Annotated in this window: 49 protein-coding genes (2 of these 49 running past the window's edge); 28 read left to right on the top strand and 21 right to left on the bottom strand. The window is 71.1% G+C overall.

All coding sequences use genetic code 11. The annotated features are described in order from the left end of the window. On the bottom strand, positions 1 to 1,667 hold the 5' portion of the coding sequence (locus ACFY3D_RS18555; RefSeq protein ID WP_362897085.1) for a DUF3516 domain-containing protein. The gene continues 826 nt to the left of window position 1, outside the view; only the first 1,667 of its 2,493 coding nucleotides appear in the window; it begins with the start codon at positions 1,665 to 1,667; the stop codon falls past the left edge of the window. Positions 1,668 to 1,794: 127 nt separating this feature from the next. Continuing rightward, entirely contained in the window at positions 1,795 to 3,195 is a 1,401-nt protein-coding gene (locus ACFY3D_RS18560) for an acyltransferase family protein (protein ID WP_389980816.1), read from the bottom strand. Between the two features lie 335 nt (positions 3,196 to 3,530). Between ACFY3D_RS18560 and ACFY3D_RS18565 the strand changes: the two genes are divergently transcribed. Genes ACFY3D_RS18565 through ACFY3D_RS18575 form a run of 3 tightly spaced genes read left to right on the top strand, consistent with a single transcriptional unit; the run spans position 3,531 to position 6,364 of the window. Further along, complete coding sequence (locus tag ACFY3D_RS18565; protein WP_350943784.1) at positions 3,531 to 4,781, top strand: sensor domain-containing protein; 1,251 nt, start codon at positions 3,531 to 3,533, stop codon at positions 4,779 to 4,781. Beyond that, positions 4,772 to 5,419, top strand: coding sequence for a response regulator (locus ACFY3D_RS18570; protein ID WP_389980818.1), 648 nt, complete (start codon positions 4,772 to 4,774; stop codon positions 5,417 to 5,419). Before ACFY3D_RS18565 ends, ACFY3D_RS18570 begins: the two co-directional genes overlap by 10 nt. Before the next feature lie 42 nt (positions 5,420 to 5,461). After that, a complete protein-coding gene (locus ACFY3D_RS18575) occupies positions 5,462 to 6,364 on the top strand; it encodes a ribokinase (protein WP_389980820.1) in 903 nt (300 codons plus the stop codon). On the opposite strand, the gene ACFY3D_RS18580 is transcribed toward ACFY3D_RS18575, so the two are convergent. Together ACFY3D_RS18580 and ACFY3D_RS18585 are read right to left on the bottom strand one after the other, a co-directional pair. Then, positions 6,338 to 6,481, bottom strand: coding sequence for a hypothetical protein (locus ACFY3D_RS18580; RefSeq protein ID WP_350943780.1), 144 nt, complete (start codon positions 6,479 to 6,481; stop codon positions 6,338 to 6,340). The genes ACFY3D_RS18575 and ACFY3D_RS18580 overlap by 27 nt on opposite strands. Positions 6,482 to 6,623: 142 nt before the next feature. Then, positions 6,624 to 7,043, bottom strand: a complete 420-nt coding sequence (locus tag ACFY3D_RS18585; protein ID WP_350943779.1) for a heme-binding protein — start codon at positions 7,041 to 7,043, stop codon at positions 6,624 to 6,626. Positions 7,044 to 7,286: 243 nt separating this feature from the next. Between ACFY3D_RS18585 and ACFY3D_RS18590 the strand changes: the two genes are divergently transcribed. Then, positions 7,287 to 8,288 carry a phosphotransferase enzyme family protein gene (locus ACFY3D_RS18590; RefSeq protein WP_389980822.1) on the top strand — a complete coding sequence of 334 codons (1,002 nt, stop codon included), beginning with the start codon at positions 7,287 to 7,289 and terminating at the stop codon, positions 8,286 to 8,288. A gap of 208 nt (positions 8,289 to 8,496) precedes the next feature. Here ACFY3D_RS18590 and ACFY3D_RS18595 read toward each other — a convergent pair whose 3' ends face one another. Both ACFY3D_RS18595 and ACFY3D_RS18600 read right to left on the bottom strand, forming a co-directional pair. After that, on the bottom strand, positions 8,497 to 8,700 hold the full coding sequence (locus tag ACFY3D_RS18595) for a hypothetical protein (RefSeq protein ID WP_389980824.1): 204 nt from the start codon (positions 8,698 to 8,700) through the stop codon (positions 8,497 to 8,499). A gap of 333 nt (positions 8,701 to 9,033) precedes the next feature. After that, on the bottom strand, positions 9,034 to 10,830 hold the full coding sequence (locus tag ACFY3D_RS18600; RefSeq protein ID WP_389980826.1) for a tetratricopeptide repeat protein: 1,797 nt from the start codon (positions 10,828 to 10,830) through the stop codon (positions 9,034 to 9,036). A 497-nt stretch (positions 10,831 to 11,327) separates the two neighbouring features. Here ACFY3D_RS18600 and ACFY3D_RS18605 point away from each other — a divergent pair, with 497 nt between their 5' ends. The 4 genes from ACFY3D_RS18605 (at position 11,328) to ACFY3D_RS18620 (ending at position 14,463) form a co-directional block, all read left to right on the top strand. Then, on the top strand, positions 11,328 to 12,062 hold the full coding sequence (locus tag ACFY3D_RS18605; RefSeq protein ID WP_389980828.1) for a class I SAM-dependent methyltransferase: 735 nt from the start codon (positions 11,328 to 11,330) through the stop codon (positions 12,060 to 12,062). Positions 12,063 to 12,074: 12 nt separating this feature from the next. Further along, complete coding sequence (locus ACFY3D_RS18610) at positions 12,075 to 13,007, top strand: Ppx/GppA family phosphatase (RefSeq protein ID WP_389980830.1); 933 nt, start codon at positions 12,075 to 12,077, stop codon at positions 13,005 to 13,007. Between the two features lie 37 nt (positions 13,008 to 13,044). Beyond that, a complete protein-coding gene (locus ACFY3D_RS18615) occupies positions 13,045 to 13,863 on the top strand; it encodes a DUF1206 domain-containing protein (protein ID WP_389980832.1) in 819 nt (272 codons plus the stop codon). A gap of 165 nt (positions 13,864 to 14,028) precedes the next feature. After that, positions 14,029 to 14,463 (top strand): ATP-binding protein, encoded by a 435-nt coding sequence (locus tag ACFY3D_RS18620; RefSeq protein WP_389772434.1) that lies wholly within the window; start codon positions 14,029 to 14,031, stop codon positions 14,461 to 14,463. Positions 14,464 to 14,497: 34 nt separating this feature from the next. On the opposite strand, the gene ACFY3D_RS18625 is transcribed toward ACFY3D_RS18620, so the two are convergent. The 7 genes from ACFY3D_RS18625 to ACFY3D_RS18655 all read right to left on the bottom strand — a co-directional run bounded on the left by ACFY3D_RS18625 (position 14,498) and on the right by ACFY3D_RS18655 (position 22,037). Beyond that, positions 14,498 to 15,709 carry a DegT/DnrJ/EryC1/StrS family aminotransferase gene (locus tag ACFY3D_RS18625; protein ID WP_389980834.1) on the bottom strand — a complete coding sequence of 404 codons (1,212 nt, stop codon included), beginning with the start codon at positions 15,707 to 15,709 and terminating at the stop codon, positions 14,498 to 14,500. Between the two features lie 19 nt (positions 15,710 to 15,728). Then, the gene (locus ACFY3D_RS18630; protein WP_389980836.1) at positions 15,729 to 16,820 is read right to left on the bottom strand and encodes a GNAT family N-acetyltransferase; all 1,092 of its coding nucleotides are present in this window, start codon (positions 16,818 to 16,820) and stop codon (positions 15,729 to 15,731) included. Positions 16,821 to 17,166: 346 nt separating this feature from the next. Beyond that, positions 17,167 to 18,339, bottom strand: coding sequence for a DegT/DnrJ/EryC1/StrS family aminotransferase (locus ACFY3D_RS18635; RefSeq protein WP_389980838.1), 1,173 nt, complete (start codon positions 18,337 to 18,339; stop codon positions 17,167 to 17,169). Positions 18,340 to 18,396: 57 nt separating this feature from the next. After that, the gene (locus tag ACFY3D_RS18640; RefSeq protein ID WP_389980840.1) at positions 18,397 to 19,764 is read right to left on the bottom strand and encodes a lipopolysaccharide biosynthesis protein; all 1,368 of its coding nucleotides are present in this window, start codon (positions 19,762 to 19,764) and stop codon (positions 18,397 to 18,399) included. A 151-nt stretch (positions 19,765 to 19,915) separates the two neighbouring features. Next, positions 19,916 to 20,092 (bottom strand): hypothetical protein, encoded by a 177-nt coding sequence (locus ACFY3D_RS18645; RefSeq protein WP_389980842.1) that lies wholly within the window; start codon positions 20,090 to 20,092, stop codon positions 19,916 to 19,918. A gap of 133 nt (positions 20,093 to 20,225) precedes the next feature. After that, positions 20,226 to 21,494, bottom strand: a complete 1,269-nt coding sequence (locus ACFY3D_RS18650; protein ID WP_389980844.1) for a M20/M25/M40 family metallo-hydrolase — start codon at positions 21,492 to 21,494, stop codon at positions 20,226 to 20,228. Between the two features lie 159 nt (positions 21,495 to 21,653). After that, a complete protein-coding gene (locus tag ACFY3D_RS18655) occupies positions 21,654 to 22,037 on the bottom strand; it encodes an Lsr2 family protein (protein WP_362897069.1) in 384 nt (127 codons plus the stop codon). Between the two features lie 1,271 nt (positions 22,038 to 23,308). Between ACFY3D_RS18655 and ACFY3D_RS18660 the strand changes: the two genes are divergently transcribed. Continuing rightward, the gene (locus tag ACFY3D_RS18660; protein WP_389980846.1) at positions 23,309 to 24,676 is read left to right on the top strand and encodes an SWIM zinc finger family protein; all 1,368 of its coding nucleotides are present in this window, start codon (positions 23,309 to 23,311) and stop codon (positions 24,674 to 24,676) included. Next, positions 24,673 to 27,465, top strand: a complete 2,793-nt coding sequence (locus tag ACFY3D_RS18665; RefSeq protein WP_389980848.1) for a DUF6493 family protein — start codon at positions 24,673 to 24,675, stop codon at positions 27,463 to 27,465. Before ACFY3D_RS18660 ends, ACFY3D_RS18665 begins: the two co-directional genes overlap by 4 nt. On the opposite strand, the gene ACFY3D_RS18670 is transcribed toward ACFY3D_RS18665, so the two are convergent. From ACFY3D_RS18670 to ACFY3D_RS18685, 4 genes are all read right to left on the bottom strand, one after another. Continuing rightward, positions 27,447 to 27,767, bottom strand: coding sequence for a hypothetical protein (locus ACFY3D_RS18670; RefSeq protein ID WP_389980850.1), 321 nt, complete (start codon positions 27,765 to 27,767; stop codon positions 27,447 to 27,449). The genes ACFY3D_RS18665 and ACFY3D_RS18670 overlap by 19 nt on opposite strands. Then, positions 27,760 to 28,176, bottom strand: a complete 417-nt coding sequence (locus tag ACFY3D_RS18675; RefSeq protein WP_389980852.1) for a DUF1622 domain-containing protein — start codon at positions 28,174 to 28,176, stop codon at positions 27,760 to 27,762. Before ACFY3D_RS18675 ends, ACFY3D_RS18670 begins: the two co-directional genes overlap by 8 nt. A 168-nt stretch (positions 28,177 to 28,344) precedes the next feature. Next, positions 28,345 to 29,475 (bottom strand): DUF5925 domain-containing protein, encoded by a 1,131-nt coding sequence (locus ACFY3D_RS18680; protein WP_389980854.1) that lies wholly within the window; start codon positions 29,473 to 29,475, stop codon positions 28,345 to 28,347. A gap of 54 nt (positions 29,476 to 29,529) precedes the next feature. Beyond that, positions 29,530 to 30,414, bottom strand: coding sequence for a LysR family transcriptional regulator (locus ACFY3D_RS18685; RefSeq protein WP_350943746.1), 885 nt, complete (start codon positions 30,412 to 30,414; stop codon positions 29,530 to 29,532). A gap of 69 nt (positions 30,415 to 30,483) precedes the next feature. Between ACFY3D_RS18685 and ACFY3D_RS18690 the strand changes: the two genes are divergently transcribed. Next, entirely contained in the window at positions 30,484 to 31,446 is a 963-nt protein-coding gene (locus tag ACFY3D_RS18690) for a DMT family transporter (RefSeq protein ID WP_389980857.1), read from the top strand. Here the strand turns inward: ACFY3D_RS18690 and ACFY3D_RS18695 are convergent. Continuing rightward, complete coding sequence (locus ACFY3D_RS18695) at positions 31,412 to 32,863, bottom strand: serine/threonine-protein kinase (RefSeq protein ID WP_389980859.1); 1,452 nt, start codon at positions 32,861 to 32,863, stop codon at positions 31,412 to 31,414. The genes ACFY3D_RS18690 and ACFY3D_RS18695 overlap by 35 nt on opposite strands. Positions 32,864 to 33,256: 393 nt before the next feature. Between ACFY3D_RS18695 and ACFY3D_RS18700 the strand changes: the two genes are divergently transcribed. From ACFY3D_RS18700 to ACFY3D_RS18765, 14 genes are all read left to right on the top strand, one after another. Continuing rightward, positions 33,257 to 34,024 carry an N-acetylmuramoyl-L-alanine amidase gene (locus tag ACFY3D_RS18700; RefSeq protein WP_389980861.1) on the top strand — a complete coding sequence of 256 codons (768 nt, stop codon included), beginning with the start codon at positions 33,257 to 33,259 and terminating at the stop codon, positions 34,022 to 34,024. 227 nt (positions 34,025 to 34,251) lie between these two features. After that, on the top strand, positions 34,252 to 36,120 hold the full coding sequence (locus ACFY3D_RS18705; RefSeq protein ID WP_389980863.1) for a methylmalonyl-CoA mutase family protein: 1,869 nt from the start codon (positions 34,252 to 34,254) through the stop codon (positions 36,118 to 36,120). Further along, positions 36,117 to 38,330: a methylmalonyl-CoA mutase gene (scpA, locus tag ACFY3D_RS18710; RefSeq protein WP_389980865.1), complete on the top strand. Its 2,214-nt coding sequence runs from the start codon at positions 36,117 to 36,119 to the stop codon at positions 38,328 to 38,330. The genes ACFY3D_RS18705 and scpA overlap by 4 nt, the downstream gene beginning before the upstream one ends. Then, a complete protein-coding gene (meaB, locus tag ACFY3D_RS18715) occupies positions 38,314 to 39,300 on the top strand; it encodes a methylmalonyl Co-A mutase-associated GTPase MeaB (protein WP_389980867.1) in 987 nt (328 codons plus the stop codon). The genes scpA and meaB overlap by 17 nt, the downstream gene beginning before the upstream one ends. A gap of 465 nt (positions 39,301 to 39,765) precedes the next feature. Further along, complete coding sequence (locus ACFY3D_RS18720) at positions 39,766 to 41,154, top strand: cytochrome P450 (RefSeq protein ID WP_389980869.1); 1,389 nt, start codon at positions 39,766 to 39,768, stop codon at positions 41,152 to 41,154. Further along, positions 41,151 to 42,107 carry a terpene synthase family protein gene (locus ACFY3D_RS18725; protein WP_389980871.1) on the top strand — a complete coding sequence of 319 codons (957 nt, stop codon included), beginning with the start codon at positions 41,151 to 41,153 and terminating at the stop codon, positions 42,105 to 42,107. The genes ACFY3D_RS18720 and ACFY3D_RS18725 overlap by 4 nt, the downstream gene beginning before the upstream one ends. Before the next feature lie 2 nt (positions 42,108 to 42,109). Then, positions 42,110 to 43,759, top strand: a complete 1,650-nt coding sequence (locus ACFY3D_RS18730; RefSeq protein WP_389980873.1) for a prenyltransferase/squalene oxidase repeat-containing protein — start codon at positions 42,110 to 42,112, stop codon at positions 43,757 to 43,759. A 210-nt stretch (positions 43,760 to 43,969) separates the two neighbouring features. Further along, a complete protein-coding gene (locus ACFY3D_RS18735; RefSeq protein WP_389980875.1) occupies positions 43,970 to 46,510 on the top strand; it encodes a nitrate- and nitrite sensing domain-containing protein in 2,541 nt (846 codons plus the stop codon). Between the two features lie 101 nt (positions 46,511 to 46,611). Then, on the top strand, positions 46,612 to 47,055 hold the full coding sequence (locus tag ACFY3D_RS18740; RefSeq protein WP_350943732.1) for a roadblock/LC7 domain-containing protein: 444 nt from the start codon (positions 46,612 to 46,614) through the stop codon (positions 47,053 to 47,055). Continuing rightward, positions 47,052 to 47,438, top strand: a complete 387-nt coding sequence (locus tag ACFY3D_RS18745; protein WP_350943730.1) for a DUF742 domain-containing protein — start codon at positions 47,052 to 47,054, stop codon at positions 47,436 to 47,438. Before ACFY3D_RS18740 ends, ACFY3D_RS18745 begins: the two co-directional genes overlap by 4 nt. Then, the gene (locus ACFY3D_RS18750) at positions 47,419 to 48,060 is read left to right on the top strand and encodes an ATP/GTP-binding protein (RefSeq protein ID WP_350943728.1); all 642 of its coding nucleotides are present in this window, start codon (positions 47,419 to 47,421) and stop codon (positions 48,058 to 48,060) included. Before ACFY3D_RS18745 ends, ACFY3D_RS18750 begins: the two co-directional genes overlap by 20 nt. A 104-nt stretch (positions 48,061 to 48,164) precedes the next feature. Next, positions 48,165 to 48,950, top strand: a complete 786-nt coding sequence (locus ACFY3D_RS18755) for a polyphosphate kinase 2 family protein (RefSeq protein ID WP_389980877.1) — start codon at positions 48,165 to 48,167, stop codon at positions 48,948 to 48,950. Positions 48,951 to 49,117: 167 nt separating this feature from the next. Beyond that, a complete protein-coding gene (locus ACFY3D_RS18760) occupies positions 49,118 to 50,569 on the top strand; it encodes a bifunctional phosphatase PAP2/diacylglycerol kinase family protein (RefSeq protein ID WP_389980879.1) in 1,452 nt (483 codons plus the stop codon). A 174-nt stretch (positions 50,570 to 50,743) separates the two neighbouring features. Beyond that, positions 50,744 to 51,721 (top strand): hypothetical protein, encoded by a 978-nt coding sequence (locus ACFY3D_RS18765; RefSeq protein ID WP_389980881.1) that lies wholly within the window; start codon positions 50,744 to 50,746, stop codon positions 51,719 to 51,721. Positions 51,722 to 51,866: 145 nt separating this feature from the next. Here the strand turns inward: ACFY3D_RS18765 and ACFY3D_RS18770 are convergent, their stop codons facing one another. Next, on the bottom strand, positions 51,867 to 52,154 hold the full coding sequence (locus tag ACFY3D_RS18770) for a zf-TFIIB domain-containing protein (protein ID WP_362505544.1): 288 nt from the start codon (positions 52,152 to 52,154) through the stop codon (positions 51,867 to 51,869). 44 nt (positions 52,155 to 52,198) lie between these two features. Continuing rightward, the gene (locus ACFY3D_RS18775; protein WP_389980884.1) at positions 52,199 to 53,113 is read right to left on the bottom strand and encodes a phosphotransferase family protein; all 915 of its coding nucleotides are present in this window, start codon (positions 53,111 to 53,113) and stop codon (positions 52,199 to 52,201) included. 57 nt (positions 53,114 to 53,170) lie between these two features. Between ACFY3D_RS18775 and ACFY3D_RS18780 the strand changes: the two genes are divergently transcribed. The 3 genes from ACFY3D_RS18780 to ACFY3D_RS18790 all read left to right on the top strand — a co-directional run bounded on the left by ACFY3D_RS18780 (position 53,171) and on the right by ACFY3D_RS18790 (position 56,695). Beyond that, positions 53,171 to 54,070: a TIGR03619 family F420-dependent LLM class oxidoreductase gene (locus tag ACFY3D_RS18780; RefSeq protein ID WP_389980886.1), complete on the top strand. Its 900-nt coding sequence runs from the start codon at positions 53,171 to 53,173 to the stop codon at positions 54,068 to 54,070. Between the two features lie 199 nt (positions 54,071 to 54,269). After that, entirely contained in the window at positions 54,270 to 55,052 is a 783-nt protein-coding gene (locus ACFY3D_RS18785; RefSeq protein ID WP_389772385.1) for an HAD-IIA family hydrolase, read from the top strand. 167 nt (positions 55,053 to 55,219) lie between these two features. Beyond that, complete coding sequence (locus ACFY3D_RS18790; RefSeq protein WP_389980888.1) at positions 55,220 to 56,695, top strand: glycosyltransferase family 39 protein; 1,476 nt, start codon at positions 55,220 to 55,222, stop codon at positions 56,693 to 56,695. A gap of 55 nt (positions 56,696 to 56,750) precedes the next feature. Here the strand turns inward: ACFY3D_RS18790 and ACFY3D_RS18795 are convergent, their stop codons facing one another. Next, positions 56,751 to 56,822: the end of an NUDIX hydrolase gene (locus tag ACFY3D_RS18795; RefSeq protein ID WP_350943714.1), read on the bottom strand. 372 nt of this gene lie beyond the right edge of the window; only the last 72 of its 444 coding nucleotides appear in the window; its start codon lies beyond the right edge, outside the window — the gene reads right to left on this strand; it ends in the stop codon at positions 56,751 to 56,753.

Genomic DNA, 56,822 nt, shown 5'->3' on the forward strand with positions numbered 1-56,822 from the left:
TGCGCGGACAGGATCTGGCGGGGGTCGTCGAGGATGGACTCGATGATCGAGACCATGTCCAGGGCGTAGTTCGGCGACTCCATGTCGAGGAGTTCGAGGGTGGCGAGCGCGAAGGTGGACAGCGCCTGGTTCAGCGCGAAGTCCTCCTGCAGGTCGACGGTGAGACGGGCCATCCGGCCGTGCTCGTCGGGCTCGCTCAGCTGCTCCACCACGCCTCCGGCCAGCAGCGACCGGTAGATCGCGATGGCCTGGCTGATGTGCCGCCGCTGCCACTTGCGGTCCTCGTGGTTGTCGGTGAGCAGGTGGCGCATGGCCGCGTAGCAGTCGCCCGGCCGGTTGATCACCGCGAGGAGCATGGCGTTGCTGACCTTGAACCGGGAGTTCAGCGGCTCGGGCTCGGCGGCCTGCAGCTTCTCGAAGGTCTCCTCGCTCCAGCCGACGAAGCCCTCCGGCGGCTTCTTGCGGGCGAAACCGCGCCGCCGTTTGGGATCGTCGCCGATCTTGGCCAGGGCCTTCTCGTTCTCCACGACGTGGTCGGGGGCCTGGCAGACGACGTAGCCGATGGTGTCGAATCCGGCGCGCCCGGCCCGCCCGGCGATCTGGTGGAACTCGCGGGCGCGCAGTCGCCGCACCTTGGTGCCGTCGTACTTCGACAGCGCGGTGAACAGCACGGTCCTGATCGGGACGTTGACGCCGACGCCGAGCGTGTCGGTGCCGCAGATGACCTTGAGCAGGCCCGCCTGGGCGAGGCGTTCCACCAGGCGGCGGTACTTCGGGAGCATCCCGGCGTGGTGCACGCCGATGCCGTGCCGCACCAGCCGGGAGAGCGCCTTGCCGAACCGGGTGGTGAACCGGAAGTGGCCGATCATGGAGGCGATCGCCTCCTTCTCGGCCTTGGTCGACATGTTGATGCTCATCAGCGCCTGCGCCCGCTCCATGGCCGCGGCCTGGGTGAAGTGGACGACGTAGACGGGATATTGGTTGGTGGTGAGCATCTCCTCCAGCGTCTCGTGGAGAGGGGTGAGCCGGTAGGAGTAGACGAGCGGGACCGGGCGCTCGGCGTTCTTCACCACCGCGGTGGGCCTGCCGGTGCGCCGGGTCAGGTCCTCCTCGAACCTGGTGACGTCTCCGAGGGTCGCCGACATCAGAATGAACTGGACGTTCGGCAACTCCAGGAGCGGCACCTGCCAGGCCCAGCCGCGGTCCGGCTCGGAGTAGAAGTGGAACTCGTCCATCACCACCTGGCCGATGTCGGCCGCGGCGCCGTCGCGCAGCGCGACGTTGGCGAGGATCTCCGCGGTGCAGCAGATGATCGGCGCCCCGGGGTTCACGCTCGCGTCGCCGGTCATCATCCCGACGTTCTCGGTGCCGAACACCGCGCACAGGTCGAAGAACTTCTCCGACACCAGCGCCTTGATCGGCGCGGTGTAGAAGGTGCGCACGTCCCTGGTGAGCGCGGTGAAATGGGCTCCGGCGGCGACCAGGCTCTTGCCCGAGCCGGTCGGGGTGGCCAGGATCAGGTTGTTTCCCGACACCACCTCGATAAGAGCCTCCTCCTGCGCCGGGTAGAGGGTCAGCCCTCGCTCGGAGTTCCATTCGACGAAGGCGTCGAAGATGGTGTCGGGGTCGGCGTCGATCTCTTCTGGCAGGCGGTCTACAAGGCTCACGGTTCAATACTGCCGAAGAACTTGAGGTGGTCGGACCGGAGGCGGTCGCGGATCACCTTACATTCCAGGTAAACTGCGTAACTTTGTGTAGTTATGGCTGCTTTTCCCGGCATGAATGCTGATCAAATTAGATGACCACGCCGTCGGCTCGTCGGTCCGGCACACTCGGTACGCCCCGGCGCCCACGAGAGGGGAGGGCGCGGCGGGAGGAGCCGGTGAGCGCCAGACCCGCCACGATCGCGCCCGCCCCGAGCAGGGACGCCGTCCCCGGCACGAAACCGTTCACCGTGAACGTGAGCAGGCCCAGCCCCACCAGCGCGGTGGCCAGCAGGATCCTGACCGTCCCGCCGGTGTACGGCCCCGTCGCGGGAGGCGTCTCGAACCTGGCGAACCCCCGGAGCAGCGGCCACATCGCCAGGGCGAGCATGAGCAGCCAGTGGGGCCAGCCGGACAGCCAGGCCGACGTCCCCGGCTCGGGAGTGGAGATGCCCAGACCCACCACGACCACCGAGACGATGACGAACAGCGCGCTCATGTGCCACAGGTAGAGGGTCATCATCCGGCAGCCGGCCCAGTCCAGAGCCCGCGAGACCCCCGGCCACTCCGCGAAGGAGACGATCCACCGGCGCAGCGCCAACGCGAGCCCGATCTGGCCCACCCCGACCGAGAGCAGCGCGACCGTGGGGGGCGCCATGTTGGAGACGGAGGCCCCCGGCATCCCGATCATGCTGAGCGGGTAGGGGCCGAAGGCCGTGAGCGCCGCGCCCAGACCGTACCCGGCCAGGGCCAGGACCCAGGGACGGCGCAGCCGGCCGTCGACATAGAGGAAGCCGAGCTGGTGCACCGCCAGCCAGACCAGCACGATGTTGGGGAGGCCGGCGATGTCCAGGCCGCTGGTGAAGCGCAGGACGTCCACCGCCACGGCCCCCGCCGCCAGCGCGACCGGCACCCGCCAGCCGTACACCATGTTGAGCCTGAGCATCGGCGTTGTCGCCGCCACCGCGACGAGATAGATCGCGAGGAACCAGAGCAGCTGCCCGGCCAGCCGTGAGGCCGTCATGACCGGCTGCTCGGGAACGCCGAACGCGAGGAGCAGGTGGGGCAACGGCAGCCAGACCGCCGCCAGCGGGACCACCGGCCAGGCCAGGCGGCGCAGGCGTCCCGCCAGCCACGCGGGGGTCGCCTCGCCGCGCCTCGCCGCGCTCCGCCGGCTGATCGCGTTGGCCGCGCCCCCCGCGAAGAACACCAGCGGCATCACCTGGCTGAACCACGTGATCATCCATCCGTTCCCCGCGGCCAGCGCGTTACCGGTGGAGATCCGGCCGTCGGCGAAGGAGAGCAGCGGCATGCTCCAGTGCTGGAGCACCACCAGGACCATGCCGAACACGCGGAGCACGTCGATGAACGGGTCACGCGCGGCGCGCGCGGAGGCCGGGCGAGGCGCCGTACGGGGGAGCGGGACGGCTGTCACGGGCGCGGTCGCCACCGAGTTCGCGGGAGCCGACGCCGCGGTCGCCGCCGCGGTCACGGGTCGCGGCGCCGTCGGAGACACCGACGTAGGCGCTGCGGGAGGCGCTGCCGAACCAGGGATCACGGCGGTCAAGGGGATCTCGATTCTCAGGGAGGAAGATCTCCGAAAGGAGGATCTCGGGGAGGGAGGGCGAAAATCGCAGGCGTGACGAGCGGGTGTGACGAGCAGGTGTGACGATGGGAAAAGCCTCCCGCCAGGAGCCCGGCGGCACAGTGACGCGCGCAGCAGTCTTCTCGCCCGATCTCCCCACCGTCCCGGGTAGTGCTGGCCCCACCCCGGTACGCGGGCACACAGGGTCGATCGACGGGGCCGGCCCTCGTAGCGTTGGCGCCATGAGAACCCTTCTCGGCCGCATCGGCACCGACACCCGCTACCTGATCGTGGGTTTCCCGCTTTCCGTCATCTGGTTCGTCCTGATGGTGGCCGGCTTCGCCGCGGGGATCGGCACGACCGTCGTGTTCGTGGGGTTGCCCATCCTCGCGACGACCCTCCTGGTGGCCAGGGGGTTCGCCGACGTCGAGCGGCGCTGGCTGCCCGAGGTGCTCGGCCGTCCCGTGGCCCGGCCGAGATATCTGCCCGCCCCGGAGAGCGCCGGATGGTTCCGCAGGATGATCAACCCGCTCACCAACGGCCAGTCGTGGCTCGACCTGCTCTACGGCGTCGTGGTCTTCCCGATCTCCATCGTCACCTTCGTGCTGGCGACGGTCTGGTGGGCCGGGACGATCGCCGGTCTCGCCTACCCGCTCTACGGGTGGATCATCTACGCCATCCCCGGCAACGACGGGGGACTGGGCAGGCTCCTCGGGCTGGGTGACAGCCTGTGGGTCGATGTGATCATCAACACCACCATCGGCGTGCTCTTCGCCCTCACCCTCCCGGCGATCGTGCGGGGCGCCGCGCTCGTCCAGGCCGGGCTCGGCAGGGCGATGCTGACCGGGGTGGCCGAGCTGCACGAGCGCATCGACGACCTGGCCGAGGGCCGGGCCGCCGCGGTGTCGGCCGAGGCCAACGCGCTGCGCCGGCTGGAGCGCGACATCCACGACGGGCCGCAGCAGCGCCTGGTCTCCCTGGCGATGGACCTGTCGCGGGCCCAGCGCCAGCTCAGGCGCGACCCGGGGGCCGTCGAACGGATGCTCGGCGAGGCCATCACCTCCACCCGCGACACCCTGGACGAGCTACGCGCCCTGTCGCGCGGCATCGCCCCGCCGATCCTCAGCGACCGCGGCCTGGCCCCGGCGCTCGCCGCGCTCGCCGGCCGGTGCACCGTCCCCGTCGAGCTGGACGTCCAGGTCGTGGGGCGCTTCCCCGCGGCCGTGGAGAACACCGTCTACTTCGTCGTCGCCGAGTCCCTCACCAACGTCGCCAAGCACAGCCAGGCCACGATCTGTACCGTGACGCTGAGCAGGACGGGGGACTTCCTCATGCTGACAATCGGGGATGATGGGGTCGGCGGCGCCCATGTCGCCAAGGGACATGGCCTGTCGGGGCTCGGGGACCGCCTGAAGGCGGTGGACGGCGAGCTGGCGGTCGACTCACCCGTCGGAGGGCCGACGGTCATAGTGGCGGAGGTTCCGTGCGGGTAGTTGTGGCCGATGACGCGGTGCTCATCAGGGAAGGCCTGATCAGGCTCCTGGAGGAGTTCGGCTGCCAGGTGGTCGCGGCGGTGGGCGACGGCGACCGCCTGGTGGAGGCCGTCGCGCAGCACCGGCCCGACGTCTCGGTGGTGGACGTACGAATGCCGCCCGGCTTCACCGACGAGGGGCTGCGGGCGGCGGTGGAGGCGCGCCGGAGGGTTCCCGGCGCGCCGGTGCTGATCCTGTCCCAGTACGTGGAGGTGTCCTATGCCGACGATCTGCTCGCCGACGCCAGGGGCGCGGTGGGATACCTGCTCAAGGACCGCGTCGTGGACGTGGACGACTTCATGGGAGGGCTGCGCACGGTCGCGGCCGGAGGTACGGTCTTCGACCCCCAGGTGGTGGCACAGCTGATGGTGCGACGCCGCCGTGACGATCCTCTCGCCCAGCTCACCCCGCGAGAGCGCGAGGTGCTCGGCCTGATGGCCGAGGGCAGGTCCAACCCGGCCATCGGCCGTCAGCTGGTGGTCAGCGACGGGGCCGTGGAGAAGCACATCCGCAGCATCTTCGCGAAGCTCGGTCTGTACGCCGAGGACGGCGACCAGCACCGCCGCGTCCTCGCGGTCCTGGCCTACCTGCGTTCCTGACACACGTTCCCGCACCCGTGCTCACGACCGCGAGGAGGAAGAGTGATCTCGGTCTTCGGCAGTGCCAACATGGATCTCGTGGCCTACGTCGACGTCGCCCCCGCGCTCGGCGAGACCGTGACCGGCCGTGCCTTCCGCACGGTTCCCGGTGGCAAGGGCGCCAACCAGGCCGTCGCCGCCGCGCGGGCGGGAGCCGGGGTCGCCTTTCTCGGCGCGGTGGGCGACGACGCCTTCGGGACCGAGATGCGGCGTACGCTCACCGAGGCGGGGGTCGACGCGACCCACCTGCGCACGGTCCCCGGCCCCTCCGGCATCGCCCAGATCGTGGTGGACGGCGACGGCGGTAACTCGATCATCGTGGTCCCCGGCGCCAACGGGACCGTGACCGCTCCCTCGGAGGCCGAGATCGAGGTCATCTCCCGCTCCGACATGCTGCTTCTGCAGCTGGAGCTCCCCATCGAGGCCGTCACCGCGGCCGCCAGAGCCGCCCGCGCGGCCGGGACCACCGTCGTCCTCACCCCCGCGCCCGTCCAGCCGCTCCCCGCGGAGCTGCTGGAGGCCGTGGACATCCTGGTGGCGAACGAGCACGAGGCCTCGGCGATCACCGGCCTGGCCGACCACGAGGGAGCCCTGGAGAAACTGAGGGGCGAGGTCGGATGGGTGATCATCACCCTGGGGGCGCGCGGCGCGCTCACCGCCTCGGGCGACGGGCCCGCGGTGCGCGTCGAGGCCCCCACGGTGGCCGTGGTGGACACCACGGCCGCGGGCGACACCTTCGTGGGAGCCCTCGCCGCGGCTCGCGTCGAGCGGCAGCCCGTCGAGCGGGCCGTCCGCTTCGCCACCGCGGCCGCGGGCCTGTCCGTCCAGCGCGCGGGTGCCAGCACCTCGATGCCCACCCGCGCCGAGATCGACGGGAGCCTAGCCGCTGATGAGGGAGGTCTCTGACAGCGTGAGCAGGAACGCCCCCGCGGCGAGCAGCGCGATCGGCCAGGAGCGGCTGATGGCGGACCAGATCGTGGCGGCCAGGAAACAGACCAGGGCGAGCAGCACGAGAACGTCCACGAGAATCCTCCAAAGGGTCATCCCAGACGATCATCGTCCGGGGCAAGCCCTCACTGCCCCGCGGTCGGCGGAGGTAACACACCGCGCTTCTGTTTCACCGGAATGACGATTTCCGCTGCCCCTTTTTTATTCATATATCCGTTTATGCGCTTTCCCAGAGGGCTGCGGCGGTCTCGGCGCAGACGATGTCCTGGGCAACGGTGCCGCCACTCACGCCGACCGCGCCCACCACCCGGCTCGCCCGGCCCGCCCCGTACCCGTCGCCTGACCCTCCGAGCGGCACACCCCCGCCGAAGCACACGTACCGATCACCCGCCAGACCGTACAACTCGCCTCCCGGCAGGACCAGCGGCGCGAGGTCGGCGGTCGGCATGCGGTGGGCGAGAGCGGTGTAGGCCTTGCCGGGGGCGAGGACGGATCCGGTGATCCGCGCGCCGTCCATCCGCTGGAACGCGACCAGGTCCCCGCCCGCGTCGACCACGGCGACCGAGACGAGCGCCCCCTCCCGCGCGGCCTGCCGCACCGCGGCCTCACACATGCGCAGTGCGAGTTCCAGGTTCACCGGTCTCCCCACCGTCTCCAAACCGTCTCGAAGGTCGTCGGCGTGGACGGCCGGGTACGCGTGCGCCGCCGTTCCGGTGATGTGAGGTGTCATAACGATGCGACGCCCGCGAGGGCCTTTCGGAGGACCGGAGCGGGCCGGGACCGTCGTCCCGTAAGGGAAACGGCACCGCGGGGCGACACCGGAATCTCGGATAGGATCTGGCGTCTCGCGCGCCCGACCCGACCGACGATGGAGGAGCCGATGCGGGTCCACGACCTGTCCGCCGGGGGTGACGTGCTGGCCCGCGTGCACGATGTGGCCCGCGCGGCGACGCGGATCCACGGCCTGCCCGACGCCGAGGTCACCCTGGTCAACGTGTCGGAGAACGCCACCTACCGGGTGGACGATCCGGTCTCGGGCACGCGTTCCATCCTGCGGGTGCACCGGCTCGGCTATCACTCCACCCCGGCGATCCTGTCGGAGCTGTCCTGGCTGGAGGCGCTTCGTGAGCAGGCGGGGATCCGCACCCCCCGGGTGATCCCGGCTCCCGACGGTTCCAGAGTGCTGACCGTCCCGGGCCCCGAGCCGCGCGACTGCGTGATGTTCGAGTTCCTGCCCGGCACAGAGCCGTCCCAGGACGATCCACTGCCCGGTTTCGAGCGGCTCGGCGCCCTCACGGCGCGGATGCACCGGCACGCGCGCGGGTGGTCCCCGCCCGAGGGGTTCACCCGTTTCCACTGGGACTACGAGGCCGCCCTCGGCGCCGAGTCGCGGTGGGGCCGCTGGCAGGACGGCCTGGGGGTGGACACCGAGGCGCGGGCCGTGCTGGGGCGGTTGGACAAGGAGTTGCGCGAGCGGCTCCACCGCTTCGGCCGCGGCCCCGGACGCTACGGCCTGATCCACGCCGACCTGCGCGCCGCCAACCTGCTCGTGGAGGGTGAGAACCCGCCCGGCGTCATCGACTTCGACGACTGCGGCTTCGGCTGGTATCTCTACGACCTGGCCGCCGCGGTCAGCTTCGTCGAGCACCGCCCCGAGGTTCCCGAGCTGATCGACGCGTGGGTGCGGGGCTACCGGACCGTCCTGGACCTCCCGGCCGAGGACGAGGCCGAGATCTGGACGTTCGTGATGTTCCGCCGCCTGCTGCTCGTCGCCTGGATCGGCACCCACACCGGTGCCGACATCGCCGCGGAACTCGGCGCCGGCTACACCGAGGGCACCTGCGAGCTGGCGGAACGCCATCTCGGAGGCTCGCTCCGCTGACCCTGCTTGTCGGCTGCTTGTCGGCTGCCCGTCGACTGTGCGACTCGCCGGGCGACACGAGGGTGTCGGTACGTGCGTCATGAGACGTCGATGACGCCGGAAGCCCGGCCCAGCGCGAAGCCGCCCTGCCCGGCGGAGTCCAGGCCGGGAGTCGACCGGGCGGCATCTGACCCGTATCGCCGTCCGGCCTGAGATCCAGGTGCCGGTTTCAGCCCGAGACGAAAGCGGCGCTGTGATCGGCCGCCCAGGTGAGGAACGTACGGGGAGTACGCCCCAGCACCCGCTCGACGTCCCGGGTGAGCCGCGCGTTGCCGTCCCGCGCCACCTTCCGGGAACCGTCGACCGCGAAGGCGGCGAACTCGGGATCCACCCCGGCGGCGATCATCCGCTCGTGGTACACCTCCAGCGGCACGTCCGCCGCCCGCGCTTGTCCGGCCCCCCGAACCCGTCACCATCCGTCCTTCGCGGAGGCGGCACTCGCGCACGGGGTGTCCGGCGGCGTGGCGCACGGTGACCGCGCGTCCGTAATCGGGAAATCGCCCCTACCCGCCGCCGATCCCGGGAATATCCGGAGGCGAATACGAGACGGCACACGCACATCACTGTGTGTGCTATGGATATTCGGATAGCGGGATTCTCCCGTACGGGCACGGCACCTTACCGAACGTGACTTTCTGCTTCCAATCTCCGAATCCGGAATGTTTTCCGGGGCCTTCGCCGTGCCTCGGTCAGGAGACGTCCGGGGTCAGGACTTCAGTTCGCGCCTGATGTCCTCGTCGTCCGGGGCGAGTTCCAGCGCGCGGGTGAGATCGGCGACCGCCTCCTGGTCGCGTCCGGCGGCGCGCAGCGCCATCGCCCGGTTGAACAGCAGGGCGGGATCGTCCCCGGCGTCGAGCGCCCGGGTGAAGTCCGCGACGGCCCCCTCGGGATCGCCGGTCTCGAACGCCAGCAGTCCTCGGTTCGCCCAGGCGGCGGCGAGCGAGGGGGCGAGTTCCAGGGCGCGGTCGAAGGCGGTGCGTGCCCTGTCGTAGCGGCCCTCGGCGGTCTCCACCTGGCCCAGCGCGCACAACAGGTACGGGTTGGCGGGATCGATGGCGAGTCCGGTCTCGGTGTCCACCCTGGCCGCGGTGTACTCGCCGAGCGCGGCCAGCAGCCCCGCCCGGTTGGCCAGGCCGTCCACGAACTCCGGGTCCAGTTCCAGCGCGTGGTTCAGGTCGGCGAGCGAGCCTCGATGGTCACCCGCGGAGAAGCGGATCTCGGCCCGGTTGTAGTAGGGCTCGGGGAAGGGAGGGCCGACCCGCATCGCCGTCTCGTAGTCGGCGACCGCCTCGTCCATCCGGCCCAGGCGGTGCAGCAGGTTGCCCCGGTCGATGTAGTAGTCGGGATAGCCGGGGTCGGCCGCGATCACCGCGTTCAGGTCGCCGAGCGCGTCCTCGGGACGGCCCAGCATCACGGCGAGTTGCGCCCTGTTGGCCAGCAGCACCAGCCGGTGTATCGGGTGCTCGCCGGGCAGCAGGTCGCGATCGGCCAGGGCGACGGCCTCCTGGACCAGTTCCAGGGCCTTGGCGGGACGGCCGCGCCGCACCTCCACCAGCGCCCGGCCGTTGAGGTCGAACCCCAGTTTGAACGCCCGCTCGCGAGGGTCGGGCAGCAGCGAGGAGATGGCGATCGCCTGGTTCACCAACGCCAGCGCGGCGTCGGGGTCGCGCCGTGCCGGGTCGCGACGGCGGACCTTCAGCATCCCGGTGGCGTAGGCGGCGGAGGCGTGGACGACGGGGGAGAGACTTTCACGCCTGGCCAGGTCGAACAGGGCCTCCGAGTCGTCCTCGCGGCCGAGCGCGGCCAGCGCGGTCGCGGTGCTGTGCAGGAGCCGCCACCACGTCGCGGGGTCGTCGTCGGGGTGGGCGAGGCGTAGGGCACGCTCGCCGAGATCCACCACGGCGTCGTGGTAACCCTCGTCCAGACACCACTGCACCGCGAACAGGAACGCCTCCACCGCCTTCGACGGGTCACCGCCGCGCTCGCGGTGGTACGGGATCGCTCCGAGTCGAGCGCCGAGTGTCCCCTCCCTCTCCAGCTCGTCGGCGAGGGCGTCGTGCCGTTCCGCGTCGAGGCTCTCCTCGGGAACGGCACGTTCGCGGGTCAGCACGGTGAGCAGTTTCCCGGGGACACGGCGCCGCAGCACCGTCAGGAGCTCTAGGTCGGTGGGGTCGGCCAGGTCGGCGTTCTCGACGACGAACGTGCGGGCACCGGTTTCCGACAGGTGCTCACGGACGAACTCGGCCAGGCCGTTGGCCAGGCGCAGCGTGCGGCGCGGGGCGTGCACCAGGATCCGTTCCGCGGCCGGCAGGCTCGCGGCCACCGACCGGCGCCGGGCGGGGATCCGATCGCGCAGGTCAGGTGCGACGGCGCGTAACTCGATGTCGTAGCGGGAGACGAGTTCGGGCCGGGCGGCGGGTAGCAGGGCGGAGACGATCGCGCTCCCGGCGGTGTACGGCCCGCGCAGGCGCCGATCCGCGTCCACCGTGTCCACCGTGTCCACGGTGGGGGGCGGGTCTCCTTGCGGTTGCTGTCCCCGACTCACCGGACTCCTTTAACGCGATTAGTTGATATTTGGCGATATGACTCTACCGGGAGCCGGCGCCCATCGCTGGACGCCGGTTCTGCGATTCCGCCTCAGCCGATGTGTTTAGGGCTGGCGGTACCGCTGAGTGCGATGGTGCCAGGCTTGTGAACAATGACACGCTTCATTACGAGCCTTCCTCGCGAATAAGAACAAATTGCAAGTATTCGCAGTAATCGCCCATACTGACAAGAAGTATTTCTTATCGTGGCCTGATCCGGACAGTCCTATGGACAGGTGCCGCGTGGTGGTCTCGCTGAGATCGACCCGTCCGCGATCCGCGCCGGGAGCCGCTGACGTGCCGCATCGGCTCGCCTCGTGGTCTCGTACGCGTGACGGGTGACCGTGGAGAGCCGCGCTGCCTTCCGCGCCCGGCCGTCGCGGCGGGCTCCCCCCGCGGGTGAGACCCTGGTGCGATGAGAGAACCGAGGAGTCGCTGGACGGACATCGCCGGGGGCGACGCCGGGGAGCGGTACGCGGAGAGGTTCGCCCGGCTGGCCGAGTCGGGGGCGGACATGCACGGTGAGGCGCGGCTGTGCGCGGAGCTGCTGCCGCCGCCGGCCCGGGTGCTGGACGCCGGGTGCGGCACCGGGCGGGTGGCGATCCGGCTCGCCGAGCTGGGATACGACTGCGTGGGCGTCGATCTCGACGCGTCCATGCTCGCCGTCGCCCGGAGGGTCGCGCCGCGCCTGCCCTGGATACTGGCCGACCTCGGCGACCTCGGCGACCTCGCCGGCCTCGGCGATCCCGTGGCGCTCGCGGACCGCACGGATCAGGAGAACCGGATCGTACGGGATGAACGGGGTAATTCCATTCAGAGCGGCGAGAAGGGCGGGAGCTTCGACATGGTCGTCGCCGCGGGCAACGTCATCCCCCTGCTCGCCCCCGGGACCGAGGCGCGGACCGTCGCGGGCCTCGCGGCGCTGCTGCGGCCCGGCGGGCTGCTGGTGAGCGGGTTCGGGCTGGACGCCGCCCACCTCCCGCTCGCCTCGGCGACGGTCACCCTGGCCGACTACGACGGCTGGTGCCGGGACTCGGGGCTCTCCCCGCTGAGGCGCCTCGCCACGTGGGAGGGCGCGCCCTACGACGGCGGCGGATACGCGGTGAGCGTTCACACGCGCACCCCAGACCGACGGGGCCCGCGGGAGTAGTAACTTCGTCCCATGCGACTGGGCGTTCTCGACATCGGTTCCAACACGGTCCATTTGCTGGTGATGGACGCGCATCGGGGGGCCCGGCCGCTGCCGGCGTACTCCCACAAGGTGGACCTGAGGCTCGCCGAGCACATGGAGGACGGCGACCGCCTGTCCGCGCGAGGCGCCGCGCGGCTTCAGGGGTTCGTCGAGGAGGCGCTGCGGCTCGCCGAGGACAAGGGGGTCGAGGACCTCATGGCCTTCGCGACCTCCGCGGTCAGGGAATCGGTGAACGGCGAGGAGGTCCTCGCCAGGATCAAGGCCGACACGCAGGTCGACATCGAGGTGCTGTCCGGCCAGGACGAGGCGAGGCTGACGTTCCTGGCCGTGCGCCGCTGGTTCGGGTGGTCGTCCGGGCGGCTGCTGGTGCTGGACATCGGCGGGGGATCACTGGAGATCGCCTCGGGCATCGACGAACAGCCCGATGTCGCGGTGTCGCTCCCGCTGGGGGCGGGCCGGCTCACCCGTAACTGCTTCACCGCCGATCCGCCACCCGCCGAGGAGGTGCGGGCGCTGCGCAAGCACGTACGGGCCGAGATCGCCCGCACGGTGGGCAACGTGTCCCGATACGGTCAGGCCGACCACGCGGTGGCGACGTCCAAGACGTTCAGACAGCTCGCCAGGATCGCCGGGGCCGCGCCCTCGAACGAGGGGCCGTCCGTGCGCCGGGTGCTCAGGCACCCCGACCTCGTCGGGTGGACCGACCGGCTCGTCAAGATGACCACCGGGCAGCGTGCCGAGCTGCCCGGGGTCTCCGAGGCGCGGGCGCCGCAACTACCGGCCGGGGCGATCGTCGCCGACGCCGCGATGGACCTGTTCGGGGTGAGCCAGCTGGAGGTGTGCCCCTGGGCGCTGCGCGAGGGAGTGATCCTGCGGCGGTTGGACGCGATGCCCGAACGGTAAGGTTTGCCGGGGCGCTCACAGGTAAGAGCGGGTGGTTATGAACACCCCTCAGGCTCATGTGGAAGGTGCCGCTCGTAAAGCGGCCAACAGTCAGACACTGGACAGACTGGCACGCGTCGGCATAGCGGGCCGCGGCGTCCTCTACGGCTTGATCGGTTTCCTCGCGCTGCAGATCGCCTTCGGCGGTGGCAACGGAGGCAAGGAAGCCGACAACAGCGGCGCGATCGAGACGGTGGCCGAGCAGCCGTTCGGGACGTTCCTGCTCTGGCTCATGGTGATCGGGTTCGTCGCGCTGGTCGCCTGGCAGCTGTCGGAGGCCATCATCGGCCGCGGCCAGACCAAGGACAGGGTGGAGGCCGCCGCACGGGTGGTCGTCTACTCGCTGGTGGTGGCGACGCTGCTCAACGTGCTGCTGCGCGGGGACTCGGGCTCCTCGTCGGACAGCCAGTCGAAGGACATCACGGCGATGCTGATGGACCTGCCCGCCGGGCAGTTCCTGGTGGGCCTGATGGGGCTGGGGCTGATCGCTCTGGGAGGCTACTGGATCCACAAGGGCTGGAAGAAGAAGTTCCTTGAGGACCTGCGCACCGGAGAGATGCCCGCGAAGGCGCGGAACCTCGCCGAGAAGTTCGGCATGGCCGGTTTCATCGCCCGAGGCGCGATCGCCGTGGCCGCCGGTGTCTTCGTCATCCAGGCCGCGATCACCTACGACCCCGACAAGGCCAAGGGCGTCGACTCCACGCTGCGCTCGCTCGCAGACACCCCTGTCGGTCCGTGGCTGCTCGGTCTCATCGCGATCGGTCTGCTGCTGTTCGCGGCCTACTGTTTCTTCGAGGCTCGCTGGCGCCGTCTGTGACGGATGGAACCGCACGGTACGCCAGGTGCGGACACGCAGGTGAAAGCCGCTTTGGCAAGCCTCACCTGACTATCCGGTAAGTGATCACATTCCTACTTTTCCGCGACATCTTCCCCGCCGACCTCCGCGTCTTCCCAGAAGTGAAACGTCATCGGAGGGGGCGGTATGGACTCGTCGGAGTACGACGGCAGTGAATGGGTTCTCCGCCTGGCGGGGTCCCCGGACCAGGTGGCGAGAGCTCGCCGCCTGGTCTCGGTGATTCTGGGGCGAGACCACCCCCTCCACGACGACTGCGTCCTGCTGACGAGTGAGATCGCCACCAACGCGGTGATCCACTCCAGGTCGGGGGACGGCGGGGCGTTCACCGTCACGGTGGTCCACTCACCGGCGGGAGTGCGCGTCTCGGTCCAGGACGAAGGCTCCTGCCAGGCCCCCACCGCGAGCCGAGCCTCGGCCGACGCGACAGGGGGCCGGGGCCTGCCCATGCTGGAGACGCTGGCCCACCGCTGGGGCATGGTCAGGGAGGCGGGCTCCAACAGGGTCTGGTTCGAGCTGGAGATGGCCGACCTGCGCACGGGCGACCTCGCCGCCGCCCGGTAGACCCGGCGCGTACCGGGCGAAAGCCCCTCCTCGCTCAGCCGGGCCGTCGCGGCGTCGTGAAGGGCCGCGTGGTCGGGCGGACGTCCAGGTCGGCCAGCAGCCCGGCGATGCGGGCGGCGCGGAGCGGGTCGACGGGCAGGACGTGACCGGTCCACCAGCGGGCGATCTCCGGGGTCGGCCCCGAGGGAACCCGGTCCAGATAGTCGTCCAGCGGCGGGTCGTAGATGAAACCGGGCACCACGCCGCGGCTCTCCAGCCGGGCGACGACCTCGTCGCGGTTCTCGACCAGCAGGGGCACCCGCAGCAGCGGCAGCGGCGCCGCCTCGCGGACGCCGTCGGCCGCCCAGGGCAGGGCGCGGAGCAGCTCGACCCCGGCCACCCGGCGCTCCCGTTCGCGGTCGATCACCCGGAACCGGGAGCGGTGGTATCCGCGGAGCAGCGCCCCCTGACGCATCCGCCAGTCGTCGAGGTCGATCCGCAGCCAGTGGTCCATGGCGCGCGGGTCGACCGGGTCGGCGGCGACGACCGCGCGCAACTCCTCCTCGCGGGGCGGACAGCGGTGGCCGGTCCAGCGCACGAGACCCAGCGCCTTGAGGGCGTGCCACATCGGCCTGACCAGCCCGGTGCGGTAGATCGTCTCGCGCAGCACGGGCCGCAGCGTGCCGAGCAACTGGGCGCGCGCCCCTCCGGGGAGCAGCAGCTCGTCCCTGGCACGCGCCAGCTCGGGCAGCACGGCCGGGTCCTCCGCGGTGAGGAAGCCGCCGGACATCGCCCGCCCGTGCTTGGCGAGGCTGAACACCCCGGCCGTACCGAACGTGCCCGCGGGGCGGCCCTCCACGGTCGTCTGCATGGCGTGCGCCGCGTCGTCGAGGAGGATCACGCCGCGCCGGTCGCACTCTGCGCGCAGCTCGGTCACCCGGTCGGGCTGACCGTACAGGTGGGTGGTGACGACACCGGCGAGTCCGGTCCAGTCGACGGCGGAAACGTCGATGTTGCCGTCGCGCCAGGAGACCGGAGCCATCACCGGCTCAAGTCCGGCGGCCAGCACGACGAACAGCACCGTCTCACAGTTGGTCGGCGAGATCAGCACCCTGTCGCCGCGCTTGAACCAGTGGCGCAGCGCGAGGAGCAGGCCGAACCTGGCGGACGGCACGTGGAGGCACTCCTGGCCGATCCGGTCACGCATGACCGCCTCAAGCGCGCGGCGGCCGTCCGCGGGGCCGGAGGTGGCAAGGCGGGCGCTCATCGGGCCTCCTTCCGAGGGCTCATCGACTCTTCCTGCCGGTGCGCAGCCGACCGTATCGCTTCATGGCCCGGTCGGCGGCGCCGTACAGGACCGGGCTGTCGAGGATGAACCGCCGCACCCGGCGGACCGGCTCGGTACGCAGCCAGTGCGCCGCCGCGCCCATCGACCGGCGGCGCACGATGCCCTCGGTGACCGGGACGGTCCTGCTGCACAGCGCGTCCTTGTACTCCGAGCCGTTGCTGATGCCCAGGTCCAGCGAGGTGATCCCGAGCTTCGCGGCGGACTCGACCATGCGCAGGTGCTGGATCAGGCCGGGGGAGTATCTGGCGTACTCGGGATCGTACGCGGGGAACCAGCCGATCATCGTCGTGCCGGTGCGCAGCCCGAAATGACCCGCGACGGGCCTGCCGTCGGCGTACAGCATCGACAGCGGCCCCGCGAAGTCGTCGGTGTCGACGGCGTGCAGGCGTTCGACCAGCTCCACGACCCACGCCTTGCCGAAGCGGTCGGCGCGGCCCATCCGCTGATACTGGGCGGACTTCCACCGGCGCAGCAGCCGGAAGCTCTCAGGGTCGTCCACCGCGAACTCGGAGGTGACCTCGCCCACGTCGCGGCTCAGCTTCCGCTCCTTGTACAGGGTGGACTTGAGGAACTTCGGGGAGCGTCCGCGCAGCTCGTCGAGGAAGGCGTGGTAGCCGTCGGCGAAGTCGAGGACCACGGCCTCCTGCCTGAGCGTCCCGAACGGCTTGAACCACGGCTGGTGGTCGACCAGACAGCCGAACTCCCACACGCTCAGCCCGCACGCCCGAAGCAGGGCGTCGGAGTCGAACTCGGCGCCCGGCCGGTGGACGACCCCCTGGGAGAGCGACACCCACCCGCCCAGAGCGGCACTCACCCCGCCGCCGTGCAGCTCGAAGGGGAAGAACCCCACGGGCCCGTCGGACTCGCTGATCACCGCTACCCGCGCTTCCGGGCGGACCTCGCCCATCGCGATCGTGAAGTCCGGGCTGAGGAAGGGATTGTCCAGGTGTGAGGTGGAACATTGCATTCCGCGCCATGCCGAGATCTCGGCCGGGCCCAACTCCGCGGGCCGGATGACGCTGATTCTCATGCGCCGTCCCCCGTCGCGCCGGGGCGACCGGCGGTGTGCGCGAACCTACCGTTCACGAGGCCGATGGTCCTTTCTCGAAGCCTGGGACCAGGCAGTCGGACGTCGTTGGAGCAGGGGAGGTCCGGACGGCGGGCATGGGGAATGTGCGTCACGGCACGTGGAAACCGTCCCAGAACCAGGCGGCGGCTGATCCCCCGATCACGAACCGCCGATCCCCCGACTTCCCGAGTGGCGAATCCCCCGATCCGCTCTTCCCTCGAATCGCCACCCGATGCGCTGAATCTATCGGGATATCGCCCTATTCGCTTAGTAACGAGATAGTTCGCTTGGTAATACGGCAGGCTCGCTACGCGACGTCGAAGGAGGCAGGTCCCGAGGGCGTCCTGGGCGGCAGCGGAGGGACCGCGGGGATGAGCCGCTCGATGACCGGCAGGGCGCGATGGGCGTACAGCGGGTCGATCGGCAGCACGTGCCGGGCCCACCAGCGCGCCACCTCGGGCTCGGGTGAGGGGTCGGTGAACTCGGGCAGGTAACCGTCGTACGGCGGGTCGTAGAGGTATCCGGTGGCGACTCCGTGCCGCTCCAGCTCGGCGATGGCCGCGTCGCGGCCGTAGACCAGCAGCGGAACCCGGAAAAGCGGCTGGTCCAGGTGGCGGCGTACGGCCGGGGCGACGGTGGGCAGCGCGGCCAGCGTCGAGACACCGGCGATCCGCCGCGACCGCTGGCGGGGCAGCGCGTGCAGGCGCCTCGACTGGTACCAGCGAGAAAGGTGGCCCCGCCTGGCCCGGTAGTCGTGCAGGTCGGCCCGGACCCAGGAGTCGAACGCCGGCAACTGCTGGGGTGCGTACTCCATCGCCTTGAGCAGATCCTCGGGGCGTGGCGCGATGCGGTATCCCTCGCGCTCCTCCTCCATGCCGAGGGCGCGCATCGCCTTCAGCGCCGGGCGGACCATGTTCAGGCGCAGCGCGGCGTGCCGGCCCGCGGAGGTCAGCACACTGTGGATCTCTTTCTTGAAGACACCGGGCTGCAGCAGCCGGTCGCGGTCACGCTCCAGGGCGCGCAGATCCGAGAGGTGCTCGACCGCGATCACTCCGCCGGAGCCCGCTCCCGCGTGCTTGGACAGGCTGAACACGCCGGCCACCCCGAAGGTGCCGATCGGCCTGCCGTTCACGCTCGTCTCGATCGCGTGCGCGACGTCCTCGATCAGGATCTTGCCACTGAACGCGGCCACCCGGTCCGGCAGGCCGTACAGGTTGGTGGTGAGCACCGCGTCGACCGTGTCGAGGTCGACGGCGTCGACGTCGATGTTGCCGTCGTCGAGGGAGAGGGGGGCGATGACCGGGCGCAGCCCGGCCGCGAGCACGAGGAAGAGGATCTCGTCCGCCGACAGCGGTGACATCAGCAACCGCTGACCGGGGGTGCACCAGTGCCGCAGGGCCAGATACAGGCCAAGGCGGTTGGAAGGCAGCGGAAGACAGAGGCGATGAGTCCGCTTCGCCACTATGTGCTCAGGAGTCACCGGAGACCAGATATCACGTACGACATCGCGGCCGCAAACCGGAAGGGCCGTGTCGCCCTAACCGGTCGCCACCTGGGATGTTTTGCCATGTTTCATCACTCTGCGCATGTTTGGGAAGATCAGCAGCGCGACCAGGAGCTGGCTGCCGAGCATGGCGTAGCCCACCGCGGCGATTCCGAAGTGGGGGAAGAGCACCGCTATCGAGGTGAGGACCAGGACGGCCATCCCGATCTGGACGAGGGCGAGCTTGCGTGCCTCGCTCTGGGCGCGCAGCATGCTGAGGCAGATCTCGATCACCGTCTGGGGGAGCACGGCGATCGCCATCAGGCGCAGCAGCGGCGTGCCCGCCTCGGCGAACCCCGGGCCGAACACGCCCAGGATCAGCGGCGCGCCGATCACGACCACCGCGACGACCGGCCCGACGATCAGGAAGGTGCGCCGCAGCGCGTTGCGCACGCTCTGTCCCAGCTGGGCGGCGTTGAAGGAGCCCTCGACGGTGAGCGAGACCGCCATGTTGGCCGCGAGCAGCCCGACCATGGAGCCCAGGGTGTGCGCTATCGAGAAATAGCCGAACGTCGGGGCGTCGTCGAGCCAGCCCGCGACGATGACCGGGACGAGATAGAGGATCAGCAGGATGGAGAACGCGCCGGGGAAGTCTCCGGCGAGGAAACGTCCCACCTCGCGCAGGCGCGGCGGGTTCGCCGCGGTCACCTCGGTGTTCTTGACGTGCTTGGGGATGATGACCCCGAAGATGAGCCAGCTGATCGGGATCAGCGCTATGGCCGTCGGCACGATCCACGAGACGAAGATGCCGCCGAAGACGCCGCCCTGCGGCAGCGCGTGCGCCAGCGCGATGAGCAGGCCCATCTTGACCAGGCCGAACGCCAGGCTGTTGACCGGCACCCAGACGGCGTTGCGTAGCCCGGCCAGCGTCACGTCCTGGAGGGTGAAGATCGTCCACACGAGCACCGAGGCGAGGAAGAACAGGCCGGGACCGAGCCCGCCGAGGTCGGCGTAGACCGATCCCCACAGCGGCAAGGTCAGCAGGAACCCCAGCGCCGCCACCAGGCCGGTGGCTCCGGCGACCGCGTAGCCGCGCAGGATGAACTCGGCGGTGCGGCGCCCGGCCACCGGGATGAACCTGGCCATGGCGCCCGCGAAGGCGAGCCCGGTCAGGGAGGAGAACAGCCGCATCGCGCTGATCTGGGCCTGCCCCTCACCGAACGCGGTGGCGCTGTACAGGTGCGTGGCGAGGAACCAGTAGCCGAGTCCCAGCACGGCGGTGATCCCCGTGTTGATCATCAGCGCGTAGCCCTGCAGGAACAGTGGGTTCCTGAGGTCCTTGCGGAGGCGGTCCATCAGGCCGGTCCCGCGTGCCTCGGTGGCCGTCCCGCCCGTCGCCCGCTCTCCTCCGTCGCGCGTCACGCCGCCATCGTCGGCCGGACCGCTTGCATCGACCTTGCCGCCGGCTGTACGGAGACCGGAGGCCGTGTTCGCACCGGGGCGGAGAATGTCCGGCCCGCTGCCCGGCGTGGGGGCGCCGCTCCCCGGCCTGGCGTGTCGGCCGGTGCCGTGCTCACTCACGCCGGTCTCTCCGATCCGCGCCGTCCCCGAAGGCGGCGCGGGAGCGCCGCGGATCGCTCGGGCGGGGTGGGGCGGTGGTCTCGTCGACGGTGTCGGAAGGGCGCGTCACCGGCCTTCGCGTCTCGTCGCGAGACCTGCCGGTCACCGAGGGGTACATGAGAATCGGCACGTGAGTCATGATGCCCCAGTTTCCGGCGGGCCGTGTCCGGCATGTATACGGAAGTCCCAGGCAGGGCTTGATTGTGATAGAGGCTGCCCCGTTTTCGTGGGGATTGGGATGAGCGGGAGTGGCCGAGATCACCTCAGCGGGAGGTGAGGAGGCGGTTCAGGACACGGACGCCGAACTCCAGACCCTCGACGGGGACACGCTCGTCCACCCCGTGGAACATGCCGAAGTAGTCGAGGTCCGGGGTGAGCATCAGCGGGGCGAAGCCATAGCCCCTGATGCCGAGCCCGGCGAAGGACTTCGCGTCGGTGCCGCCCGACATCACGTACGGCACCGGTCGCGCCGACGGGTCCTCGGCCACCAGGGCGGCGCGGAGCCGGTCGAAGAACGGCGAGTCCATCGGGGCGGAGGGGGCGTCCTCGATGTTGACGAACTCCCGGGTCACCCGGGGGCCGAGCAGACGGTCGATCGTCTCCAGGAACTCCTCCCGATGCCCTGGCAGGAACCGCCCGTCCACGTGTCCCTCGGCGGTGCCGGGGACCACGTTGACCTTGTAGCCCGCCTGGAGCATCGTCGGGTTCGCCGAGTTGCGGATCTGCGCCCCGAACAGGTCGCCGATCCTGCCGAGCCGCCGAGCCTCCTCCTCCAGCCGGTCGAGATCGATGCGCTCGCCGAGAACGGCCGACAGGTCCTCGATCAGCGCCGCCACTCCGGGCGTCAGCCGCACCGGCCAGCGGTGGGAGGCGATCCTGGACATGGCGTGGCAGAGTTCGGCCACCGCGTTGTCCACCGGCGGGCGGGAGCCGTGGCCCGCGACGCCGGTCGCGGTGAGCCGCATCCAGGCGGTACCGCGCTCGCCCACCGCGACGGGGTAGATCCGCGTGCCCCCGGCCTCGACGCTGTAGCCGCCGGACTCGCTGATCGCGTCGGTGCAGCCGTCGAACAGCTCGCGGTGGCGCCGTACCGCGTAACGCGCTCCGTACTCGCCGGTGGCCTCCTCGTCGGCGAGGTAGGCGAGGACGATGTCCCGATCCGGCCGCACCCCGCGCCGGGCCCAGTCGCGGACCAGGGTGAGCGTCATGGCGAGGGTGCCCTTCATGTCGATCGCGCCCCGGCCCCAGACGCATCCGCCGAAGACCTCGCCGGAGAAGGGGGGGATCCGCCAGTCGGACGGCCTCGCGGGGACCACGTCGAGGTGGCCGTGGATCAGCAGGGCCTCGGGCGAGTGGCCGGGGATCCTGGCGATCACGCTGGTCCTGCGGCTGGCCGACTCGAACACCACGGGCTCGATCCCGGCGTCGGACAGCAGGGTGGCGACGTGCTCGGCCGCCGGACGTTCACCGGTGCCGGGGTTGGTGGTGTCGAATCTGATCAGATCCGAACAGATCTGTGCGACCTCGCTCATCAAAGAACGCCCCCGGAGCCAGATTCCCAAAGCTTTTCATCAAAAGGTGCATACCCCTCCGGGTTGGAAGTAGCACCCCATGTGATCATTATGTGGTCGTTTCGAGCACTCCCGGTCGGCTATGACGCCGCCACCCCTACAGGGTCCGGGAGCCCGGCCTCACTCGCTGTGCGTGGTCTGCGGGGTTTTTTTGGTCGAGCCCTTCGCCACGCTGGGGTCGCCCGCGGCGAACGCCTCGGCGACCTTTCCTCCGATGCGTCCGCGCTCGCTCACCTCGATCCCATGGGACTTCGCCCACGCCCGGATCTCGGCGCTCCGCTCACGGTTGCCGCCGGAACCCTTCGACCTGCCCTTGCGGCCCATGGAGGTGCTCGCCTTGCGGGCGGCGGACTGGAACGGTCTGAGGGCCTCGCGAAGTTTCGTGGCGTTCTTCGAACTCAGGTCGATCTCGTAGGCGGTGCCGTCGAGGCCGAACGAGACGGTCTCGTCGGCCTTCTTACCGGTGATGTCATCGGTGAACGTGACGACTTGCTGACGTGCCATTGTGTGACTCCTTAATCTTGGCGCCGGAGCGTGCGGCCGTGAACCCGGCCGACGATGGTCCCGCGTCTTCCCCGCGCGTAAAACTCTAGTCCCTCCTTTCGTTGTCGCGCCCAGGAAACCCCTGTTCGCCGGAGATCCACTCTCTCAGGTTAATTACTCGAGGTCGAACTCCGGCGTCTCCACGTCATTGGTAAATGCTTCCCGTTCGCGGGGCATTAAAAACGACGACGACACCGGGGCCCCTTGGCGGCTTGTATGCCGGGCTCCGTCGGCTGCCCCGGCGGGCTTTACCGAAGGGGTGCCGGGGCGCTTTGGAGTTTCGTGACCTCCGGGTGGTTTCCATCCTGGCCGCCCGGAAAAAAATCGACTTCCACCACTTCGGGGCACTCCGGTGCATCGTTCGGCCGCGGTTCGTTTCCCTGGCTTCGCGGCGCCGGAGGCGCCGGTCTGCCGCGGCGGTCCTCTCGGCCCGCAGACAGGTTCTTTCGCTCCCTTTTCGCTGCTCACGGTACTTGTCGCACCGAGACCGTACGGAAGGGACGAGGGGTGGGCCAGGTCGGGAGAGGTGGAAGGAGAGGCTTCGCGCGGGTCGCGCCGGACGCTCGGCGGACAATTCGCGCACGCCGGAAGTTCGTAACCGAGCGCGTTCCGGGATTCCGGAGGACAAATGGCTTCCCCGCCCCCGGAATGCGCGCCGCCCGTGCACGGGTTTCAGGTGTCCGGTATCGGGCGCCTTCGAAGGCGCCGCCGGTACGTTGCCGATCACATTGAGGTGTGATCTCGACACTCTCCGGTAAGGCAAGACTCGCCTTGCGGACCGTATGATTCCGGGCGTCTCGCATTGCGGGAGAGGGGGGCGGCGGTGGTCGTTTGCTCCTTGGTCGACATTGGCCCGTTCCATCACCCGGATCAATCGCGCGGCCTTCCCCGAATTGTTCGCGAACCGATCGGAGATCGGATAGGCGTATTGACCGGATCCCGGCGTTCCCGGTTCGGCCGGACCCCCGGGGCCCGGCCGTCCGGCCCGATCACCGGATCGCCCGGACGTGCTCACCGGGGACTCCCCTCCGGCCCGCCCGGCGGCCGGGAGGTCCGCCGGTCCCGGGCCTCGGACGGGCTCCCGAACCCTCGGCCCTTCGCTCCGGAGTCCCGGGAGCTCCAGGAGTCCGAACAGTCCCGGCAGCTTCGGCAGGAGTCCTCGGCGCCGGTGGCCGCCGCCTGCCGTGCGGACGAGATCGGATTTGTCGGTAGCGATCTCTACCGTCCGGCTCATGACGAACGCAGTGCAGGCCTACGCCTATGCCGGCCCCTCCACACTCGCCGACGGACATCTGGGCCTGTCGACATCCGGTGGCCGGACCACGTCGGGGTTTCTCGACCATCCCCGCTTCTTCAGCGGAGTGCTCACCCAGGCCGCACCGGCCGCGACCGGCCTGCTCGCGGTCGCCGACGTGGCATTGGCCCGCTACCACCGGCCGCAGCCGGGATTCACCCGCGATCCGGTCGTGACCTGTGGTGGCGACCGTCTTCGATTCGAGTCCTTCTCCGCCTGCGGTGGCGTCTACGCCCGGCTGGACGTGCTCGGCCCCGCCCTCGACGGTGAGATCTTCGACCGGGGCACCACCAACGTGGACGTCAACAACCCGCTGCGTGAGGCACTGGCCAGGGTCGGCGCCCGTGACCCGCTGCACGTCGGGGTCGGCCCCGACGAGCTCACCGTGACCACCCTGGACGGCGCGGTCGTGGAGAAGAAGGTGCCGCTGCCCGACCGGTGGCTGCGCGGTTTCGCGGAGGTCCAGGTGATCGCCTCCGGATTCGACCTGCGTGCCGAACTCGCCGGGCCGCAGGCCGTCAGGTTCCTGCGCGGCCTGCCGAAGCGGGCGACGGCCGAGGTGTGGGCGGTCCCCGCGGGCAGGGAACTGAGACTTTCGGAGCGGGCCCTACCCGGTGGGGTCCATCTGGCCGGGGCCGGCAGGCTGGCGACGATGATGCCGTCGTTGCGCTTCGCCAAGGCTCTGCGGGTGTACGGGCCGGCGGACGGCTCGGGGGCGAGCGCCTGGGAGCTGGAACTGCCCGGTATGCGGTACACGCTGGTGCTTTCTCCGCAGGCTTGGCGCGGTTTCTCCGGGGAGGGAGCCGTCCTGGACGATCTTTCCTCGGACGTGGTGGCCGGCGACGCCGACCTGGTCGGCGTCCTGCTCGACTTCGAGCCCACCCTGGAACTCGGCCTGCTCGCCGAACGCTCCGGGCTCGCGCCGGAGCGGGTCCGGGCCGCGCTCACCCAGCTCGGCACGGCGGGCCGGGTCGGCTACGACCTCTTCGAGGCCGCGCACTTCCACCGCGAGCTGCCCTACGACCGCGACCACGTCGCGGCGCTGAACCCCAGGCTCGGCTCCGCCCGCGCCCTGCTGGCCTCCGGCGCAGTCCGCCTCACCGGTGCCGATTCGGCCGAGGTGACCACCGGAGGCGGCGTCCGCCTGGTGCGGATGGCGGAGGGGTCGTGCACCTGCCCGTGGTGGTACGACCACCGGGGCTCGCGAGGCCCCTGCAAGCACGTGCTCGCCGCCCGGATGGCCGCCGGCACCCCGGACGCCTCCCCGGCGGCGCCGCTCTCCCACGTCGGGGAGGACTCCCGATGACGGTCTGGGACGAGGTCCGCGACCTCATCGACAACGGTGGCCTCGACGAACTCGCGGCCCGGATGGCGGGGCTCGACGCCGCCGGGCGCAAGGAGGTCGCGAAGGAACTGCCGGGACACCTCAGGTCGGTGCGTCTCGGGACGGACGACTTCGAGCGGTGGGAAAGCCGGGGCGCGCGGAGAGAACGCCTGCGGGTGGCGGGCGCGGGCTCGCTCGGTGGCGCGGCGGCCGTGGCCACCTGGCTGAACCGCCGCGAATTCGCGTTCTTCAGCTGGGAGAGGCCGGGCGACACCGACGCCCTCATGACGGTGATCTCCGCGCGGGAGCCCGAGTGGCAGGCCGATCTGGTCACCCGGCTCACGCTCCGGATCCGCGACCGGACCTCACCGGGGGTGCCGCTGGCGCTGAACCTGCTCCGCCGTACCGGCGTGACCCCGCCCGAGCACGACCCGCTCGTGCTCGGCTGGCTCGCCACGCCGCCCAGTGCGAGCAGGCTCCGCAGGGATCCGCTCTTCGACACCCTGCTGCCGAGGATCTTCGAGGCACAGGGCGTGGGCCGCGCCCTGCGCGAGGAGCGAAGCACCCCGCTGCGCTCCGACTCCTGGCTCGGTGCCCTGGCCATGCTGGGCGGCGAGGGGCGGGCGAGCCGCGAGATGCTCGTGAACGGCTGCGTGAGCCGGTTCCTGCGCGGAGGGGACGCCGTCGACCTGCGGTTCTTCGTCCGCCTCCACGAGCTGCTCGACCCCACGTACGCGGAGGTGGAGGCCCGCGCCCGCGACTACCTGCGCCTGCTGCCGGCCGCGCCGGGGCCGGTCGCGGAACTCGCGCTCAGGCACCTGCGCCGCCTCGACCACCTCGACCCGGCCGACGTGACCGAGGCGCTGGAGGGCGTGCTGTTCCGCGCCGAGAGCGGGCTGGTGCGCACCGGGCTGACCTGGCTCGACCAGACCCTGCGGCGGTCGCCGGAACGGGCCGACGAGCTGGCCCCGGCTCTCGCGTCCGCGTTCGGACACGAGGCGTACGCCGTACAGGAACGCGCCACGCGTCTCGCGGCCAAGCACGCGGCACACCTCACCCCGCTCGGCGCGGAGACGCTGCGCTCGGCGCTGGACGCGCTCCCGCCCGACCTGAGACGGCTCCTCGCCGAGAGGGTCGGGGGAGAGCCGGAGCCCGAGGCCGAGCCGGAGGTCCTCGTCCCGCCGCCGCTCATCCCACCCGATCCGGTGGGAGCCTTCCCCGACCCGCCGGGCACGGTCGCCGAACTGGTCCGCGCGGGTTCGTCTCGCGACTGGCAGGAGGCCGAGCGGTGGCTCGCGGGCTTCGTCCTGCTCGCGGCGGAGGACCGTGAGGCGCTGCGCGCCGCGCTCAGCGGGAGCGTCGACCGGATTCACGAGCTCTACCGGAGGCAGGACTGGTACGCGCCGCACGACTGGTTCACCGCGATCGCCGCGGAACTCGTCACCCCCGGCGCCGACCCCGGACCGGCGGTTCGGGAGGATCCCGAGGTTTCCGAGGGGTGGACCTTCGGGAACGTCACGACCGGTTCGGGGAGCCTGGGCGGCTGGGAGATGTTCCTCGGTGATTTTCTCGCCGGAGCGCGCGACCAGATCATGCGGGTCCTCGCCGGAGTCGGCGAGGGCGGCGGGGCGGCAGGACCGGGGGAGGCGTACGGCGCCGCCCGGGTGCTCAGGCCCGACCGGCTCCCCGGTGAGTACGACGTCTCCGCGCCGCACCGGTTCGTGCTCCGGCGGTGCGCGGAGGTGCTCGCCGCGCTCAGGGCGGGAACGCTGCCGCCGGTCCTGCTCGCGACCCCGACCGCCGCCACCGGTCACCTCGATCCCGCCGTCTTCCTCACCCGGCTGGAGGCGGTCGAGGCCACCGGGGCCGAGCCGCTGCCCGCCGACTTCCAGCAGGCGCTGCTGCGGTTGCCGGCGACCGTGGAGCCCGAGGCGGTCGTCCGGGCCGGAGGGCTCACCTCCGAGGCCGGGCGCCGGGCGGCGCGATGGCTGGCGGAGGGGCCGGTCGAGGTGGAGACGCGCGTCCGCTGGACGTTCAGCGAGAACGGGGACCTTCGCTACACCGACGAACACGAGCCGCCTCCGGGCGCCCGCCTGAATCCGGTCCCCCGGGTGCGGGCCGAAACGACCGGTCTGCCCTTCGTGGACGAGCTGCTCGGCGAGGTGCCGAGCAGCTACGGGGAGATGCACGGCCAGTGCCTGGGCTGGTGGCCCGCCGTCCTGCCCTCGCACCGCGACGTGGTCGCCGCCGGCTATCTCCCTCATCTGCTCCACTCCTGGTACCGGCCCGGGATCCAGTCGGAAGACGTCGAGGCGCTCACCGCCGGTGAGGGGCCGGCCGGTGAGCCGATCGCGCTGCTGCTCGCCTTCTTCCTCGCCCAACGGGATCCGGACCGTGGCGTGCGGCTGGTACTGCGGATGGCGGCGAGGGGGGACCTGCCCGCGGACGCGCTCGGCAGGCAGCTCGCCCTGCTCACGGAGCGGACCTGGGTGAAGCTGCCGCACGCGGTGGCCGGGCTTGAGCGGGCGGCCGGGCAGGGAGCTCACCGAGAGGTCTGGCAGGTGATCCGGGCGGCACTGCCGCACGTGTTGCCGGGGGAGGGGGAGCGGCCGCGCTCGGGCGCGACCGAGCTCGTCGCCCTGGGCGTGGAGGTGGCAGGCCGGGCCGGGGCGCGAGGAGAGATCACCGGGCTCGCCCCGTCGTCACGCCGTTCCTCGTCGGGGTTCGGCCGCCAGTGCCGCCGCCTGCACGACTATCTCGTACGGTCCTGAGCCCGTCCGCTCGGGGCGGGGGTGGCGGGACGGTGGCCGGGCGGACGCCGTCCCGTCGCGCGTGCGGAGAACGCCGAGAACGCCGTGGCGACGAGCTTGCGGATCAGCACCGTGAGCGCCGCGGTGATGATCGCCGCCCAGGTCTGGGCCTGGGAGAGGTGCAGGAGCCCGGCCGCGAGGAGGAAGTCGAGCAGCACTCCCAGGGCGGTGCCGGCGGCGGCGCCGGAGAGGAGGACGGCGAGCGCCGCGGCCAGTCCCATGACGACGATGAGGGGGACGAGCGTGCGGGCGAGGTCAGTCATTCCCCGCACCGGGCGGGACGCGCCCGCCGGGGACGGTCTGCGAGGCGCCCCCGCGTGCCTCGCTCATCGTGCGTCCCTCCCGCTGGATCTCCCTGTTCAGGAAGAAGTTCAGGGCGGTGCGGATGGTCGCGATCGCCGCGAGCTGCCCGATCTGCGGGAAACTCGGCGCGATCGCCGTGCGCAGCACGTCGCTCGCCAGCTGGAACTCCAGGCCGAGCGCGAGGAAGCGTCCCAGGAACAGCCGCACCGCGATGAACCCGTCCTCGTGCCGCCGTACGGCCACCAGCACGAACCGCACGAACGCGATCGCGGCGCCGACGAAGATGACGGCCGCCCCGGCCGCCTCGACGAGGCGTACCAGCAGGTCGACGAGCCGCCGGAGGGTCTCCTCCGGTAGAAGATCGGGCATGCGCTGCTGGTACCCCGCCGGATCCCGGCCCATGCGCCCGCGGTCGCCACCCGGTCCGCGCCACCCGGAGGCGGAGAGCGGCGCGAACCGGACGCTCGCGTCGCCCTCCCCCCGGCCTCCCTCCGGCCGATCGGCGGCGCTCGGCCCGCCGTGTCCGTCGAGTGCCCGTCAGAGGTAGAGGCCGGTGTTCTCGTGGGGGGCCGGTGCGTGGTTGACGACGCCGTCGCGGAGGGCGAAGAGCTCGGCGAGGGTCGCACCGGAGGGGGAGAGTCCTTGGCCGGTGCCGAGCCAGCGGGCGGCCTCGTCGTAGGGGAAGGCGCCGACCTCGATCTGGGCGAGGCAGCGGCCGGGACGGGTGACGGCAGGGTGGAGGTGGGCGAGGTCCTCGTTGGTGGTGATGGCCACCAGGACGTCGCGGCCCTGGCCGAGGAGCCCGTCGGTCAGGTTGAGAAGGCGCGACAGCCCCTGTCCGGTGGCCTCCTTGGCGCCGGACCTGATCAGCTCGTCACAGTCCTCCAGCACCAGGAGCCGCCACCGATCTCCGCTGTCGCCTCCGTCGTCGTGGTCATGGTCGTCGGAGCCGACGGCGACCTCCATGAGGTATCCGGGGGAGTGGAACAGCTGCTCGGGGTCCAGCACGCAGTCGACCTGGCACCACGACCGCCACTCGTGGGCGAGCGTGCGCAGCAGCGTCGTCTTGCCGGTGCCCGGCGGCCCGTGCAGCAGGATCAGCCGGCCGTGTGCCTCCGAGGGGGTGACGGACATCAGCCGTGACAGCGGTTCGCTCACGGACCTGGCGTAGTTGCCGGCGACCTCCGCCCAGGGAGCGGCGGTGATCGGCTTCTCCGAGCGGCGGCTGCCACGGGGACCCTGCCACCAGAAGCCCATCGTGACGTGGTCGCTTTCGGGGGCGGGCTCCTTGGCGTCCCTCGTGATCTCCTCGATCACCGAGCGGGCCAGGCCCTCGTCGACCGCGGTCACGCTGACCGTGGCGGCGCGGTTGCGGTAGCGGATCACGCGCAGGGTCCAGCCCTCTCCGCACAGCAGCCGCGAGTCGCGGCCGTCCTTCTCCGAGGCCGCCCTGACGAGCCTTCCCGAGGCGGGGGCGAGGGAGGCGTCGGGACGGACCCGCTCCAGGTTCGCGGTGCGCGACCAGGGCTGGGCCCCGGTCGCGAAGGGGGACAACGCGAGGGCGTCGATCACGTCCACCGCCGCGTCGCCGTCGTCGAGCCAGATCTTCATCGGCAGCTCGACCGGGCGCGGCTCCGGCTGGAAGTCGACCTCCTTGAGTACGGACATGGCGCCAATGATCCTCGCGGGACGCTCTGCGGTCGAAGGGTTTTCGCGCCGGACTCAGGAGGCCGCCGAGGAAGCGGGGGCCTCGGGGGCGGTGCGGAGCAGGGCGTCGACCAGAGGGCTCGGCGGGCGGGTGAGCGGACCGGTGAGGACGAGGGCACGGGTCAGGGACGGCTTCAGCGGGATCATGACGAGCCCGGGGGTGAGGAGGCCGCGGCCGAGGTCGGGAACCGTCGAGACGCCGATACCCGCGGCGATCATTCCGATGAGTGTGCCGAGCTCGCGCACATGCTGGGCAGGGGCGTAGGGGACACCCGCCATGGAGCACAGCAGCCGGGTCTGCGGCTCGCAGCCCCCCTTGGAGACGAGCAGCGGATCCTCCGTCAACTCGGCCATCGTGATGTGTTCCTGACCGGCGAGGGGGTGATCGGTGCGGACCACGGCGTGGAAGGCGTCGCGGCCCACCACCACATGCGCGGGGGGAGGGGGCAGCGGATCGACGAGGACGGCGGCGTCGACGACTCCGGTCTCCAGCCAGGGAGACAGCTCGTCGTCGTCACCCTCGAAGACCTGCACCTCGACACCGGGGAGTTCCGCGCGCCAGGTCCGCATGAGCTGGGGGAGCAGCCCGCAGCAGACCGTGGGCGGGGCGGCGACGCGGACGACTCCGGTGTGCTGTCCCAGGTGTGCGGAGACGGCCTCGTCGATGGCGGACACCGAGGCGAGCGCCGCCTGGGCGTGCGGCAGGATCGTCGTCCCCAGCGCGGTGGGTCCCACGCCTCCGTGCCGCAGCACCAGCGGTGCGCCGAGAGCGCGCTCAAGTGCGGCGAGCGCGTGGGAGACCGCCGACTGTGACATGCCCAGCTCCTCGGCGGCCGCGCCGAAGCCGCCGTTCGCGATCACGGCGGCGAAGACTCGGAGTTGCGCGACCGTGGCCCTCATGAGGACATCTCATCACACCGCCGGGGCAACTCATTGGACACATGCTCAGCGCCTGATGAGACTGCTCCGGTGACCCGTGAAAGAACCTTCCCGGCAGCTCCGCGGGTGCGGGCGGCCGACGCCGCGCCGCTCCCGGCGAGCAGGTCGGTGCTCGCCCGATATCTCGCGCTCGCCCTGACCTGGGGGGCGAGCTTCCTGTTCATCAAGGTCGCTCTCACCGGCCTGTCTCCCGTCCAGACGGTGCTGGGCCGTCTCACGCTGGGAGCGCTCACCCTCAACGCGATCATGCTGGTCACCCGCCGGAGCTGGCCTAGGCAGCCGAGACTCTGGGCGCACCTGGGGGTGGTCGCGCTGCTGCTGTGCGTGGTGCCGTTCCTGCTGTTCGCCTGGGCCGGGCAGCACATCCCCTCGGGGCTCTCCAGCATCTACAACGCCACGACGCCGCTGATGACGATGTTCGTGACCCTGGCCGCGCTCCGCCAGGAACGCCTGGACGCGGCGGGGGTGCTCGGCCTGCTGCTGGGTGCGGCGGGTGTCGTCGTCGTCCTCGCCCCGTGGAACCTGAGCGAGGCCGGCCCCGGATGGGCGCAGGCGGCCTGCCTGGGGGCGACGTTCTGCTACGGCATGGCCTTCGCCTACACGCGGCGCTTCGTGGTCTCCTACGGCTACGACGCCCCCACGATCGCCGCCGCCCAGATCAGCGTGGCGGCCCTGGTCATGCTCGCGCTGAGCCCGCTGCTGGCAGGCGGTCCGGTGCGCCTGGACCTGCCCGTCGTGGCGAGCATGGCCGCCCTGGGCGTCCTGGGTACGGGGCTCGCCTACATCTGGAACACCACGGTCATCGCCCGTTGGGGGGCGACGGCCGCCTCGACGGTGACGTACCTGACCCCGCTGGTGGGGGTCGTCCTCGGGGTGCTCGTCCTGGGTGAGACGCTGACGTGGAATCAGCCGCTCGGCGCGGTGATCGTCGTCATCGGCATCATGACCGGTCAGGGCCTCATCGGTTCCTGGTCAGGTCGCCGGTCTCGGTGACCAGTTCGGGGCCGGGAACGTCCTTCCAGGTGTAGGTCAGGGCGTCACCTTTGCGCCTGAGCCACACGGTGCCGGGGACGCAGCCGGTGCCGGAGCCGAGGGTGAAGGTCAACTCCTCGGCGGTGACCTTGGCCAGGGTGATCCGCCCTTTGCAGCCGTTGACCGGTTCCGCCCATTCGGCTCCGTCGTCGCCCTTTCTGAGCGTGACCTCGATCCGCTTCTCGCCGGGGGAGAACGGGTTGGTGGAGGTGACGCCGTCACCGGCCCACGCTCCGGCGAAGGAGGCGGGGATCTCGACCCCGTTCCCCGGCGGGGCCGACCTCTCGGTGCCGGAGGGTTCCGGAGTGGACGGGGCCTCGCCTCCGGACGGCGACGAGGGCGGCGGGGTGGACGGTGTCGCCCGGCCGGAACCGTTGACGCCGGTCTCGGGGATGCCCGGAATGAGCCAGGCGGCGACCCCCGCGGCGATCAGCAGCGACACCGTGACGAGGGCCGCGCCGGTGACGGCGCCCCGCCGGCCACGGCGGGATTCCCGGGTCGTGAGCGCCGACCGTCCCGGAGGGGCGGCGATCCGGCTGCCGATCCTGGCCAGATCCTCGGTGGACTCGGCGGAGAGGCCGGCGGCGACCGGGTCGACGAGGCCGACCATCAGCGCGCGGGCCGTCGGACGGCGGGCGGGATCCTTGTCCAGGCAGGAGGCGATCAACCCGGCGAAGGCGGGAGGCAGGGGCGACAGGTCCGGGTGGTGGTTGAGGATCCGGTTCAGCACGGCCGGCACGGTGTCGGCGCCGAAGGGAGGGCTGCCGCTCGCCGCGCAGAGCATGGTGGCCGCCCAGCCGAACACGTCGGAGGCGGGTGAGGCGGGAGCCCCGCCGATCTGCTCGGGGGACAGGTAGGCGGGGGTGCCGATCAGGCCGGAGGCGGTCGTGGCCGCGCCCTCCGCCCTCGCGATGCCGAAGTCGACCACCCTGGGGCCGTCGGGGCCGAGCAGCACGTTGGCGGGCTTGAAGTCGCGGTGCACCACCCCGGCGGCGTGGATGGCCGTCAGCGCGGTCGCCGTACCGACCACCAGGCGTTCCAGTTCGCCGCTCCGCAGCGGGCCCCGCTCGCGGATCCTCTCCTCCAGCGAGGGGCCGTCGACGAACTCGCTGACCACGTACGGGAGGGGGCCGTCCACGGAGGCGGTCAGCACGCGCGCCGTGCAGAAGGGCGCGACGCTCTCCAGGGCGGACAGTTCGCGGGCGAGTCGCGCCCGCGACGCGGTGTCGCCGCGGAACAGCACCTTCACCGCAACCCGCTCGCCGCTGGGAGCGTGCGCGAGGTAGACGACGCCCTGGCCGCCCTCACCGACCCTCCCGGCGAGCTGGAACGCGCCGAGCCGAGCCGGGTCGTCAGGGGTGAGGGGGGTCACGACCATGGGGGAAGGCTATCCGTCTTGTCGGTGATGTGAAGTGTGATGGGTGAACGGGGGACACGGAGGAGAAAGGGGAACCGCCCGGTTCGGGGCGGCGTGCCGGATGCCTGGCTCGCCGGTGACCCACGGCGTTCGCGCCGAGGGGAGAGGAACCTGGAAAAGGGAAGCGCGCTCCCACCTCGACGGGGCTCGCCGAGCCTCGCGAACCGGGGGAGGGCGCGGTTTAGAGGGCCCGGCAGGGGTTAGGAGAACGGCTGTTTCGCTACCCGACGACCATCCGGAGTGCTTCCCCCATCACACCGCGACAAGGGACCAATTGCTTTAACGGCCTCATTGGTGCCGTGTCAGCCATTACGCTCCGGTAGGGCAATATCACTCAGACAGTGGAGACGTTTCGTGGCCATCGATCTCGTTACTCGCCGTGAGTGGGGCGCCCGCCAGCCGCGCGGTTCCTACAGCAAGCTCAACTCCACCAAGGGAGTGAAGGTCCATTACACGGGTGGCCAGGTCAGCCCGGACATCGTGAACGACCACGCCAAGTGTGTCGCGTTGGTGAAGTCCATCCAGAGCCACCACATGGACGGCAACGGCTGGATCGATGTCGGATACTCCATGCTGGTCTGTCCGCATCGGAAGGTCTTCGAGGGGCGCGGCGTGCGCAACGTCCCGGCCGCCAACGGCGCCGGGCTCAACAGCGACCACTACGCGGTGCTCGGGCTGGTCGGCTCCTCGGGGTTCACCAAGCCGACCGACGACATCCTGCACGGCATCCTCGACGCCATCGAATACCTCAGGGACAAGGGCGGGGCGGGCAGGGAGATCAAGGGGCACCGCGACGGCTACTCGACCAGTTGCCCCGGCGAGCCCCTGTACGCGTGGGTCAAGCGCGGCGCCCCACGCCCCGGCGGGGCTCCCAACCCGCCCGGACCCCACCCCTCCTTCCCCGGCCGCATACTCAAGCAGCCGCCGGTCATGCAGGGGGAGGACGTCCGCACCTGGCAGCGGCGGATGCGCGACCGGGGCTGGGCGATCGACGTCGACGGCCTGTACGGCCCCGCCTCCAGTGAGGTCTGCAGGAAGTTCCAGAAGGAGAAGGGCCTCGCCGTCACCGGCGCCGTCGACCGGACCACCTGGGACGCCGCCTGGCAGGAGCCCGTCACCTGACCGTCGCGTGACCGGCTCCCCGGTGGCGCGCCTCGCCGTCGCCACCGGGGGCGGATCCCGAGATCGACCTCCTTGCCCGCACCCCCTGTCGACGCCACACCGGCGCGGATCACGCCGGTCACGAGTCACGCCGAACCCCCTGCCCGCACCCCCTGTTGACCCCAGTGTTGGTATTCGTCCGGGGGGCGGGGGAAGTTCTCGGTGGCGCGACGCTTAGGATCCGGTGCATGACCGTGCCGCCTGAGGAGTCTCGATCGGCCGCCGAGTTCCCACCGGTCACCCGTGACCGGTGGCGGGAGCTCGCGCTCGGGGTGCTGCGCAAGTCCGGGGTCGAGACCGACTCCCCGGAGGAGGCGCTGGCCTTCACCACCTACGACGGCGTGACGATCGCGCCGATCTACGACGCGTCCGACCTGCCAGGTGACCCCGGCCTTCCCGGAGCCGCGCCCTACGTCCGCGGCTCCCGTCCCGAGGGCGGCTGGGAGGTACGGCAACGCCACGAGACGCCCGATCCCGAGGCGATCCTCGCGGACCTGGAGAACGGCGTCGACTCGCTGTGGCTCGCCCTCGACCCGGAGGATCTGCCACGCGCGCTGGAGCGGGTCCACCTGAACCTGATCTCGGTCACGCTCGACGCGGGCAAGCGGACCCGCGAGGCGGCAGCGGTGCTTTTCGCGCTGGCCGGGGAACGGGAGGCCTCGGCACCGCGCGGCGACGCGGCCGCGTCGCCCGGCGGCGGGCCGGGGACGCCGGTGTCCGGCGACGGACCGGGTGCTATCTCCGGTGCCACCGGCCGCGCGGCCGATGACGGACCGGGGAGGCTCACCGGGAACCTGGGCGCCGACGTCCTCGCCGACGCGGACACGGCGATCGAGCTGGCCCGCCGCTGCGTCGCGGACCATCCGGGCCTTCGGGCGGTGGTCGTGGACGCCACGCCGTACCACGACGCGGGGGGCGGCGACGCGGAGGAGCTCGGCTGCTCCGTCGCGGCGGGGGCCGCCGCGCTGCGTGCCCTGACCGGCGCGGGTCTGACGATGGAGCAGGCGTTCGGGCAGCTGGAGTTCCGCTACGCCGCCACCGCCGACCAGTTCCTCACCATCGCCAAGCTCAGGGCCGCCCGCAGGCTCTGGGCGCGCGTCGCCGAGGTGTGCGGCGTCTCCGGTGTCTCCGGCGCGGCGCAGCGGCAGCACGCGGTGACCGGTTCGGCGATGATGACCGCCCGCGACCCGTGGGTGAACATGCTCCGCACCACGCTCGCCTGCTTCGCGGCCGGTACCGGCGGGGCCGACGCGGTGACGGTGCAGCCCTTCGACGCCCGCCTCGGCCTGCCGGACGCCTTCGCCCGCCGCATCGCGCGCAACACCCAGTCGCTGCTCGTGGAGGAGGCCGGGGTGGCCCGGGTGATCGACCCGGCCGGGGGCTCCTGGTACGTCGAGCGGCTCACCGAGGATCTCGCGGTCAGGGCCTGGGAGTGGTTCCAGGAGATCGAGCGCGCCGGGGGGATGGCCGACGCGCTCGCCTCCGGGTTCGTCGCGGGACGGCTCGCGGCCACCTGGGAGCGGCGCGCGGCCGGAATCGCGAGGCGCCGCGACCCGATCACCGGCGTCAGCGAGTTCCCCGACCTGGCCGAGCGGCCTCTCAGCAGGCAGGCCAGGCCCGGCGGAAGCACCGGGGTGCACTACGCGCAGGAGTTCGAGGCGCTGCGCGACCTGGCGGACGCCCAGGAGACCCTGCCCAAGGTCTTCCTGGCGACCATCGGTCCGGTGGCCTCGCACACCGCGAGGGCGTCGTTCGCGGCCAACCTCTTCCAGGCGGGCGGTATCGCCACCGTGACCGGCGGCGCCGTCACGGATCCCGGCGAGATCGCCGCCGCGTTCGCCGCCTCCGGGGCGAGGATCGCCTGCCTGTGCTCCAGTGACCGGCTGTACGCCGGGCACGCCGAGGCGGTGGCCGCCGCGCTGAGGGGCGCGGGGGCGGTAAAGGTGTGGCTGGCGGGGAAGGGAGATTACGAGGGTGTGGACGGCTGTCTCTACGCGGGATGTGACGCGCTCGGCGTGCTCCGGACGACCTTCGACGATCTGGGGGTGGCTCGATGATTCCCGACTTCTCCGGCATTGAGCTCGGTGCGCGACCGGCGGCCCCCGGCGAGCACCTGGCGGACCCCGCGGCTCCTGATCCCGGCCTGGAGGACTGGGCGCGATCCGTTCGGGAGGCCACCGGGAGCGATCCGGGGGACCTGCTGTGGGAGACGCCGGAGGGCATCGGCGTCAAGCCCCTCTACACCGCCGCCGACCTGGCCGGGCTCGACTTCCTGGAGACCTACCCCGGCGCGGTCCCCTACCTGCGCGGCCCGTACCCGACCATGTACGTCAACCAGCCGTGGACCATCCGCCAGTACGCCGGATTCTCCACCGCGGCCGAGTCCAACGCCTTCTACCGGCGCAACCTGGCCGCCGGGCAGAAGGGCCTGTCGGTCGCCTTCGACCTGGCCACCCACCGGGGCTACGACTCCGACCACCCCCGGGTGGCGGGAGACGTCGGCATGGCGGGCGTGGCCATCGACTCCATCTACGACATGCGGCAGCTGTTCGACGGGATCCCCCTCGACAGGATGAGCGTGTCGATGACCATGAACGGCGCGGTGCTCCCCGTGCTCGCGCTCTACGTCGTGGCCGCCGAGGAGCAGGGGGTGGCCCCCGAGCAGCTCGCGGGGACCATCCAGAACGACATCCTCAAGGAGTTCATGGTCCGCAACACCTACATCTACCCGCCGGGCCCCTCGATGCGGATCATCTCCGACATCTTCGCGTACACCAGCGAGAAGATGCCGAAGTTCAACTCGATCTCGATCTCCGGATACCACATCCAGGAGGCCGGGGCCACGTGTGACCTGGAGCTCGCCTACACCCTCGCCGACGGGGTGGAGTATCTCCGGGCCGGCGTCGAGGCGGGCCTGGACATCGACAGGTTCGCGCCGCGCCTCTCGTTCTTCTGGTGCATCGGCATGAACTTCTTCATGGAGGTCGCCAAGCTGCGGGCGGCGCGGCTGCTCTGGGCGCGGCTGGTGTCCGGGTTCGGGGCGAAGAATCCCAGGTCGCTCTCGCTGCGGACCCACTCGCAGACCTCCGGCTGGTCGCTCACCGCCCAGGACGTCTACAACAATGTCGTCCGCACCTGCGTGGAGGCGATGGCCGCCACCCAGGGGCACACCCAGTCGCTGCACACCAACGCCCTCGACGAGGCGCTCGCCCTGCCCACCGACTTCTCCGCCAGGATCGCCCGCAACACCCAGCTGCTGCTCCAGCAGGAGTCGGGCACCTGCCGGGTGATCGACCCCTGGGGCGGCTCCTACTACGTCGAGCGGCTCACCCACGAGCTGGCCGCCAGGGCGTGGGGCCACATCGAGGAGGTCGAGGCCGCCGGGGGCATGGCGAGGGCGATCGACCAGGGCCTGCCGAAGCTGCGCATCGAGGAGGCCGCCGCCCGCACCCAGGCGCGCATCGACTCCGGGCGCCAGCCGGTCATCGGCGTGAACAAGTACCGGCCGGACGCCGACGAGCCCATCGAGGTGCTCAAGGTCGACAACACCTCGGTACGCGCCCAGCAGCTGGAGAAGCTGCGCCGCCTGCGCGAGGAGCGCGATCCCATCCGGGTGGAGGAAGCTCTCACCGCGCTGACCAAGGGCGCGGCGAGCGACGGGAACCTCCTCGCGCTGTCGATCGAGGCGGCCCGCGCCATGGCCACGGTCGGGGAGATCTCCGACGCGCTGGAGCGGGTCTTCGGGCGGCACGCGGCGCAGATCCGTACGATCACCGGGGTCTATCGCGAGGAGGTGGGATCCGGCGTGGACGGAGTTCGCGCGGCCTGCGCCGAGTTCGAGCGGCTGGAGGGCCGCCGTCCCCGCATCCTGGTGGCGAAGATGGGCCAGGACGGTCACGACCGGGGCCAGAAGGTGATCGCGACGGCCTTCGCCGACCTCGGCTTCGACGTGGACGTCGGCCCGCTGTTCCAGACGCCCGACGAGGTCGCCCGTCAGGCGGTCGAGGCCGACGTGCACGTGGTCGGCGTGAACTCGCTCGCCGCCGGGCACCTCACGCTCGTGCCCGCACTCCGCGAGGCGCTGGCCGCGCTGGGCGCGGAGGACGTCATGATCGTGGTCGGCGGGGTCATCCCGCCCGGTGACTTCGACGCGCTGCGCGCGGCGGGGGCGAGCGCGATCTTCCCGCCCGGCACCGTGATCGCCGACGCCGCCCGGGGACTGCTGGCGGACCTGCTCACCCGGCTGGGCCATGACGCGGACGCTTGACGACTACGTTCAGGGAGTGAAGGAGGGGTCCAGGGCCTGGATCGCGCGGGCGATCACGCTGGTGGAGTCCTCCAGGGCCGATCACAGGGACCTGGCCCAGCGGCTGCTCGCCGAGCTGACGCCGCTCTCCGGCGCCGCGCGCAGGGTCGGCATCACCGGCGTGCCCGGTGTCGGCAAGTCCACGTTCATCGACGCGCTCGGCACCCGGCTGACCGGGGAGGGGCATCGGGTGGCGGTGCTCGCCGTCGACCCGTCCTCGACGCGTACGGGGGGGAGCATCCTGGGCGACAAGACAAGGATGTCCCGCCTGGCGGTCGACCCGGCCGCCTTCATCCGCCCTTCGCCCACCTCGGGCACCCTGGGCGGGGTCACCAGGGCGACCCGCGAGGCGATGGTCGTGGTCGAGGCCGCCGGATACGACATCGTTCTCGTGGAGACCGTCGGCGTCGGCCAGTCGGAGACCGCCGTGGCCGACATGGTCGACACCTTCCTGCTGCTCACCCTGGCCAGGACGGGCGACCAGCTCCAGGGCATCAAGAAGGGGGTGCTGGAGCTGGCCGACGTGATCGCGATCAACAAGGCCGACGGCACCGAGGGCAGCTCCCACGAGCTGGACGCGCGCAAGGCCGCCAGAGAGCTCGCGGGAGCGCTCCGCCTGCTGGGCGCGGGGCGGACGCCCCCGGTGCTCACCTGCAGCGGGCTGACCGGCAAGGGGCTGGACGAGCTGTGGCGGCAGGTCGTCCACCATCGCGACGCCCTGGAGGCCTCGGGGGAGCTCGCCGAGCGCCGTCGCCGCCAGCAGGTCCGCTGGACCTGGGCACTGATCACCGACAGGTTGCTCACCCGGCTCCGTGAGCACCCCGAGGTCGCGGCGATCGTCGGCCAGGTGGAGCGCGAGGTCCAGGAGGGTGTCCTCACCCCGTCACTGGCCGCCGACCGCATCCTCGCGGCCTTCGCCAAGGGCGCCTGAGCGCTCGGGAAGTCTGACGGCTCGGGGCTGAGGGCCCGCCGTCACACTGGGTAACGCCAGGTCATCGCATGATTGGCGGGTGATCCGCTAATTAAGCGCTCATGTTAAGCGCGTGTTAACACGGATCACGCCCGAAAGTGGTTAGCTTTATATGCTATACACCCTTGATCACTTCTGGTGAGTCATGTGATACTTTGTGCGAAGATTAACTAATGTTGTGATGTGATGCGCTTTAGCGTGTAAAACACAGAATGAGACAGGCGAGGAGGCTCGGAGCGTCCCAGGTGGATTGTCGGCCGAGTGGTCCTGTTCCGTTGGCTGACCAGTCCTGATTCGCGCCCCGGGTGGGAACGGGACACGTGGGGTGTCCCCGTTTTCGAACACCGCCGCGCTCACCCGCGCGGGCGGTTGTCTCGTGCTGCGCGAATTCACGTCACGCGAGGTGGGAGATGTTTGCCTATGTCCATGGACGTGCATGTCCGTGCCGGTCGCCGGGCGAGATCCGTTCCGATGCGCCGAGCCCTGCCCAAGCTTCTCCGCGAACCGGCGGGGGCACTCGCCGGGTTCGCACGGGAGGCGCGAGGTGAGATCGTCCGGCTGGAGCTGGGGCCCTTTCGCCCCTATCTGATCACGCACCCCGACCACGTCCAGCAGGTGATGCGCGTCGAATGGACGAAGCACCAGCGCCTGGGAATGTTCTGGCGCCCTCTGGAGCGGCTTTTCGGGCACAGCATCATGAGCGACGGCGAACACTGGCAGAACAGCAGGAAGGTCCTGCAGCCCCTGTTCACCACGCGGTACGTCGCCACGATCGCCGATGAGGTGTCCAGGCGCGTCGCGGGGCGCGTCGAGGAATGGGACGAGTACGTGCGGTCGGGGCAGGACTTCGACGCGGCCACGGAGATGTCCAGCATCCTCAGCTACATCGTCAACCGGGTGCTGTTCGGGGACAAGCTGAACCGGGAGGACGGGGAACGCATCATCCCCGCTTTCGAACAGGCGTCCTATTCGCTCGTCTACCGGATTCTCATGCCTTTCATGCCGTATTTCATGCGGATCCCCGGCGACAGGACCTTTCTGCGGGCCGTCCAGTCGATCGACGACGTGGTGTTTCCCGTGGTGAGAAAGGCGATGGCCCGACCCGACGACAGCGTCGACGTCATCTCCGTGCTCTGCCGGTCCGTTGACGAGAACGGTGACAGACTCACCGAGAAGCAGATCCGCGACGCGCTGGTCAGCGTGTACGCCGCCTCGTCGGAGACCACCGCGATGGTCCTCACCTGGCTGTGGCTCCTCCTCGAGGAGCACCCGGACGTGGAGGCCAGGCTCCGGGCGGAGATCGACGAGGTGGTGGGCGAGGGGCCGGCCGTCCCCGAGGACATCCCCCGTCTCGTCTACACGCGCATGGTCCTGCAGGAGACACTCCGCCTGTACCCGGCGGGCTGGTTCCTCCCCCGCAGGGTCATGGAGGACACGGAGATCGGCGGCATCCGGATCAAGGCCGGATCGTCGGTGCTGGTCACCCCGTACGCCACGCAGCGACTGGAGGAGTTCTGGGAGCGCCCGGACGAGTTCGACCCCGAGCGGTTCGCGCCCAGCAGGTCCGAGGGCGAGGAGCGCAGGCACAGATACTCCTACTTCCCCTTCGGTGGCGGACCGCACAGGTGCCTGGGCGAGCCCCTGTTCTACGTCGAGGCACCGCTCCTCGTCGCGAGCATCCTCAGCCGGTTCCGCATGTCGGTGCGCACCCCGGGCCCGTTCGACACCGGCTGGGCCGCCTCGCTGCGTCCCCGGCAGAAGGTCTCGCTGGGCGTGTCCTTCAACGGACGTGACCGGAGCGGGGCCCTGCGATGACGCTCCCGCCCGATCCGGCTGTCCGGCCCGATTCCGGGCTCCGCTCCGATCCGGACGTCCGGCCCGTCCCCGGTGCACGGCCCGATTCCGGCGTCCTGGGGAACGCCAGGGAGGCGGGGGCGATCTGCGCCCGCGCCGGGCGGTCGCAGCGGGACATGCGCGAGTGGGCGGAGACCTATCCCGGCCTGTTCTCCGCCAAGCCGTTCGACGCGGCCCTGTACAGCACGCTCTCACTGGCCATGGCGTTCGGCGGCCCCTGGTTCGGCGCCGAGCAGTTGCGGATGGCGAACAAGGTCTCCCTCTGGGCGTTCGGCCTGGACTGGCTCGTCGACTACGTCGCCACCTCGCTGCCCGAGGTGCGGGCCATCGCCCGGAGGTGCCTGGACGTGGCGGACGGGGCCTCGCCGGTCCCCGATGACGACCTGACCCGCATGCTCGGCGACATCCGCGACGAGCTCGCGGCCTCGCCCGCGTTCCCCGAACTCGGGCCGGTCTGGCGCGACGAGCTGGAGCGCATGCTGGACGGGATGCTCACGGAGTGGCGCTGGAAGACCGACAAGGTCACGCCGACCTACGAGGAGTATCTCGGCAACGCCGACAACCTCGGCTTCTCCTACGCGTTCGCGGCCCACTGGATCCACGTCACGGGCCCCGGCGCGGTCGCGGACGTCGACGCGCTGCGCGAGGCGGGCTGGGCGGTGCAACGGGTCATCCGCCTTCTCAACGACCTGGGCACCTACGAGCGGGACGTCGCCTGGGGAGATCTCAACGTCCTGCTGCTCGGTGCCGGCCGCGCCGAGGTGGAACAGCGGATCGCCGGGCTCGCCGCCCGGAGCCGGGAGCTCATCGCCCCGCTACGGACCACCCATCCGGAGCTGGCGGGCTACATGGAACGCCAGATGGACTTCTGTGCGGGTTTCTACCAGGTCGGCGACTACTGGGGGACGTTGTGAGCGTGGACGGCCTGCTGACCGTCACGGAATCGGGCACGGAATCGGGCACGAAGGCGGGCAGCGGGATCCGTACGGAGGATCACGCCGGGATCGACGTGGTCGCCGAGGCGCGCGAGCTGGTCGCCGGACTGTCGGCCGAGCCCTGGGGGCAGGTGTCCGCCTCCCCGTACGAGACCGGCCGGGTGGTGAGCCTGGCGCCGTGGCTGGCAGGGCACGCCACGCGGGTCGAGTTCCTGCTCGACACCCAGCGGCCGGACGGTGGCTGGGGGTGTTCCGGCGACCACGCCCTCGTCCCCACGCTGAGCGCGGTCGAGGCGCTCCTGGTCGAACTCGGGCGCGAAGGCTCCTCCGACCGCGCCCTCCTCGCCAAGGCCGTGGAACGCGGCCTGGAGGCCATCGGGAACCGGTCCTTCCAGGCCGGCTGGCCACCGGACACGCCCGCGGTCGAACTCATCGTCGCCTCCCTGTTCGCCCTGATCGACGGTCACCTCGACGGGGAGGGGCCGCAACCGCCCCTGGGCGCGGGCGGCGCCAAACTGACGGCCGTCAGGGCGTGGCTGATGTCGGGCGCGCCGATTCCGCAGAAACTGGTCCATGCCCTCGAGGTCGCGGGCCCGGAGGCGATAGCCGCCTCGGGAATCCTCCCCACGCCGATGCCCGGCGGGATGGCGGCCGTGGGAGCCTCGCCCGGGGCGAGCGCGGCCTGGCTGGCCTCACCGCCCGAGGCCGGACCCGGAGCCGAGGATCGCGCCGCACGCAGGACGCGTGACGAGACGGCCGTCCGGCGGTATCTGGAGGCCGTCGTGGCCTCCTCCGGCGGTCCCATGCCGTGCACCCTCCCCATCGCCGTGTTCGAGCGCGGCTGGACGCTGAGCTGGCTGCGGCGTGCGGGGATCCCGCTGGACGTGCCGCCGCGACTGGTCGCGAGCCTGCGGGACGGCCTCGGCCCCGAAGGGATCGCCACGGGGCCCGGTCTGCCCGCGGACGCCGACACCACCTCCGTCGCCCTGTACGCGCTCGCGCTGCTCGACGAGCCGCGCGAGCCGGAGGGGCTGTGGCCGTTCGAGCTGGAGACCCACTTCTGCACCTGGCGGGGGGAGGAGGGGATGTCCCCGACGACCAACGCGCATGTGCTCGACGCCTTCGGTGAATACCTGCGCCGCCGTGGGGGAGAGCCCCGCCACGCGGCCGTCGTCGCGAAGCTGTCGGCATGGCTGCGTGACCGCCAGGAGGCGGACGGCAGCTGGACGGACCGCTGGCACGTCTCTCCGTACTACGCCACGGCCTGCTGCGCGATCGCGCTGCGCGAGTTCGGCGGCGGGGAGTCGGCGGGCGCGGTGGGCGGTGCCGTGGACTGGGTGCTCGCCACCCAGCGCGGGGACGGGTCGTGGGGCCGATGGGAGGGCACCGCGGAGGAGACCGCCTACGCGCTGCAGATCCTGCTGCTGACCGACGCCGCGCGGGACGGACGGTGGAGACAGGCCGTGGAACGTGGATACCGGCACCTGCTGGCCGCCCGTGGCGGCGAGGCGCCGTCGCTCTGGGTCGACAAGGACCTGTATCTGCCGATGGCGATCGTCAGGGCGGCAGTTCTGGGCGCGCTTCACCTGGCGCGACGTGCGCTCGCCATTCCCGAGGACGACTCGTATTGAGAATTGACCGTGAATTCAAAACAGGACACAAGGGCGCATCCACTCTGTCCGTCTTGAGGGTTTTTAGGGACATTGCTAAGGTTCGGCGGGTGTGATGCGGGATGCCCCGCTGATCCCAGCGATGTGGCGACCGTTTGACCTGTTTGACCAGGATGTGTCAACTGCCACGAAAAATGCCGTCTATTTTTTCTGTTTCCCGGGGTGGATACCATGCGCTTGCGTAACGCGAGCTTGCGGACCAAGGTCACGGCACTTCTGGTGTCGCTCACCGCGCTCTGGGCGTTCACGGCATGGGTGACGGTCCGTGACGGTTTGAACATGCTGGGCGTGGCGACCCTCAACACCGAGGTGGCCGACCCGAGTGAGCGGCTCATCGTCGAACTGCAGGCCGAGCGGCGGCTGATCGCGATCACCCTGGGCTCGGTCAGCGCGGAACGCCAACGGCGCGAGGCGATGGCCTCCCAGCGAAAGCGCACCGACGCCGCCGACGCGAACTTCCGGCAACTCACCGGCGGCAGCGGAGTGGAACTGCTGGGAAGTCCCGCCCTGCACCGCCGCATCGGCGAGACCCAGCGGTTGCTGGACGGGTTGCCCGCCGCGCGCAAGGCGATCGACGCCGGCCGGGTCAACCGGACCTGGGCGGCCGCGGAGATCACCGGCATCATCGACTCGATCTTCCGTGTCTACGACTCGCTGGCCACGCTGGACGACGAGGAACTCGCCAACGACACCCGCACGCTCATCGCGATGAACCGGGCCAGGGACCTGCTCTCCCAGGAGGACGCCCTGGTGATGGGCGCCCTGACCGGGGGCAGGTTCTCCGAAGGGGAGCAGGTCAGGTTCACGCAGCTGGTCGGCACGCGGCGCTTCCTCACCGACCAGGCGGTGGCCGAGCTGCCCCCGGCCGACCAGGAGGCCCACAAGCGGATGGTCTCCGGCGAGCAGTTCGTCCGGCTGCGTGCCATGGAGAACCAGCTGATCGAGGACCCGAACGTGGTGGCGGCCGGAGTGATCGACGTCACGCGGTGGAGTTCCGACGCCCAGCCCGCACAGGTCAAGTTCACGCAGGCCGTGCTCACGGCCGGCAGCGGAGTGGTCGAGCGGTCGGGGCCGGTCGCCGTCGGCGTCATCGTGCGGCTCGCGCTCGCCGGCGGCCTGGGCCTGGTGGCGGTCATCGCCTCGGTCGTCCTGGCGATCACCACGGCCCGCGCCCTGGTACAGCAGCTGGAGAAGCTGCGGGCCGCCGCCTGGGAACTCGCCAACGAGCGGCTGCCCGCCGTGGTCGAGCGGATCGGCCACGGCCAGATGGTGGACGTCGCGGCGGAGGCGCCCCCCCTCAAGTTCGGAGACGACCAGATCGGGCAGGTCGGCCAGGCGTTCAACGCCGTGCAGCGGACCGCCATCAAGGTCGCCGCGGAGCAGGCCCAGCTGCGCCGCGACATCGCCGACATCCTGCGCAACCTCGCCCGTCGCACCCAGTCGCTGGTGCACCGTCAGCTGAGCGTGCTCGACGTGATGGAACGGCGCGAGAACGATCCTCAGGAACTGCGCGACCTGTTCAGGCTCGACCACCTGGCGACCCGGATGCGGCGCTACGCGGAGAACCTCCTCGTGCTCTCCGGCGCGGCTCCGGGCCGTGCCTGGCGCGACGCGGTCCCGATGATCGACGTGGTCCGCGGCTCCCTCGCCGAGATCGAGGACTACACCCGGGTCGACGTGATGCCCCTGGGCGAGGTCTCGCTGGACGGCAGGGCCGTGAGCGACGTCATCCACCTGATCGCCGAGCTCGTCGAGAACGCGGCCTCCTTCTCCCCGCCCTACACGACGGTGCAGGTCGGCGGATACCTCGTCGCCCACGGCTACGCGCTGGAGATCGAGGACCGGGGCCTGGGCATGAGCGCCGCGGACATCGCGGAGGCGAACGAGCGGATCGCGAACCCGCCGGAGCTCAAGCTCTCCGGCAACGCCCGCCTGGGCCTGTACGTCGTCAGCCGCCTGGCCGAACGGCACGACATCCGGGTGACCTTCAAGTCCTCCCCGTACGGCGGCACCACCGTCGTCGTCCTCATCCCGCAGGACCTGATCAACGAGGAGGACCAGGGGACCTCCGTCGGCGTCGGCGTGCCGCAGGCGCGCCCGGCGAGCAGCGCAGAGATGAACGGCACCACCTCCGCGGTCGCCGCGGTCCGCGGCCGGGTGGGCGACCCCCTGGGCATCGCCGGAGTCCCCGCGCAGGCCGACCAGGCGCCTTCCGGACGGCATTCCGCGGGGCCCGCGCCCGGGGAGGACCTCGCCGACCCGACGTTTCCCGGTCGCTTCGCCGATCCCTCGGCACTGAGGCGGGCGCCGGAGACCGGAACGCCCGGGCGTCTGCCCGACTTCGCCGCCCCCGGAACTCCGGTCTCGCAGGGCGCCTCCACGGGCGAAGGCCCCGACGACTCCGGCGCCCACGCGCGTCCCGGCGGCTCCGGGACCCCGCTGCCCCCCGTGCTGCCCCCGCCCGACAGCAGCCACACGCCGGGCGGTCTCCCGAGGCGCGTTCCCCAGACCCACCTCGCCGCACCCCTGCAGGAGGACGAGCCCGTGGTCCCGCCGTCTCCGGCCGACGAGGCCGACGACGAGCGCTCGCCGGAGATGATCCGCGCGGCCATGTCGTCCTTCCAGGCGGGTACGCGACGAGGCCGCGACGACGCCGCCCACCTGCTCGATCGCGAAGGCGATCCCGTGGGCGAAGGCGGGTCCGCCGTGTGACCCCAGTGAACGATCATCAGGTCGCGGGTGCCGGGCAGGCGCCGATGAGCTGCCCCGAACCGGCGAGGGAACGCCGGCGGGCGGAAGGAGAGGACAACGAAGTGGTGCAGGGAACAGGGTCTTTCACGGACCTGGCCTGGTTGCTGGACGACCTGGTCTCGCGGGTGGAGGAAGCTCAGCACGGCATCGTGTTCTCCACCGACGGCCTGCTGCTGGCCGCCTCGGCGGGCTTCTCCCCGGCCGACGCCGAGCATCTGGCCGCCGTCGGATCGGCGATCCAGAGCCTGGGCAGGGGAGTCAGCGACCGGGTCGGTGGCGGGCCGATGCGCCAGACCATCATCGAGATGCGGACGGCGTACCTGATCGTCACCGCCGCGGGGCAGGGAGCCTGCCTCGCGGTGTTCTGCAGCGCCGAGGCCGACGTCGGCCTGGTGGCCTACGAGATGGCCATGCTCGTCACCCGCGTCGGCCAGTACCTCACCTCGCCGACCAGAACGGCCGACTCCTCCAGGGCCGACTCCTTCAGGGGCGACGGCCTACGATGAGCATCTTCGACGAGCAGCCAGAGTCCCAGTGGGTCGGCGACGAGGCGGGGCCGATCGTCAGGCCGTACGTCCTGACGCGCGGCAGGACCGAACCGAGTCGCGGCAGGTTCGACCTCATCACCCTGGTGGTGACCATTCGGCAGGTCTCGTCGAGGGAGCCGGGCCTGGAACCGGAAAGTCAGGCCATCGTCCGGCTCTGCCTGCAGGCCCAGTCGGTCGCGGAGATCGCGGCCCATATGAACCTTCCGGCAGGCACGGTCCGTGTCCTGCTCAGCGACCTGCTCGATCAGGGATTCATCGCCATGCAAGAACCGCATTCGGAGACGGACATGCACGACGAGAGGCTGTACAGGGCGGTGCTCGATGGACTCCGTGCGCTCTAGCCGTGACGCCGGGCGCGTGAAGCTGCCCAAGGCGATCAAGATCCTGGTCGCCGGTGGATTCGGCGCCGGCAAGACGACGCTGGTCGGCGCGGTCTCCGAGATAGAGCCGCTGCGCACCGAGGAGACCCTGAGCAACCGGGGTATCGGTGTCGACGACCTGCTGGGCGTGGAGGCCAAGCAGACCACCACGGTCGCGATGGACTTCGGCCGCATCACCATCGGTGACGACTATCGCCTCTACCTGTTCGGCACGCCCGGCCAGGAGCGTTTCTGGTTCCTCTGGGACGAGCTCGCGCTGGGCGCGCTGGGCGCGGTGGTGCTCGCCGACACCCGCAGGCTCGCCGACTGCTTTCCCTCGCTCGACTACTTCGAGCGGCGCGAGACGCCCTTCATCGTCGCGGTCAACTGCTTCGACGGGGCCCGCAAGTACGAGCTCGACGAGGTCAGGCTCGGGCTCACCCTCCACCAGGACATCCCGATCGTGCTGTGCGACGCCAGGCAGCGCGAGTCGGGCAAGAAAGTGCTCATCACCCTTGTCGAGCACGCGATGCGGATGCGGCTGGGCGCGGTCTCCTCACCGGCGGACGCCGAACCCGCCACGGGTCAGGCGGCGGCCCGCTGACAGCGGCGGATCCTTCCGGGGACCGCCTGGCCTGACGACAGGCGGCGGGACCCGGGCGGCCTCCCCGGATCGTGGGTCGGCGGGAACATGCGAGGCTTGTCGGCATGAACCGCCTCTCCCAGGTCGACCTGTCCCAGAAGCTCTCCAAGAAGGACGCCTCCGAGCGCCTCGACGCCGCTCTGGACCACCTGCTCCGTCTGCGCCTCACACTCGGGGGCCAGGTCGGCGAACAGCGCATCGGCCCGCCGCTGTGCGTGGTCTTCGAGGGGTGGGACGCCTCGGGCAAGGGAGGGGCGATCAAACGGCTGGTGCGCCCACTCGACCCGCGCCACGTTCGCGTCGCCCAGTTCGCCGCGCCGACGTACGACGAGAAGCGCCACCACTTCTTGTGGCGGTTCTGGCCGGTCCTGCCCGGCTGGGGCGGGATGGCGGTGCTCGACCGCTCCTGGTACGGCCGGGTGCTGGTGGAACGCGTCGAGGGCTTCGCCACCGAGGAGCAGTGGTCCCGCGCGTACGGGGAGATCGTGGAGTTCGAGCGGACCCTCGCCGCCGAAGGCATGATCATGGTCAAGTTCTGGATGCACGTCTCCGAGGAGGAGCAGCTCAGGCGTTTCCAGGACCGGGCCGACGACCCGTTGCGGGTGTGGAAACTCACCGACGAGGACTGGCGCAACCGCGAGAAGCGCCCGCAGTACGAGGCCGCGGTGGAGGAGATGCTCGCTCGCACCGACCACCCCAAGGCGCCGTGGCACGTGGTCCCCGGCGACGACAAGCGCCTGGCCCGCGTCACGGTCGTGGAGACCGTCTGCGCCGCGATCGAGGCCGAACTCGCCGCCAGAGGCCACGAGCCGGTGATCTCCTCCGAGGTGGGGGCCGCCGCGGACGAATGACGGGTGAGAAGTACGGGAGCGGCGAAGACGCCCCGGACCCCGGACACCGGGCAGAATCGAATGGCCGTCCGCTCGTTCGTCCTCGCCGCTCGTCGTGAGCGGTTCGTCGTGACGGGTGGGTCGTGGCGGTTCGTCATGGTTTTCGTCATCGCAGGAGGGGGCGGCGCATGCGGTTGGGGTCGCGGCTGAGCAGGCTGGACCGGCGGGTGTTCGCCATGGTGGCGGGCGCGAGGTTGCCCGGTCTCGAACGCGTCGTCCCCGCGTTGTCGCGCGCGGCCGACAACTCGCTCCTGTGGGCCGGCGTGGCAGGCGCGCTGGCGGTCAGCGGGCGACGGCCACTGCGCCGGGCCGCGACCAGGGGACTGCTCGCGGTCAGCCTCGCCAGTCCGCTGGTCAACCTGGTCGGCAAGCAGGCCTTCGGCAGGAACAGGCCGTCGGCGGAAGGGCTCCCGCTCGCCCGGCTGATCAAGATGCCCGCGTCGGCGTCGTTCCCCTCGGGTCACTCCGCCACGGCCGGCGCCTTCGCCGCGGCCGTGGCGTTGGAGGCACCCCGCGTGGTCGCGGTCCCCGTCGCGCTCCTCGCGGCGGCCGTCTGCTTCTCCCGCGTCTACACCGGAGTGCACTACCCCGGCGACGTGCTCGCCGGAGCCGGGATCGGCGTGGCGGCGGGGCTGCTCACCCGCCGCATCTGGCCCGACGCCGGTGAGGCGGGGCAGGCGCGCGCCGCCCTCACGGCGCCGTCCGCGCGACTCGACCCCGACGGTGAGGGGGCGATCGCCGTGGTCGACGGCTCCGCCGACGCCGTCGCGGGAACGGCCGAGGCGTTGCGCGTGGCCTTCCCCCGGGCCGAGGTCGTCGAGGTGGCGCCGGGCGACGACCTCGGGGCCGCCGTGCGGGACGCCGCCTCGCGGGCCAAGGTGCTCGCGGTGGCCGGGGGAGACACCGTGGTCAACCTGGCGGCCCAGGAGGCGGTGGGCGGGGCGACCCCGCTGCTGGTCGTCCCCGCGAGCGCGCACGGTCACTTCGCCCGCGCGCTCGGGGTGGAGAGTTCGGAGGAGGCCGTGACGGCCTACCACAGCGGCGACCTCGTCGCCGTCGACGTCGGCGAGGTCGCGGGCCGGACGTTCGTCAACACCGCGAGCGTGGGCGTCTACCCGGCGCTGGTGGAGCGCGGGGAGCGAAGGCAGAGCCGGATCGGTAAGTGGCCCGCGCTGTTCTGGGCGATGGCCGAGGCACTCGGGCCGGGGGGCGCGCGCCCCGTCGAACTCGTCGTGGACGGGGTGCCCCGGCGCGTCTGGATGGTGTTCGTGGGCAACTGCCGCTACGAGGAGCGCGGCGGAGCCCCCTCCAGACGGCAGCGTCTGGAGGACGGCCTGCTGGACATCCGCGTGCTCGCCGCCGCCGACCGGCTGCCCAGGCTGCGGGTGTTCCTCAGCCTGCTGGCGGGACGGGTGAAGCTGTCACGCCACTACCAGCAGTGGCAGGCCGACACGCTGCGCGTCTCCGCCCCCTCCGGACGGCTGCCGCTGGCGTGCGACGGCGAGACGTTCACGGTCACGGGCGAGGTGGAGTTCACCAAGCGCCCGCGGTCGCTTCTCGTGATCCGGCCGTCCGGCTGATCTCCGTGACGTACCGGCTCGGGGACGGGACGGCCTCGGCCGCGATCCGCCGTCGCCGGGATCGACCCTCGTCAGCCGATGGCCGGTGGCGAACCGGGAGGTGACCCCGTCGGGGATCGCCGATTCCCGGACACCGTTTGACGCACAGTGATCGATCCGGCAATAGTTGTGCGGGTGACTTCCCCCCGTTTGCTCGCCTGTGCCGTGGTCACCGTGCTGACCCTCACCGCCTGCACCTCGCCCTCGGATGATCCCGTGGTCGGCCCGGCCACCGCGGGTGGCACCGTGGGAGCGGGAACGGCAGAAACGGGACAGGGAGCCGGCGGCCAGATCTCCCCGCCCGCCGTCGTGACGCTCACGCCGGACGAATACCGGGCCGAGCTGGAGCTGGCTCGCGGTCCGGTGCGTGACGCGGTGAAGAAGCTCGCCGCGACCGGCGGGCTGAAGACCCTCGGCAAGCAGTTGCAGAAGACCTCCGGAGCGGTGGAGGCCGCGGTGACCCGGCTCTCCACCCTCGCCCCTCCCGTCGAGGTGAAGGCCCAGCACGACAGCTATGTCGAGGCCCTGGGTCGGCTGCGCGCCTCCTTCGACACCGCCCGCCAGGACGCCGAGAGTCAGCGGGTGTGCACCGGCCCGGCCGTGCTGACCGGCATGGCCGAGGCGGACCAACTGTCCGACGTGGAAGACGCCGCCAAGACGCTGAGCGGGTATCCGGCGAGCGTCATCCCGGTCAAGGCGGCCAAGAAGCGTAACCGCCGGCTGTCCAACGGCAGGTTCATCGCCTCAGAGGGACGTCCCGGCCGCGCCTACCTCGAACTGCGCAACGGCACCAGGCAGGACGCCGTCGTCGTCCTGGTACGCGGGAAGAAGAAGGCCGTCACCGTGTACGTCCGCAGGAAGTCCAACTTCAAGATCCAGGGTGTGCGGGACGGCAGCTACAAGATCTACTACACCCTCGGCGAGGACTGGGACGCGAAGGCCAAGACCTTCACCCGGTCGTGCGACTTCGAGCAGTTCGGCAAGTCCGTGCGGTTCAGGACCGTCAACACCGGGACCCAGATCCGCTGGACCAACTGGACGATCACCCTGCACGCCGTGACCGGGGGCACCGTGAAGCCCAAGAAGGTCAAGCCGGGCGACTTCCCCTCCTGACGCGCTTCCCCTCACCGCCCTGACGCGTCTTGCTTCGGCGGTCGGCGGCGTCCTTCTCCACGGGACGCGAGGGCGCAGGGAACCGAGAGCCCGTAGCCGTGAAGACCGCGACCTCGTCACGAGGTCGCGGTGTCGCCTCGGCGGATCAGGTCGAGAAGAGCATCCCGACCCAGCTGCGCTGGCGGTGGTGGCCGTAGTGGCCGTGACGCTGTGCGCCCCAGGCGGGAGCGCCGTAGCCGGGAGCACCGTGCATGGGAGGCGGAGGGGGAGGCGGCGGAGCTGCGTGGGACTGCGACCACTGGCTTTCCATCCGGGTCAGCGTCTCGAGCTCGCCGTAGTCCAGGAAGATTCCGCGACAGCTCTCACACTGGTCGATGTGGACGCCGTTGCGCTCATAGGTGCGCATGGCGCCCCGACACTTGGGGCACTGCATCTGGCTGGTCTCCTTGTTCTGGCGTGGTAACGAGTAACCACAACCTACTGCGGCACACTATTGCAGGCGCTTCGATGCCGGACAATCCTCAGGCAGGACTCGACGAGCACCTCCTCCACCTCGTCCAGCGGACGCCCCGCCCGCCCCGCGGCGGCCACCGCGGTGGCCGCGAGTTGCACGGTCATCGCCTGCGCCGGTGTCTCCAGCCGTTCCCACGGGTCGCCGTCCGGTCCGGCGGCGACCCCGCCCGCGGCGCGGTAGGCCCCGAGAAAGCGATGCCACACGTCGGGCTCCAGCAGTCCGGCCGCGAACCAGGCGGCGGGCCTGGACAGATCCCAGGCCTGGTCGCCGAGGCCGAGGTCGTCGATGTCGATGAGGATCCACTCGTCCGGCGCGCGGACCATCTGGCCCATGTGCCAGTCGCCGTGGGTCAGACCGGGAGCCGTCGTATCGGGGAGGTACGCGCCGGGTGAGGGGAGAGAGGGCAGGCAGGTGAAGGCGCGGCGCACCGCCAGCTCGGCGGCCGAGCGGTCGCCCAGTCGGGCGACGGTCGAGGCCACCCGCGCCGGTCCGCCCGCGGCCCGCAGCGGGGGCAGCGCCCGCGCCGGTACGGCGTGCAGCCGCGCCAGCAGCCGGGCGGCGGCCTCCCAGGGGGCCGCGTCCGGATCCGCGTGGTCCACCGGCGTACCGGCCAGCCAGACGGTGACCAGCCGGTCCCCGGCGGTCATGACCTCCTCGGTCACCGGTTGGAGGACGATCCCGCGCAGTGCCGGGTGCGCGGTGGCCCGCATCCGTTCCACCAGCGGTTCCCGCTCCGCGCCCGGCGCGTGCGCCTTGACCACGACGGAACCGGCCCGCACGATGACCACGTCCGGTCTGGTCGGCAGGACCGTGCCGGGCACACCGCCGTATCCGGCGGCGATCCCGAGTAGTTCGTCGATCGGATCCTCGCTGTCCACCCGGCAAGTGAACCACCGGTCAACGGTCCCGCGCACCGGCGGAATAAAGTGCGAGGCATGAGGATTGGTTTCGCGGTGCCGGTCTCGGGGTCCTGGGCGACGCCGGACAACATGGCGCGGGTCGCCGGGGAGGCCGAGGGGCTCGGCTATCACGAGCTGTGGACCTTCCAGCGCCTGCTCTACCCGCGGGGTCACACCATGGGCCCGACCTATCGCAGCGTGCACGACCCGGTGGTCACACTCGCCTACCTGGCGGGCCTGACGAGCCGCGTCCGGCTGGGGGTGGCGGTGCTCAACCTGCCGTTCGCCTCGCCCGCGCTGATGGCGAAGCAGCTGGCGAGCCTGCAGGCGGTCTCCGGCGGGCGGCTGGACGCGGGGTTCGGCCTGGGGTGGCTGCCCGAGGAGTTCGCCGCCTCGGGGGTGTCGATGGAGCGGCGCGGCCGGCGCGCGGAGGAGTACGTCCCGCTGCTGCGGCGCCTGTGGACGGAGGAGACCGTGGCGCACAGGGGCGAGTTCTACGAGGTGCCCCCGGCGCACCAGGATCCGAAACCGCCCGTGGTGCCGCCGATCCTGCTGGGCGGTTCCGCGGAGGTGGCGCTGAGGCGTGCGGGGCGGCTGGCGGACGGCTGGATCAGTTCGAGCCGCGAGGACCTCGGCGGCATCGGGGACAGGATCGCCGTCGTCAAGGAGGCGGCGGGTGCCGCCGGGCGCGATCCCGAGGCGCTGCGCTTCGTCACCCGGGGCGTCACCCGGGTCCGTCCCGCGGGAGCGTCCGGCCGTGAGCCGCTGACCGGCTCGTTCGAGGAGATCAGGCGGGACGTCGAGGAACTCGAGGCCAAGGGGGTCACCGAGGTCTTCCACGATCTCAACTTCGATCCGGAGATCGGATCGCCCGACGCCGACCCCGAGGAGTCGATGCGCAGGGCGCTGGAGGCACTGGAGGCACTCGCGCCCTGAGCGGGAGTCCGGTCTCGTGTACGGGGAACCGGGTGGCGACGGCCGCGGTGGGCCGCGTGGCGGCCGGAGGTCTCGCGTGGCCGGTCTTTTCACCTCCGAGATGCCCGGATGTACGGGTCTGGTGACGCGGGATCGACCCGGTCCTGTCATCCTTGGTTCCGATACGTACCCGGCGGGAACACGGGAACAGAGGAGAACGGTGGACGAGCGCAAGCAGATCGAGTGCTGGCTGTCGGACATGGACGGGGTCCTTGTCCACGAGGGACATCCGGTGCCCGGCGCCGACGAGTTCATCCGACGCCTGCGCGAGTCGGGCAAGCGGTTTCTCGTGCTGACCAACAACTCGATATACACCCCGCGCGACCTGGCCGTACGGCTGCGCGCGGCCGGTCTGGAGATCCCGCCGGAGTCGATCTGGACCTCCGCGCTGGCCACGGCGAGGTTCCTGGACGGCCAGCGTCCCGGCGGCTCGGCGTACGTGGTGGGGGAGGCGGGGCTGACCACCGCCCTGCACGAGGTCGGCTACGTCCTGACCGACATCGCCCCCGACTACGTGGTCCTCGGCGAGACCCGCACGTACAGCTTCACCCAGATCACCCGGGCGATCCGCCTCATCGAGGGCGGTGCCCGGTTCATCGCCACCAACCCCGACCCGGTCGGTCCCTCGAACGAGGGGTCGCTGCCCGCGTGCGGCGCGGTCGCCGCGATGATCACCAAGGCGACGGGGGTGGAGCCCTACTTCGTGGGCAAGCCCAACCCGATGATGATGCGCAGCGCGCTGCGGGCCATCGACGGCCACAGCGAGAGCACCGCCATGATCGGCGATCGGATGGACACCGACATCGTCTCCGGCATGGAGGCGGGGCTGCACACGATCCTGGTGCTCAGCGGGGTCGTCAGCAGGGACCAGATCGATCGTTACCCGTTCCGTCCGTCCATGGTGGTCGACTCGGTCGCCGACCTGATCGACCTGATCGACTAGGGGTCGACCGGGAGCCGCCGGGCCGACACGGCAGTGCCTACCCCATCCGCAATACCGGAAATATCGGCATAAGGGGGATCGTCGTTAGGCTTGGTGCCCCCACCCGCGGCCGGGTCCGGCCGTACCGTCGCGTTGATCGCCTTCATGGTGTGAAATAGCGCGATGTGATGGGTGTTGCGGAGAAGGGCAGGGTCCGGCGTCGTCTGCCGGAGGCGATCCCCGCGGTGGCGGCGATGCTGATCGGGCTGTGGGGCATCACCACGCCCTCGTTCTGGCGCGACGAGTCGGTCAGCGTCCTGGCCGCCTCGATGCCCGTCGACGACCTGTGGCACCTGCTCGGCAGCATCGACCGGGTGCACGCGCTCTACTATCTCCTGCTCCGGCCGTTCGCCGCGTTCTCGACCGGCGAACTGGCCATGCGCCTGCCCTCGGCCATCGCCACGGCCGCCGCCGCGTACGGCATCGCGGTCCTGGGCAGGAGGCTCGCCACCCCGGGGGCCGGTCTTCTCGCGGGATCGCTCTACGCCGTGCTGCCGATGGTGAGCCGGTACGCCCAGGAGGCGCGCAGCTACGCGATCGTGACGGCGGTCGCCGTCCTGGCCACCTGGGTGCTCATCGAGGCGGCGAGGCGGTCGAGCCGCCGATGGTACGCGGCCTACGGGGCCTGCCTGGTGTTGCTCGGCTGGTTTCACGTCTACGCCCTCCTCCTGGTCGTCGCGCACGCGGTGACGGTGCTGTGGTGGCGTCAAGCGCCCCGGTCGGCGCCCTCCTCCCCGTCCCTGTCCGCGTCGGAGTCCCCATCCGCGTCGGTGCCGGTGTCCCGGTCCGAGATCGCGAGGTTCGCCGGTGCGCTCGCCGTGGCCGCGGCAGGGATCGTCCCGCTCGCGCTCCTGGCGGCAGGTCAGCGCGAGGCTCAGCTGTCGTGGTTGAAGCCGTCGAAGCTCACCGACGTCGTCTGGTTCGGGGAGGAGGTGGCGGGCACCGGATGGGTCGCGCTGCTCCTGGTCGCCCTCATGCTCATCGGCGCGTTCTCCGGTGGGCGGCTGACGGCGGTCGCGCTGCCCTGGGCGCTGCTGCCGTTCGTGTCCATGGCGATCTCCGTGGTCTACCCCGTCTTCCAGCCCAGATACGTGCTTTTCGCCGTCCCCGCGACGGCGCTGCTCGCCGGGGCCGGCCTGAACGCCCTGCGGCCCCGGGCGCTGGGCTGGATCGGAGTGCTCCTGGTCGCGGCGCTGACCGTTCCGACGCACCTCACGATCCGCGAGCCGGACACGCGGCCGGACGATCTGCGTGACATGGCGGCCACGTTGTTGGCCAGGCAGCGTCCCGGCGACGCCGTGCTCTACGTGACGAAGAACAGGCGCCTGTTCGTCGCCGTCTACGAGGACGCCTACCGTGACCTGCGCGACCTCACCTACGCTCCCGGCCGCCGCGAGCCCAGGACCGCCGCGCAGTTCACGGCCGCGCTGGAGGGGGTCGAGCGTGTCTGGCTGGTCAGCGGCGGCAGGAAGCGCAAGGACAGGTCCTTCGTGGAGGACGACGAGCGCTATCTGGCCCTCATGGCCGACCGCGACTTCACCCTGAAGTCCACCGACGACTTCGGGTATTCCTGGTTCGCCCTGTACGTCCGCGAACGGCGCTGACCACGCGAGCCCGGCGAAAGCGCGTGAGGCCCTCGTGAGCGGAAGACGCGGAAGGTCAGGCGATCAGGGCGGGCAGGTGGGTGACGGTGCCGGTGAGGTAGACGCCAAGCTCCGGGGGGACGAGATT

This window comes from Streptosporangium sp. NPDC000509 (genome assembly GCF_042898365.1).
Classification (GTDB): Bacteria; Actinomycetota; Actinomycetes; order Streptosporangiales; family Streptosporangiaceae; genus Streptosporangium.

Bases quoted from the DNA above. Each gene is read 5' to 3' on its own strand.
- ACFY3D_RS18565 (WP_350943784.1), top strand. From the start codon at position 3,531: ATGAGAACCCTTCTCGGCCGCATCGGCACCGACACCCGCTACCTGATC.
- ACFY3D_RS18590 (WP_389980822.1), top strand. From the start codon at position 7,287: ATGCGGGTCCACGACCTGTCCGCCGGGGGTGACGTGCTGGCCCGCGTG.
- ACFY3D_RS18605 (WP_389980828.1), top strand. From the start codon at position 11,328: ATGAGAGAACCGAGGAGTCGCTGGACGGACATCGCCGGGGGCGACGCC.
- ACFY3D_RS18610 (WP_389980830.1), top strand. From the start codon at position 12,075: ATGCGACTGGGCGTTCTCGACATCGGTTCCAACACGGTCCATTTGCTG.
- ACFY3D_RS18615 (WP_389980832.1), top strand. From the start codon at position 13,045: ATGAACACCCCTCAGGCTCATGTGGAAGGTGCCGCTCGTAAAGCGGCC.
- ACFY3D_RS18620 (WP_389772434.1), top strand. From the start codon at position 14,029: ATGGACTCGTCGGAGTACGACGGCAGTGAATGGGTTCTCCGCCTGGCG.
- ACFY3D_RS18625 (WP_389980834.1), bottom strand. From the start codon at position 15,709: ATGAGCGCCCGCCTTGCCACCTCCGGCCCCGCGGACGGCCGCCGCGCG.
- ACFY3D_RS18630 (WP_389980836.1), bottom strand. From the start codon at position 16,820: ATGAGAATCAGCGTCATCCGGCCCGCGGAGTTGGGCCCGGCCGAGATC.
- ACFY3D_RS18650 (WP_389980844.1), bottom strand. From the start codon at position 21,494: ATGAGCGAGGTCGCACAGATCTGTTCGGATCTGATCAGATTCGACACC.
- ACFY3D_RS18655 (WP_362897069.1), bottom strand. From the start codon at position 22,037: ATGGCACGTCAGCAAGTCGTCACGTTCACCGATGACATCACCGGTAAG.
- ACFY3D_RS18660 (WP_389980846.1), top strand. From the start codon at position 23,309: ATGACGAACGCAGTGCAGGCCTACGCCTATGCCGGCCCCTCCACACTC.
- ACFY3D_RS18665 (WP_389980848.1), top strand. From the start codon at position 24,673: ATGACGGTCTGGGACGAGGTCCGCGACCTCATCGACAACGGTGGCCTC.
- ACFY3D_RS18670 (WP_389980850.1), bottom strand. From the start codon at position 27,767: ATGACTGACCTCGCCCGCACGCTCGTCCCCCTCATCGTCGTCATGGGA.
- ACFY3D_RS18675 (WP_389980852.1), bottom strand. From the start codon at position 28,176: ATGCCCGATCTTCTACCGGAGGAGACCCTCCGGCGGCTCGTCGACCTG.
- ACFY3D_RS18680 (WP_389980854.1), bottom strand. From the start codon at position 29,475: ATGTCCGTACTCAAGGAGGTCGACTTCCAGCCGGAGCCGCGCCCGGTC.
- ACFY3D_RS18685 (WP_350943746.1), bottom strand. From the start codon at position 30,414: ATGAGGGCCACGGTCGCGCAACTCCGAGTCTTCGCCGCCGTGATCGCG.
- ACFY3D_RS18695 (WP_389980859.1), bottom strand. From the start codon at position 32,863: ATGGTCGTGACCCCCCTCACCCCTGACGACCCGGCTCGGCTCGGCGCG.
- ACFY3D_RS18705 (WP_389980863.1), top strand. From the start codon at position 34,252: ATGACCGTGCCGCCTGAGGAGTCTCGATCGGCCGCCGAGTTCCCACCG.
- scpA (WP_389980865.1), top strand. From the start codon at position 36,117: ATGATTCCCGACTTCTCCGGCATTGAGCTCGGTGCGCGACCGGCGGCC.
- meaB (WP_389980867.1), top strand. From the start codon at position 38,314: ATGACGCGGACGCTTGACGACTACGTTCAGGGAGTGAAGGAGGGGTCC.
- ACFY3D_RS18720 (WP_389980869.1), top strand. From the start codon at position 39,766: ATGGACGTGCATGTCCGTGCCGGTCGCCGGGCGAGATCCGTTCCGATG.
- ACFY3D_RS18725 (WP_389980871.1), top strand. From the start codon at position 41,151: ATGACGCTCCCGCCCGATCCGGCTGTCCGGCCCGATTCCGGGCTCCGC.
- ACFY3D_RS18735 (WP_389980875.1), top strand. From the start codon at position 43,970: ATGCGCTTGCGTAACGCGAGCTTGCGGACCAAGGTCACGGCACTTCTG.
- ACFY3D_RS18745 (WP_350943730.1), top strand. From the start codon at position 47,052: ATGAGCATCTTCGACGAGCAGCCAGAGTCCCAGTGGGTCGGCGACGAG.
- ACFY3D_RS18750 (WP_350943728.1), top strand. From the start codon at position 47,419: ATGGACTCCGTGCGCTCTAGCCGTGACGCCGGGCGCGTGAAGCTGCCC.
- ACFY3D_RS18755 (WP_389980877.1), top strand. From the start codon at position 48,165: ATGAACCGCCTCTCCCAGGTCGACCTGTCCCAGAAGCTCTCCAAGAAG.
- ACFY3D_RS18760 (WP_389980879.1), top strand. From the start codon at position 49,118: ATGCGGTTGGGGTCGCGGCTGAGCAGGCTGGACCGGCGGGTGTTCGCC.
- ACFY3D_RS18770 (WP_362505544.1), bottom strand. From the start codon at position 52,154: ATGCAGTGCCCCAAGTGTCGGGGCGCCATGCGCACCTATGAGCGCAAC.
- ACFY3D_RS18780 (WP_389980886.1), top strand. From the start codon at position 53,171: ATGAGGATTGGTTTCGCGGTGCCGGTCTCGGGGTCCTGGGCGACGCCG.
- ACFY3D_RS18790 (WP_389980888.1), top strand. From the start codon at position 55,220: ATGGGTGTTGCGGAGAAGGGCAGGGTCCGGCGTCGTCTGCCGGAGGCG.